This window comes from Pseudomonas sp. B16120 (assembly GCF_044218845.1).
GTDB classification, from domain to species: Bacteria; Pseudomonadota; Gammaproteobacteria; order Pseudomonadales; family Pseudomonadaceae; genus Aquipseudomonas; species Aquipseudomonas paracarnis.
In genome coordinates, this window is sequence record NZ_CP162588.1 from 3,081,627 (window position 1) to 3,139,297 (window position 57,671).

At 56.9% G+C, this 57,671-nt stretch carries 41 protein-coding genes and 2 pseudogenes (1 of these 43 only partly in view); 28 read left to right on the forward strand and 15 right to left on the reverse strand.

Going from position 1 to position 57,671, the window contains the following annotated elements; translation table 11 throughout:
• Positions 1-474 carry the 3' portion of a UvrD-helicase domain-containing protein gene (locus AB4P90_RS14325; RefSeq protein WP_395606052.1) on the forward strand. 1,320 nt of this gene lie to the left of the window's left edge, so the window shows 474 of its 1,794 coding nt (coding positions 1,321-1,794); its start codon lies beyond the left edge, outside the window; its stop codon occupies positions 472-474.
• 363 nt (positions 475-837) lie between these two features.
• On the opposite strand, the pseudogene istA reads toward AB4P90_RS14325, so the two are convergent.
• A pseudogene (gene istA / locus AB4P90_RS14330) lies at positions 838-1,769 on the reverse strand (IS21 family transposase); the annotation flags it as partial.
• Between the two features lie 117 nt (positions 1,770-1,886).
• Here istA and AB4P90_RS14335 point away from each other — a divergent pair.
• Positions 1,887-2,075: a hypothetical protein gene (locus AB4P90_RS14335; RefSeq protein ID WP_395606053.1), complete on the forward strand. Its 189-nt coding sequence runs from the start codon at positions 1,887-1,889 to the stop codon at positions 2,073-2,075.
• A 109-nt stretch (positions 2,076-2,184) separates the two neighbouring features.
• Here AB4P90_RS14335 and AB4P90_RS14340 read toward each other — a convergent pair whose 3' ends face one another.
• On the reverse strand, positions 2,185-3,396 hold the full coding sequence (locus tag AB4P90_RS14340; RefSeq protein WP_395606054.1) for a restriction endonuclease: 1,212 nt from the start codon (positions 3,394-3,396) through the stop codon (positions 2,185-2,187).
• Between the two features lie 745 nt (positions 3,397-4,141).
• On the opposite strand from AB4P90_RS14340, the gene AB4P90_RS14345 reads away from it, so the two are divergent.
• From AB4P90_RS14345 to AB4P90_RS14380, 8 genes are all read left to right on the forward strand, one after another.
• Positions 4,142-4,582: a hypothetical protein gene (locus tag AB4P90_RS14345; RefSeq protein WP_395606055.1), complete on the forward strand. Its 441-nt coding sequence runs from the start codon at positions 4,142-4,144 to the stop codon at positions 4,580-4,582.
• Between the two features lie 207 nt (positions 4,583-4,789).
• Positions 4,790-6,271, forward strand: a complete 1,482-nt coding sequence (locus AB4P90_RS14350; RefSeq protein ID WP_395606056.1) for a hypothetical protein — start codon at positions 4,790-4,792, stop codon at positions 6,269-6,271.
• Positions 6,272-6,655: 384 nt separating this feature from the next.
• Positions 6,656-10,432, forward strand: coding sequence for a hypothetical protein (locus tag AB4P90_RS14355; protein ID WP_395606057.1), 3,777 nt, complete (start codon positions 6,656-6,658; stop codon positions 10,430-10,432).
• Positions 10,433-10,710: 278 nt separating this feature from the next.
• Positions 10,711-14,469 carry a hypothetical protein gene (locus tag AB4P90_RS14360; protein WP_193034293.1) on the forward strand — a complete coding sequence of 1,253 codons (3,759 nt, stop codon included), beginning with the start codon at positions 10,711-10,713 and terminating at the stop codon, positions 14,467-14,469.
• Positions 14,469-14,861 (forward strand): hypothetical protein, encoded by a 393-nt coding sequence (locus AB4P90_RS14365; protein WP_153388231.1) that lies wholly within the window; start codon positions 14,469-14,471, stop codon positions 14,859-14,861. The genes AB4P90_RS14360 and AB4P90_RS14365 overlap by 1 nt, the downstream gene beginning before the upstream one ends.
• A gap of 52 nt (positions 14,862-14,913) precedes the next feature.
• Positions 14,914-15,525 carry a hypothetical protein gene (locus tag AB4P90_RS14370; RefSeq protein WP_395606058.1) on the forward strand — a complete coding sequence of 204 codons (612 nt, stop codon included), beginning with the start codon at positions 14,914-14,916 and terminating at the stop codon, positions 15,523-15,525.
• Between the two features lie 211 nt (positions 15,526-15,736).
• Complete coding sequence (locus AB4P90_RS14375) at positions 15,737-17,113, forward strand: HEPN domain-containing protein (RefSeq protein ID WP_395606059.1); 1,377 nt, start codon at positions 15,737-15,739, stop codon at positions 17,111-17,113.
• A gap of 369 nt (positions 17,114-17,482) precedes the next feature.
• Positions 17,483-17,932, forward strand: a complete 450-nt coding sequence (locus AB4P90_RS14380) for an antitoxin Xre/MbcA/ParS toxin-binding domain-containing protein (RefSeq protein ID WP_395606060.1) — start codon at positions 17,483-17,485, stop codon at positions 17,930-17,932.
• A 606-nt stretch (positions 17,933-18,538) separates the two neighbouring features.
• Here AB4P90_RS14380 and AB4P90_RS14385 read toward each other — a convergent pair.
• The 6 genes and pseudogenes from AB4P90_RS14385 to AB4P90_RS14410 form a co-directional block, all read right to left on the reverse strand.
• Positions 18,539-20,626 (reverse strand): hypothetical protein, encoded by a 2,088-nt coding sequence (locus AB4P90_RS14385; RefSeq protein ID WP_395606061.1) that lies wholly within the window; start codon positions 20,624-20,626, stop codon positions 18,539-18,541.
• Positions 20,613-22,133, reverse strand: coding sequence for a site-specific recombinase (locus AB4P90_RS14390; RefSeq protein WP_395606062.1), 1,521 nt, complete (start codon positions 22,131-22,133; stop codon positions 20,613-20,615). The genes AB4P90_RS14385 and AB4P90_RS14390 overlap by 14 nt, the downstream gene beginning before the upstream one ends.
• 11 nt (positions 22,134-22,144) lie before the next feature.
• Entirely contained in the window at positions 22,145-23,398 is a 1,254-nt protein-coding gene (locus tag AB4P90_RS14395) for a tyrosine-type recombinase/integrase (protein ID WP_395606063.1), read from the reverse strand.
• Positions 23,399-23,638: 240 nt separating this feature from the next.
• Entirely contained in the window at positions 23,639-23,824 is a 186-nt protein-coding gene (locus tag AB4P90_RS14400; protein WP_044483237.1) for a hypothetical protein, read from the reverse strand.
• A gap of 458 nt (positions 23,825-24,282) precedes the next feature.
• On the reverse strand, positions 24,283-25,146 hold the full coding sequence (locus tag AB4P90_RS14405; protein WP_370694803.1) for a methyl-accepting chemotaxis protein: 864 nt from the start codon (positions 25,144-25,146) through the stop codon (positions 24,283-24,285).
• Positions 25,147-25,188: 42 nt separating this feature from the next.
• Positions 25,189-25,896 (reverse strand): annotated as a pseudogene (locus tag AB4P90_RS14410) (MCP four helix bundle domain-containing protein); the annotation flags it as partial.
• Positions 25,897-26,053: 157 nt separating this feature from the next.
• Between AB4P90_RS14410 and AB4P90_RS14415 the strand changes: the two are divergent.
• Positions 26,054-27,265: a multidrug effflux MFS transporter gene (locus tag AB4P90_RS14415; RefSeq protein ID WP_014718460.1), complete on the forward strand. Its 1,212-nt coding sequence runs from the start codon at positions 26,054-26,056 to the stop codon at positions 27,263-27,265.
• A gap of 96 nt (positions 27,266-27,361) precedes the next feature.
• On the opposite strand, the gene xerC is transcribed toward AB4P90_RS14415, so the two are convergent.
• Positions 27,362-28,276: a tyrosine recombinase XerC gene (gene xerC / locus AB4P90_RS14420; RefSeq protein ID WP_014718461.1), complete on the reverse strand. Its 915-nt coding sequence runs from the start codon at positions 28,274-28,276 to the stop codon at positions 27,362-27,364.
• 108 nt (positions 28,277-28,384) lie between these two features.
• Positions 28,385-29,197 (reverse strand): M949_RS01915 family surface polysaccharide biosynthesis protein, encoded by an 813-nt coding sequence (locus AB4P90_RS14425; protein WP_032902545.1) that lies wholly within the window; start codon positions 29,195-29,197, stop codon positions 28,385-28,387.
• Positions 29,198-29,608: 411 nt separating this feature from the next.
• Here AB4P90_RS14425 and arnC point away from each other — a divergent pair, with 411 nt between their 5' ends.
• From arnC to AB4P90_RS14485, 12 genes are all read left to right on the forward strand, one after another.
• Positions 29,609-30,643, forward strand: a complete 1,035-nt coding sequence (gene arnC / locus AB4P90_RS14430; protein WP_003191219.1) for an undecaprenyl-phosphate 4-deoxy-4-formamido-L-arabinose transferase — start codon at positions 29,609-29,611, stop codon at positions 30,641-30,643.
• Positions 30,640-32,631 carry a bifunctional UDP-4-amino-4-deoxy-L-arabinose formyltransferase/UDP-glucuronic acid oxidase ArnA gene (gene arnA, locus AB4P90_RS14435; RefSeq protein WP_395606064.1) on the forward strand — a complete coding sequence of 664 codons (1,992 nt, stop codon included), beginning with the start codon at positions 30,640-30,642 and terminating at the stop codon, positions 32,629-32,631. Before arnC ends, arnA begins: the two co-directional genes overlap by 4 nt.
• A complete protein-coding gene (gene arnD, locus AB4P90_RS14440) occupies positions 32,631-33,515 on the forward strand; it encodes a 4-deoxy-4-formamido-L-arabinose-phosphoundecaprenol deformylase (protein WP_395606065.1) in 885 nt (294 codons plus the stop codon). Before arnA ends, arnD begins: the two co-directional genes overlap by 1 nt.
• A complete protein-coding gene (gene arnT, locus AB4P90_RS14445) occupies positions 33,512-35,167 on the forward strand; it encodes a lipid IV(A) 4-amino-4-deoxy-L-arabinosyltransferase (protein WP_014718465.1) in 1,656 nt (551 codons plus the stop codon). Before arnD ends, arnT begins: the two co-directional genes overlap by 4 nt.
• Positions 35,164-35,511 carry a 4-amino-4-deoxy-L-arabinose-phosphoundecaprenol flippase subunit ArnE gene (arnE, locus tag AB4P90_RS14450; RefSeq protein ID WP_395606066.1) on the forward strand — a complete coding sequence of 116 codons (348 nt, stop codon included), beginning with the start codon at positions 35,164-35,166 and terminating at the stop codon, positions 35,509-35,511. The genes arnT and arnE overlap by 4 nt, the downstream gene beginning before the upstream one ends.
• The gene (arnF, locus tag AB4P90_RS14455) at positions 35,508-35,921 is read left to right on the forward strand and encodes a 4-amino-4-deoxy-L-arabinose-phosphoundecaprenol flippase subunit ArnF (RefSeq protein WP_014718467.1); all 414 of its coding nucleotides are present in this window, start codon (positions 35,508-35,510) and stop codon (positions 35,919-35,921) included. Before arnE ends, arnF begins: the two co-directional genes overlap by 4 nt.
• On the forward strand, positions 35,918-37,300 hold the full coding sequence (locus AB4P90_RS14460; protein ID WP_014718468.1) for a UDP-glucose/GDP-mannose dehydrogenase family protein: 1,383 nt from the start codon (positions 35,918-35,920) through the stop codon (positions 37,298-37,300). Before arnF ends, AB4P90_RS14460 begins: the two co-directional genes overlap by 4 nt.
• On the forward strand, positions 37,301-38,923 hold the full coding sequence (locus tag AB4P90_RS14465) for an ArnT family glycosyltransferase (protein WP_371359967.1): 1,623 nt from the start codon (positions 37,301-37,303) through the stop codon (positions 38,921-38,923).
• A gap of 329 nt (positions 38,924-39,252) precedes the next feature.
• Positions 39,253-39,429: a hypothetical protein gene (locus tag AB4P90_RS14470; RefSeq protein ID WP_014718470.1), complete on the forward strand. Its 177-nt coding sequence runs from the start codon at positions 39,253-39,255 to the stop codon at positions 39,427-39,429.
• A gap of 165 nt (positions 39,430-39,594) precedes the next feature.
• Positions 39,595-40,305 (forward strand): HPP family protein, encoded by a 711-nt coding sequence (locus tag AB4P90_RS14475; protein ID WP_019817055.1) that lies wholly within the window; start codon positions 39,595-39,597, stop codon positions 40,303-40,305.
• Positions 40,306-40,436: 131 nt separating this feature from the next.
• Positions 40,437-41,540 carry an enoyl-CoA hydratase/isomerase family protein gene (locus AB4P90_RS14480; RefSeq protein WP_060767292.1) on the forward strand — a complete coding sequence of 368 codons (1,104 nt, stop codon included), beginning with the start codon at positions 40,437-40,439 and terminating at the stop codon, positions 41,538-41,540.
• Between the two features lie 3 nt (positions 41,541-41,543).
• Entirely contained in the window at positions 41,544-42,695 is a 1,152-nt protein-coding gene (locus tag AB4P90_RS14485; protein WP_014718473.1) for an acyl-CoA dehydrogenase family protein, read from the forward strand.
• 131 nt (positions 42,696-42,826) lie between these two features.
• On the opposite strand, the gene AB4P90_RS14490 is transcribed toward AB4P90_RS14485, so the two are convergent.
• From AB4P90_RS14490 to AB4P90_RS14510, 5 genes are read right to left on the reverse strand one after another with little or no spacing between them, the layout of a single operon-like run.
• Positions 42,827-43,600 carry an enoyl-CoA hydratase gene (locus tag AB4P90_RS14490; protein ID WP_395606067.1) on the reverse strand — a complete coding sequence of 258 codons (774 nt, stop codon included), beginning with the start codon at positions 43,598-43,600 and terminating at the stop codon, positions 42,827-42,829.
• Between the two features lie 11 nt (positions 43,601-43,611).
• The gene (locus tag AB4P90_RS14495) at positions 43,612-44,739 is read right to left on the reverse strand and encodes an acyl-CoA dehydrogenase (protein ID WP_019817058.1); all 1,128 of its coding nucleotides are present in this window, start codon (positions 44,737-44,739) and stop codon (positions 43,612-43,614) included.
• A 9-nt stretch (positions 44,740-44,748) separates the two neighbouring features.
• Positions 44,749-45,933, reverse strand: a complete 1,185-nt coding sequence (locus tag AB4P90_RS14500; RefSeq protein ID WP_014718476.1) for an acetyl-CoA C-acyltransferase — start codon at positions 45,931-45,933, stop codon at positions 44,749-44,751.
• A gap of 12 nt (positions 45,934-45,945) precedes the next feature.
• The gene (locus tag AB4P90_RS14505) at positions 45,946-46,713 is read right to left on the reverse strand and encodes an SDR family NAD(P)-dependent oxidoreductase (protein ID WP_060767419.1); all 768 of its coding nucleotides are present in this window, start codon (positions 46,711-46,713) and stop codon (positions 45,946-45,948) included.
• Between the two features lie 21 nt (positions 46,714-46,734).
• Positions 46,735-48,384: an AMP-binding protein gene (locus AB4P90_RS14510; protein ID WP_395606068.1), complete on the reverse strand. Its 1,650-nt coding sequence runs from the start codon at positions 48,382-48,384 to the stop codon at positions 46,735-46,737.
• Between the two features lie 377 nt (positions 48,385-48,761).
• Between AB4P90_RS14510 and AB4P90_RS14515 the strand changes: the two genes are divergently transcribed.
• The 5 genes from AB4P90_RS14515 to AB4P90_RS14535 all read left to right on the forward strand — a co-directional run bounded on the left by AB4P90_RS14515 (position 48,762) and on the right by AB4P90_RS14535 (position 57,567).
• Positions 48,762-49,655: a bestrophin family protein gene (locus AB4P90_RS14515; RefSeq protein ID WP_014718479.1), complete on the forward strand. Its 894-nt coding sequence runs from the start codon at positions 48,762-48,764 to the stop codon at positions 49,653-49,655.
• A gap of 70 nt (positions 49,656-49,725) precedes the next feature.
• Entirely contained in the window at positions 49,726-50,784 is a 1,059-nt protein-coding gene (locus AB4P90_RS14520) for a tetratricopeptide repeat protein (protein WP_003191245.1), read from the forward strand.
• A gap of 156 nt (positions 50,785-50,940) precedes the next feature.
• Entirely contained in the window at positions 50,941-52,440 is a 1,500-nt protein-coding gene (locus AB4P90_RS14525; protein WP_014718480.1) for an ATPase domain-containing protein, read from the forward strand.
• Positions 52,440-54,110 carry an ATP-binding protein gene (locus tag AB4P90_RS14530; RefSeq protein ID WP_020302775.1) on the forward strand — a complete coding sequence of 557 codons (1,671 nt, stop codon included), beginning with the start codon at positions 52,440-52,442 and terminating at the stop codon, positions 54,108-54,110. Before AB4P90_RS14525 ends, AB4P90_RS14530 begins: the two co-directional genes overlap by 1 nt.
• Before the next feature lie 121 nt (positions 54,111-54,231).
• Complete coding sequence (locus AB4P90_RS14535) at positions 54,232-57,567, forward strand: hypothetical protein (protein WP_395606069.1); 3,336 nt, start codon at positions 54,232-54,234, stop codon at positions 57,565-57,567.
• Positions 57,568-57,671 lie beyond the last annotated feature (104 nt).

The following is a 57,671-nucleotide window of genomic DNA, read 5'->3' on the forward strand; positions in this document are numbered from 1 at the left end:
TTAGTGGAACACGGCATAGGAGATGATAATCAGACCTGGTCGAACTGGGCCCGGGCAGCAAAAATTGCACTTGGAAAGCTACCAGATCAAACATTCGTGCCTGTAGAGGTGCGTGAGCATTTAGACGGGCTGAGAGGCCTTCATTTGCGAGCCCGTTCTGGGCAGGGGAAGATGTTGATCTCCGAAAGGTTGGCCGGGGTACCAGATGTAGCCACCCAACGTGACTGCCTGCGTTTCGAGACCATTCACGGGGTCAAGGGTGAAACACACGACGTGACCGTGGTTGTATCGTCACAGAAACCAGGCGTGCATCAGTCGCACTGGAAGGACTGGCTGCGTGACCGGACTTCCGAAGCTGCGAGATTTGCCTACGTGGCGAGCTCGCGGCCGAAGCATGTGCTGATTTGGGCAGTGAAAAAATTAAAGGCTGAAGATCGGCTGGTGCTTGAGGGCCTGGGATTCGAGCTCCCGTAGATGATTAAGTGGGGGCGATCCAAGCGTTAATCGCTGGCGTCGATATTCAATTCATCTAAGACATAATACTTCATTTAACTTATGGGCCATGTCAGATGTACATATGGTGATAAGAGGCCCGTCAGCTCTAGGTGAGCGGTCGATGAGTAGAAAGATATGTTCATCAAAACATGTTCATGAGATCGCTAAAAATTAGCTAACTACCAGCTAAGCACCAGCGTAACAGCGAAGCTGGTTGGCTCTTACCACCCCTGTTGAATACAGCTTATCGGTGTTGATTTGCAGCATGGACAGTTCATGGTCATCAAATGGGCTCGCACGCCTCAACAGGCGATGATGATACCTAGCGGCGATCCACGTTGGCGGACGTGCCACCGGTTTTGTTTCGAAGGCTGAGCGGCGGGATCCCGGCAGCTTTTTGAAGGGCCTGTCGTTGAGCCGATCCAGCAACACGCCGATGGCCGTATTGAGTTCGCCGAGCGAGAAGAACTGGCGGTTGCGCAGCGCCGCGAGGATCCAGCGTTCGACCACCTGGACGCCGACTTCGACCTTGGCTTTATCCTTGGGCTTGCGTGAGCGCGCGGGCAGTACGGCCACGCCATAGTGTTCGGCCAGATCGCGGTAGCTGGGGTTGATGTCGGGCTCGTAGCGATGCGCTTTGGTGACGCCGCTGCGCAGATTGTCCGGTACGATGATCTGCGATGCGCCTCCGAAAAAAGCGAAGCAGCGGGCGGGCGAGCCCAGCCAGTCAGGAAGTTTCTGCGACCAGGTTGTCTCAGCGAAGGTGTAGCTGGACGCGCCGAGGACGGCGACGAAGATCTGCGTCTGGCGGATCTCGCCGGTTCGCCGATCAATGACTGCCACGGTCTGTCCCGCGTAATCGACAAACAGCTTTTCACCAACACGGTGTTCCTGACGCATTACCACGTCGACCTTGGCGGCCCAGAGGCGGTAGCGCACGCAGAACCAGCTGTATTGGAAGCCTTGCGGATGGGTGAGTCGATACTCTTGCCAAAGCAGGGCCAGGGTTACGCCAGGGCGACGCAAATCGGCGTGAACCCATGCCCAGTCGGGCGATCGGACGCTGATCGCTGGGAACGGCGGTCGGCGGTGGAAAAAGCCGCCGTTGCAACTCGGCGTCCGTTAGCGCAGACGGCCAAGTCAGGCCGCTGGCAGCATAGCGATTGAGGTACTCACCGACGCCGGCTCGAACCTACTTGCAAGCTGATAGCGATCTGGCGGGCATATAGGCCAACCTCGAATTTGAGACGTAGCACTTCTCGAATCTTACGCATGGATAACCGCTCCACGACGACCTCTCTGCTTCGATAAAAGAGGTCGATCGTAGTGAATTAATCCTGCGTTGCTGCCTGCCTTAAGGGTGGCCGGATCACCGTGGAATCAGTGGCCGGATGGCCGTGGAATCCGCACTCAATGAGCAGGCTGGTGTCGACTGCCTTACTGACGGTTATCTGAAGGCTAATTTTGCCGACAGCGATGTCGAAGAGTGCGGATACTGCAAAGAGGAGCGACCGGTGGTGGCGTTGGATGAGCTGGGAGCAGAGCTCGAAGGCCATTCGGGCTTCATTTACCTATGCTGAGCAGCCTAGCGCCGTCATTCACAATAGCTACCCTGAAGTGGGGCATTCAATCTTCTACGATGATGGCTCTATGTTGTTTTATCCAAGAAGGATGATTGATTTTTCATGCTCAATAATTATACTTCCAATTCCAAGGGTCTAGGTAGTTGGAGCTCACAAGCTCGTCGAACTGAATATTTTCTTCGTTCGCAACTCGCCAGGCTCTACGGATTATTTGAGGTATGGCGATGCTGTCTCTGATGCTTTTGGGTAGTTCGGAAACCGAGTTAACCATTTTGTTCCCGTAATAGCGTTTTGGGAACTCTTGCTCTTCTTTCTGGAGTTCAAGAAAGCACTTGGGCGGTACATGGATTGCAAAATCTTCGTGTACAGAGCTTTCAGGCGAAAACAAATTGCCGGGTTGGAATTTTTCAGGTGGGCTTAGTCTGATTTTTACGAAAGACAAGTCAACGCCCGGAGACGCTAAACTAAGCTCAATCAAGGCTTTTAAGATTTTTGCTGAGCTGACACCAGACTCATCGATGTCGCGCATATAGGAAGCTAGCAATCTATTTCGGAAAAGAGCTTGGATACAATCTTGTATATCTTGCTCTTTCCCCTTGGCATATCGAAGATCTCTTCTTAGACTTAGAATCTCCTTCCTTTTCTCGATGTCGGTGACAGATTTGTTTTTGATCTGAAGCTCCGCTATCTTTTTGTCTGTTTCTTGCTGGCGAACGATTATGTGGCCATTTGGGAGGTCATAAAAATTTTCCCCTAGCTCCCCAGTTGCGAGTATCCACTCATCCTCGGAAATCTGTAGCTTACCGTCCTTTGGGTGCCAGCTTGCTAGTAGAGGAGAGAATACATCTTCGCTTCCTGCGATAGGGAAATGTTTTTTTGCTACAACTGGATGACCCGCAACTTTGCGGACAATTTCCTGCCAGAAAATAATTTGAACCGAGAACTTTTTTTCTTTGACCCGAGTGACATTAAATGTTCTAACCTGCTCCTGTATATTTACGTCATTTACGGCAGTTGTTAGGATGTAAAATTCTTTCAATGCTGGGCTGAAACCGTCGGCTTCACTGACTTCTTTTTTTATATCCGCAATTTTTATGGATTTCAATGGCCATCTGGCTTTCTTTTTACATTGAATGCCCACAGGATAGATCGAGCCACGCGAGGCGATAATGTCAACACCATGCTGACGTTGTCCTGCCCGTCCATGGCGTACCAAAGTTGGATCACTCCAAGCTGCTTCAAAAAGATCAGCACAAAGTTCCTCAAATTGCTCCCATGATCGTGGTGGTGCATATTCGAAATGAATCAGTTCGCTCATGTTACAGGCTCTCAAAAAATAGTGTGATATTAGGCCATGTATCGTAGCTGAAACAGTCGGTTGGCGAAAACTGCAGATGAGGACATGAAGCGGCTACACCAATGTTAGGTTGACAGAGTGGTCAGGAGCCTACATCTTTCGGCTGCGAACCCTCGGGGGAGCATCAGTTCCAAGCGATGACGGATGATCAACTGCGGGCCTTAGTTGGGCCCTCCGATACGAGGCATACACCTCCCTCGACCCACCGGCAGCCGCCCACGTTCAGCCAATTGAACAGTAACGTCAATGATCCCCGCGTATCGATGGCGTGATTTTCAGTCGGAACAGAAGGAATTGGATGCAGGCTTTGTCCTGTTTTCAAGCTTGGCGAGCGCTGCGTCTCCGATGCGTGGGTTGAGAGCCAAGTCATCTGATACACCTCGTATCGATTACGTGAGCGGTAGCCTCATGTCTCACGCGATCCGTGGTGCAGTGTGCGACCTCGTGGGCAAACCCACTGCCGGACTACAAGCCGGAGGCCTGGTGCTTGACGCTAATGAGTGGTGAATAGGCAAAGTGACATCTGCAACCCAGGCGGTTAACCTAGGTGCCAGCTGGGCTGTTATCCCAAACCGAGTCGCAGTCGTGGCAAATTTTTTGCCGGTATTAGGTAGTGAGGTGACTGTTGACTGTGGAGGGAAAATTACGGAATGCAATCCAAACCATGGGCAGCGGTAGCTGTTTAACGCAAAGGGAAGTGTGAGTCATGCAAAATACAGATAAACCTGAGAGATATACCCTCGCCTGGCTGTTTGTTTATTTAACAAGTTGGAATGTATTCATTGTCTTCACCTTTTTCGCGTTGTGCTTCATTGTCTTTAGGGGTTTCGCCCTTGGTATGGCCATGTTATGTACTGGGCTCGGTTTTTTGCTCATTAATTCCAAGTTGGATAACAATATTAAAAGCCTGTATGGGCTTGGCCTTGCATTCGTAGGGTATTTAGTGTGCTTGCCAGGTACCTTTAGGCCGGTTGAGCAGGTGGTAATTGATAAAGTGTACGCCGTTGGCTTTGGTGCTCAGCAGGTCGTGGTGACTGTAGACGCAGGCAATTGCGGCTATGACCTAAGATCCAGCAAACTCACCTGTGATGCTCATGTAGTAAGAGTTGCCTCTACATCACCTGATGCGAATATAACGTCCGAGTAAGTCAGAGCTATGATTCTTATTGCAACGTAGTGAGGGGCTAGCAGGCCTGAGTTAAATACTCTTTCTGGACGTATCAGTGGCTCACACTGCCGTGAAACGCTTTGTGGACTCATTCGATGTACCGTCTGGCTAAATCACATGCCCCAGAGGTGAGGGCGCATCTAAACATTTAATATATTTTGACGCTCAATAAAGGAGGCTGGCTATATGGTTTTTTCAGAGTGGTCTGAGATGATTATAGGAAAAATTACTCAAGCCGGGTTTGATGCTGGCATAGTGAATCAAGCATTCAAAGAGGCTCAGGCTGATATTGAGTTAGAGTACGAAAAAGAAGAGTGTGGTACAGCAGGTGCGCACTTCATAAAGGCTTTTGAAAAATATGATGACGATCTTAAGATGGCTCGTGAGCGTGGTGAGGGAGCTAGTCCACGTAAAATCGCTGAGCAGCGCGGAATCACAGGTGATGATGCTGCTGTTGGTTGGCAGCGGGGCACCAAGAAAAAACTCGCTTTATTAAATGGATTTCGGGGTGGAGAGATAGATGTATCGGCAAAGCGCCGAAGAGCATTGTATTATTTGCCGCTGGTTCGGGTTACAGAATCTATCAAACTCTCCGGATTTTCAATAAAACCTTTTATTAAGGATGGCATCTATAGCGACTTGCTAGCTGGAGGCGTGTTTGACGGTGCAGGTTCTGTTATTGAGGTTGATGGCTTCGAGAGTGGCGGGCATCTAGATCCTGACGTGGATACAAGGGTATTTGACGCTGTAGAAAGGCTTAAGTTTGGGTATTTTTTCCTAAATCCATCATACTCCGGCAGTATTTTCGGTTATATATCCAGCGAGACTTTTGAATGCTTTAGAGTAATAGAAAAAAACCCAGATGGCGCATTTGAGCAGAAGATTGGGGTTTCCAATGGTATGTTTGAGTTTTCTGAGTCGCTAGAAGCTTACTATCGACACCGGATCTCCCATACTCAACGACCAGTTAAATTAACCGAGTGTAAATTATCATACGTCGATTTTCTCACGGACGGTTTAGTGTCCGCTGATCACATGGCGGCAATTAGGATGTATAACAGGTGCTGGAGCACATACTCAATTCACAGTCATTATGATAAAGCCCTGTTCGCCAAGGTGAGCTCCGAGGTGCTTATAAAGCTTAAAAACGGATCAAAAAAACTTGCCGCCCAAGAATTTTCCGTAGCCATTTTGAAAGTTATCAATAAAGCTTCCAAGTCAAGTTTGGCTGTGTCGCATATTGCCCAGGAGTTTTCTAAGCAAGGTTTGGACTTGGAGGATGCGATTGAGGCCAACCTTAATGGCTTGAAGGACGCTAGGGATAAAATCTCCCATGAAGGCGTTCCAAATTATAGCTATGTAAATGTCCCATTTTATTTGGTGTGGTTTCCTGTTTTTTGGCTGGTCATGTGTTGTGAAGATAAGCTGACGGAGAAGGAAAGTATACGGCTTGCGCTGTTCTGTGGGTTGATGTGTTTCAGGGTTAATGATTGGCAACATATCGATTTTGAGTCAATGCGCCATAGGAAGTCACATCTTCAAATATTTGATGATTGCTCTATCCGAATTCCTAAGTATACGAATCGAGAGGATCAGGCTTGTATATTAGATAGCTACCTTAAGGGGGTCACTAACTGGCTCAATCCTGAGAAGCCGTCACAGCTCTAGGCTCTGTCTGAAAAATAATGCCGCAGGCACCGCATCGAGCAAGCCGGCGTCACCATGGCCTTCTCTTCGCCAGCTTGTCAAAACGCGTCACAGCGCGGCGGCTTTTCTTCAGCCAGCCAAACATGCTTGTTCGTCGATTGTTGTCCATAGACCTAGCTTTTCCCGTAATTAGTCTCGTCGCCCTAACTTTATCCGTCCATCCAGTGATGGTGGCGGTATGTTCGACGGCGGCACGGGGTGCGCTTGCGTGGTGTTTCGTGATCGAATATGTCATATAGCCGCTATTGGATTTTGTTGCAGCGCCACCGCTGCATCGATTGGACTATTAGCGGTCATTCCCCTGCTCAGCGGGACATGGAAGGCCATTGCATGGGATATGGGTAGATGTTGGGAGCTATCAAAAATCGTCTAGGCCTGGCGTGGGAAGCGCTTGTGGTTGGTGGGAGAGCTGCGTGGAGGGTGCTGTCCACACGGCATCAGAGAGGCAATGTTGATCCTTTCTTTGAGCCGTTGACCCCCGTCATTGTCACGGACGGCCGATCGGCCCGGTATGAGCGCGAGTTGCTACATGCCCTGGAAAACTCCGATGTTCTGAACATCGCGCTCACAGGTAGCTATGGCGCGGGTAAGAGCAGCGTGCTGAAGACATTCTTCAGCAACCATCCACAGTTCAACCACACCTATGTGTCCCTCGCGACCTTCAGCAAACCCACCTTGGGTTTGACTCCTCAGCCTAGTGGCCAACCTCCCGACCCTGACTCCGCACCTGAGGGCCCGGCTGTTACCGGGGGCGAGCACTCACCTGGGGATGTCGATCTGGTCAATCGCATTGAAGAGACCATCGTCCAGCAACTGCTCTACGCGGTGCCCGCAGCGAAAGTGCCCAAGACTCGACTGAAACGGATAGCCCAGGCCTCAAACTTCAGTATTAGCATGCGCACCCTGGGGTTCACTTTGCTTGCCGTCTGCGCCTTGAGGCTCTATGTACCCAAGCTTGCGATGATAAAAACCGTGTCGCTTGAATGGCTGATCAAGGGCTTAATGGTTCTTCCCGAGTCTGCAGCGCTGGCTGGAGTGGCGATTGGTGCAATCTATCTGTTGTACGCCGGATTGAGGGTCATGTCCCTGTTTACCATCGATGGGCTGACCCTCAAGGGAGGCAAGCTTGAAGCGACTCACTATGGCTCGGTGCTTCATAAGAACGTCGATGAAATCATCTACTGCTTCGAGCGCAGTGATATCAACGTGGTGGTCATTGAAGACCTGGATCGCTTCGACATCCAGGACATCTTCTTCAGGCTGCGAGAGATCAACTTCATCATCCAGCGATCACCCCAGGTCAAGCGTCCTGTCCATTTCGTCTACGCCATCCGTGATGAGCTGTTCACGGTCACGGACAAGACAAAATTCTTCGACCTCATTATCCCCATCATCCCTGTGATCAACTCCGAGAACTCCAGGGAAAAGCTGGTCGAGCTCATGAAGGTCCGCCAGGTGGCCGGCAAACCGCTCGATGATGGCTTGAATCTCAAACTCATCGAGACGGTGTGCTACTACATCGACGAAATGAGGCTGATCAAGAACATCGTCAACGAGTATGACGTCTACGCGAACGTACTGGCTAAGGACGGTCTGGAGCTGGATCCCAACAAGCTGTTTGCGATGGTTGCGATCCGAAATCTGCACCCCAATGCCTATGCGGACTTGGTCAAGCGGCGGGGCACGATCTATGGCGTCATTGATGGCTACGCGAAGTGGGTAAAAGCCGAAACCGACTTACTCGAAACGGCAGCTCAAGCGCTAGAGGATCAGCGTGCGGCACGTGAAGACGAGGTGGCCGATAGCGTGGAGCATCTACGTTTGTCCGTCTGGTTTGAGATTTTGAAACTTGGGAACAAACCCACTGCAAACCACGTGCGGCTGGATGGCGGGTCTACGGTCACGCTACTGGACTTTGTATCGGATCCTGTATTCGCCCAGGTAGTAGCATGTCGAAGCGTGCAACCAATTGTGATTTCACACTGGCAAGATAACGGCCAAGCTGTCCAGCCTAAAAAGGCTTTGCAAGAGGCACGTTACGATGAGCGCCTGCAACGCTTTCAGACCTCGCTCGATGAGTTGGATGAGCAACTTGAAACGAATCGAAGCAAAGTGCTACGCCTCAAAACGGCAGGTTTTCGGCAGATCGTTTCCCTGGGGTACGGCGCAGAGCTTGCCAAACGCCTAAAAGGGCTAGAGCTCATAACGTTCCTCGTTCACCGCGGTTTCTTCGACACGGATTACGTCGATTACCTCGGATATTTCTACGAGGGATCACTCACCCAATCGGATAAGAACCTCATCATGGGGCTTGTCAGGGGGGAGGAGTACGACGTGACCACTCCAATACATAATCCTGAGCTTGTGATCAGGAAGCTGGATCTGGATTCGGTAGATGGCGGGCGCGGTATTATGGTCGATCTTATTCATGAGCTTTTGCAGTCGCGCAAGGATGAGATGGTTGCCAGAAGGGACAAACTTCGCTTGATCCTCCGAAGCGGTCATGATTACAAGGAGCGTTTCGCTGAGGCGGTAGCACCGATTGTTCCTGGGACGTACGGTTCTGCGCTTATGAGAGCAATGTATGGCGCAGATCGCGATCTCATTCCGTTACTGCTCAGCCATGATCGATTCAAAACATCCACCTTGCGGCAGCAGTTCCTCATTGCTCTTCTGGATGCGCTGACGCCCAAGGAGATGCAGACCCTCGACGATAAGTCTGGCCGGTTGAGGAAGACTATCAATGAGCTGCGTGATGCTTCGGTTCTTGCAGCGAAGCTTGCGAGTAGTCAAAACGGATGGAGGTGGGTCAGGGAGCTGCCAGCGCAATTCTCCAACCTCGATTCGAGTGCCTCGTCTGGAGATTTGCGGCAAATGGTGGAGTGGGGTTGTTTGGCCCTTAACCTCAAAATGCTGCAACTGCTCTGCCAGACACTGGATCCGGGAAATCAGAGCGTTAGGGTAACGTACCATCGGCTTAGCAAGCTGGAAGTCACTGGCATGGACACCCTGATCGAGGAAAACCCGGACGGTTTCGTGGCTCAGCTCGTGAGCCAGGATGGATCGCTCGAAGAGACACCGGAATCGCTCGTGGCCTTGTTCGGTCTTTGCCAGAGTGAAGCCTACACACTACAGGTATTGCTCGAACAGACGACCTGCAGTGTGACTGACCTTGACGCGGTACCGACCTTGTTATGGGCGAAAATCATGATGGCGGGACGTGTTCGGCCTGTGGGTAATGCAGCTTGGACGTACTTCAATCGGGCTCTGATAGCTGACAAAGAATCCGCAGATTTCGTCGATTTGGGCGAGTCGGCGTTGGATAATTTCGCGGAGTTTCTCAAGCACAACGCTCAAGAGTTGGCTGAAGAGTTGTGGCAGGACGCCAGTCGCAACGCTGGCTTGCAGACTTTCCTCGTTCGCACGCCGCAAGTCGAGAATGCAACCCTACAAACGCTTTTCTCGAAGGTGGTGTTGAGCCCAAGCGTTGTCATGGACACCGCGGCGCCTCGCAATCGGTGGGCGATGTTCGCCAATGGTGACATGGTCGAGTACAGGGAGGAAATTCGGGCCTTCATTGCCGATCACGCTTTCTCTTATCTAGGGGCTTACCTCATCCGCCGGTGGGGCGTCGCCCGTGAACAGATGGACATGTCGGCGTTGCCGGTGTCGTTGGCCCTTGAACTGACCAACGCACAGGTGTGCTCGACTGCTGAGAGCATCAAGATATGGTCGGGCATTCCTTACGACGCCTATGACACGTGCGACGGTGCCGTTGAAGCATTGGCTAGAGCGTGTGATCACGCGGCCCGAGATGGATTGCGGTTCCCGGAGGCCTACCTCCCAACGCTGCTGAAGTTGCTCCCGGACGGGGCGCTCTCTAGAGAGCAAAGGATCAACATACTGATCCATGCTCTCTCGATGGGCTGCAGTTGGCCAGAAACGGCTGGAGTATTGCCGCTCGTGGGCGAGGAGTATCAGGCGTTACTCAACAAACGGCGCGTGAACTTGCCGGCTCATGATATAGATCGCCGGCTGATTGATGCCCTCGCTGCAAGAAGTTTCGTGGGTGCTGTGAAATCTGAGGCCAAGCGCATCGTGGTCTGGAGCAAGCGTAATTGAGTAGCCATTGGGTGGCTATTCCGTCCACCTTCACATAAGTCCGGAACTCGGCCGGTCTATGAGGCTTGGAGTGTCTACGAAACTAGGGGCGGTTTAAACAAGCTTGGAGCTGCTAGGGGTCGCCTCGTCGACTGCAGATCCACTTGCCCATGTTCTCCAGCCGTGGAGGTGAGGCGTCGATAGGTGGTAATGGCATTGGCCGGTGGAGTAGAGTGGCCTTTTGCCGCAGGACCGTGGGCGATTCGGCCACCTGCTACAGCACTGAAAGGAGACTGGCGTTGAAATGGATTACCGCTCTTCAGTTGGAGCAATGGGCTGACACACTTCAATCTCGCGTCCAGATACCTGGTCTAGTAGCAGACTTGATCTGGGCGACCTCGCCAAAAATTAGAAGAATCAGATTTCCTCAAGGAGACAAGGGCCAGGTGCGTGGATACGACGGATACCTGGACGCGGACTCTACCTCACCTTTTGTTCCTGACGGACGTTCGATCTGGGAGTTTGGCACCAGTGGGGTCGGGAAGAGCAAGGCGAACACCGACTATGACAAGCGTACCGCTGAGGTGAGTGCTGATGAAAGGGCAGACACTACCTTGGTTTTGGTTACGCCACGGACATGGAACGATACGAGCGAAAAAGTTGAGGATTGGCTAGCAGGAAAAAATGCGAGCGGAGACTGGAAGGGCATCGTCTATTTGGAGAGTACCCTGCTGGAAGATTGGCTCTCGAAATGCCCAGCCGTTGCTTCCCGCTGGGCCAAGTTTGAGCTTGAAATCGCTCCTCCGGCCGGAATACTCAGCACAGAGGAGTTTTGGCAGTCTTTCTCGACCCGTTTTGAGCCAGCGCTTGTTGAAGACGTCTTATTGGCTGGTCGTGAAAAGCAGGCGGAAGAGCTTCTGCAGAAGCTAAGACAAGAGGGTGGGCGGCTGGCATATTCTGCCGATACCACCGATGAGGTGATCGCTTTCACAGTGGCTGCCATACGCAGTGCGCCGGAACCAGTGCGGCAGTACCTAGAGTCTCGCACGCTGATTGTTGATACGGCAGATGCCGCAAATGCTCTCTTGAGCAAATCAGGTCTCATTTACTTACCTAGAAACACTGCCTGTGAGTGTGTGGGGCAAATGCTGTTGCGAGGGCCAACCGTGGTGAGCGCCGGCGCCGATGACAAGACCCATGGGCACATCGAGCTGCGCCGTCCGTCCAGCAGAGAACTCGGAATCGCAATCGCGAAGATGGGGATGACCGAGGATCAAGGGTACGAAGCGGCACGGACATGTGGACGGAGTCTGGCAGTGTTAGCTAGGCAGTACCCCAGTGGCACTGCAGTGAAGCCTAAATGGCTCGATGACACGAAACCACTCATCCCTGTCATGCTTGCCGGCGCGTGGGCATCTGATGCAGAGGAAGATCAGTCCATTATTTCGTCGCTCAGTCAGCAAAACTATGAGGATGCGGAAGATGAGCTTCGCAAATACCTAGTCATGCCAGATTCACCTATCGAAAACGTTGGCAATTTATGGGCGACTAGAGCTCCGGTGGATGCATTCCTCTACCTCGCTCCGTATGTCGGCCGCAGGCACCTTCAGCTTTTCAAGGATGCGATTACCACCGTTTTTGCCGCCGCTGTGCGATCGCATAAACCGCCAAGTCCAGATGAGCCGTTCGTCCGTCATGCTCAGCGTGATACGGCCCACAGCGAGCACCTGCGAAATGGTCTGATGACTACGTTGCTGCACATGGCGGTGCTGCACGCTCCGGCTAAATTCACAGTCCTCGGCGGAAGTCCAAAGACCTTCGTTGATGACCTCGTCCGTTCATTGCCGGAGCTGTCATCTGACCATCGGCTTATGGCGAGTTTGGGTCAGGATTTAGCGTTGCTTGCGGAAGCATCCCCTAATTTTTTTCTCGAGGCCCTTGAGCGTCAGCTTGAGGGCGCATCGCCTTCCATCCGCCCGATCTTCGATGAATATCCAGGGATGTTAACCCCTGTTACCTACCACTGCGGCCTACTCTGGGCTCTGGAGGTGTTGGCTTGGATTCCTGAAACATTTGATCGAGCCGTGCGTTGCCTAGCGGAGCTTGCTGCCATTGATCCTGGCGGGAAGATGAGCAACCGGCCGATTAACAGCCTGCGAGCCATTTTTCTCTCATGGATACCCAGCGCTGGAGTCAACACAACGCGGCGGCTAGCTGCTTTGCAGGCAGTCGTGAAAGACGTACCCACGATCGCCTGGCCCTTGCTCGAGACACTTCTTCCACGATCTGGCGACAACAGTTCCGCCACTGAAAAACCAAAATTTCGGGAGTATGAGGACGGTGGCGGCGAAACCCTGACTTACGGTTTGGTATGGGAAAGCGAAGGCAAGATTGTCGAGCTCGCGATCATAGAAGCGGGCCATCGTGATGAACGATGGAAATCTATTATCGACTCGCTTGAGATGCTTCAAGATTCCGCTTTTGAAGCAGTCGTGAACGGCCTTGATAGCGCTCTGAACTCCGCACCAAAGGAGCCCCATACACAGATCTGGAAAACTCTGAATCGGGAGGTGAAGCGTCACCAGAAATTCTCTAGATTCGACTGGGCTATCCCTGAGGAGCGACTGGGGCAACTTGCAAGCTTGGTGGACAGGTATGAGCCCACAACGTTGTTTGAACACTACAGCTGGCTTTTCGATGATTGGATGCCACCCGTGGAGGGGCAGGCCGATGAGGATGTCGACTCAATCAAACTAGTTGAGGATGCTCGCCTGAATGCTTTGCGAGCTATTCGAGAGGCGCACGGCGTGCAAGGGCTCCTTGACCTGATGGCGCGCGTCAAAATTCCGCGACTTGTTGGCTATGCCTGCCGAGGGCTAGAGTTACCTTACGACGACCTCGTGGAGCTATTCGAAAAGATCGTCACAAGCTCTGTAGCAGAGCTTGAGCTTATTGCCGGAGCAGTGTTGGCTGATGGCTTTAGCCGTCTGGGCCAGCCTTGGGAAGCAGCTGGCCGATCCTCTGCTCAAAGCTCTGCCTTGAGCTCGTCTCGTTTAGCGTTGGTACTCGAGTCGCTGCCAGAAAGCGCACGAGCCTGGTCGTATGTTGCATCGTTCGGAGAAGAGGTTGAGAACTCCTACTGGGCGCAGAAAACCGCTCATCAGGTAGAAGGTAACGTTCGGGATCTATCGTTTGCTATAGAAAAATATAGATGTGCACGCAGGCCGGCCGCAGCTCTGAGTGCGGCCTCGCGGCGTCTCTCTGACGTCCCTACTGCTGATCTTGTTTCGCTGCTAAAGAACAGCATCACTGAGCAGAATTCTAAGGGGCCTGCCCAGGCTGGATTGAGTTCTTATGAGGTCGAAAAAGCCATCTTGAATTTGTCTGCCCGCATGGACATCTCCTTAGCTGAGGTGGCTGCTCTGGAGTTTGCCTACTTCCCTGTTCTTCGAAATGACCCAAAGGTCTTACACCGGCTTCTTATCGAGCAACCAAGCTTCTTTGTAGAAATGCTTTGCAAGGTGTTTAGGGGTAAGAGTGAAGAGCCGAGAGAGATTTCCGAGCAAGAGAAAAATTACGCCTCAAATGCCTACCGCTTGCTCAAGAGCTTAAAGACGCTCCCAGGCCAGTCGGAGGAGGAGGTTGACGAGACGGCATTGCTCGAGTGGTGTCTCGAGGTTCAGAGGTTGTCTAGGGAGCAGGATCGTACAGAGATTACGGATCAACTGATCGGGCAGGTTCTGGCACACTCCCCACTGAGCACACAAGATGGTGCTTGGCCTCATCAAGCTGTTCGGAATGTGATTGAAACCTTGGCGTCCACCCAGGTCGAGCGCGGGGTTAGCATCGAGCGCTTCAATATGAGGGGAGTATTTTGCAAGGCGATAGGCGAAGGGGGCGACCAGGAGCGCGCATTGGCTAAGCAAACACGGGAGTGGGCTGAGGCATCTGCGGGATTTGTTCGGACGAGGGCGATGCTTGAGCAGATTGCCCTATCTTGGGATCGCGATGCGGAGCGCTCTGATACTGACGCCCAGCAAAACGCTTTGAGATTTTGATGGAACCCGAGCTTAACCCAACTCCCCGTGGCAAGCTGGGTCAAGATGGTTATCTTGGTGATTACCAACGGCGCATGATTGTCGTCCAATCGGAGCCAGAGGAGGGGACAGGGGAGGAGGAGCTCGATGAGAAGCGGGTTTTGACCTCGGTCACCCTGCACGGGCGTGAGATCTTGGTGGGCGTAGAAGCTGAGAATCATGACTGGTATAGCCGCTATAGATCGGCTAATCGACTCAAAGACCTCTTGGAGGACATCTCGATTAATCTCACAACACCGCTTTGGGCGTTAGATTTGACCCTTGACCCAGTGGTTAATATTAACGCCCGATTTGCAGTACCTGCGGGTCGTGTGCTGGATCCAGCAGTTGTTCTAACGCCTGTTGAGGAATGATCGATGCGATGTCCGCATACCAACGCCCATCAATTGGGATTCGGAGCAAGAGGTGGCCTGGTTGGCAACAGCGTGGAAAAAGGCGATATCGGTGCTGGATTTGCCGCAAAGCGTCGCATCTACATTAGAGGTGCTTGCGCTAGGACATTCCGGCACTGTGGACGCTCCCGATCAGGTGTTGTCGCTATGGTCAAAGTGCTTGGACAAGACGGCTTATCAAGTATTGACGCAGCCCCTCCTTACCGTCGAAGCTACCGACGATGGGCGACGCCGACTCTGGCGTCAGATCACATCACTTGATCCAATGCCGGCCCCACAACAGCTAATCGATCTTGGTATCCGGATCTTGGCACTCGGCTCAGCACCGGAAACTGCCAGCGCAGTTAACGACAATCTGGAGTCTTTCTGCGTCCGCCTGACCAACCAAGAGAGCAAACTCGCTACCGCCCATACCTTATTGAGAACACTGCCGCGTTGTTCCTCGATCAAGATCAAAACAAACCTGGCTCGTTTGTCCTATAGCCTCGGTACCCATGCAGCGTTAACATCGGTCGACGCATCCGCTCTTAGCGAAGAGGACATGCGGATAATCTCGGACACGTTTGGGAAGGGACGTGAATTGACCAAGCTGAAAAGTCGATTCGAAAAAGCTTCAGAAAAATGACGAACAGTTTAATCACCGCTGGGGGTGGCGGACCTAATCGCGGATCCAACCTCTAATTCCAAGCACATTTGCCCTCCTTCGCTTGCTGATCGATCAAGGTCGACTGGGTTGACGCTATGGTAGCCGCAGCAGGACAGGCTTACCCTGCACACATAAGAAAGCCCAGTCAGAGGTCTGACTTTAAAGGTGATTGATCTGCTAGGAGAGCAATGTGCGAGTCCTTGAACCTATCGTTAAGAATGGATTTTTCTTCTCGCCCGCTGATCCTGAGAAGCGGTATCCCGGGACATTGAAAGTTCTTGATGGGGGACGGATTGAGCTGCATCTCACCGCAGACGAAAACGCATTCGTCTCCTTGGACGAGATGTTCATAGGTCGGCTAATCGGCAAGATCGAGGGCGGATATATGACGCTTGAGGAGTGCTCCTACGAGAAGATGAATCCCTCCCTCGGTGGAGGAGCCTCAACATCATTGATTTCCGCCCGGATTGCATTTATCGGCATGGGAATGCCTGAAGAATGCCTGTTCGATGAACTTGAGTTTGCTGTGGAAGAGCTCAGTGAGTGGTATGGAAAATCGGTGTTCAAGCCCCGAATTGGTGCTGATCTTTCAGACTGGACGATCGACTTCAAATTGTCCGAGCCATTTGAATGCAAGCTGCATGACGACTCAAGACTTGAGATTGGAATGAAAGCAACCTTCCCTGGCAGGGTGAACTTTCCGGTCACGGAGCTGCGGCAGCAAGCCTACATGACCATCAAGGCCGACTCCCCGAAAGCGCTCAACTTCTTTATCTCTCTTTCGCACAAAATCACTCGATTCCTAGCCCTGTGCGTTGGCCACCCAATCGCCATCCACTCGTTACGTGTCAGTTCCACAGGGGAGGACGGCAAGAAAGAAAGGCAAGAAGTTTACTTTCAAAGCTTGAACAGCGGCACGTTGGCTAAAAAAAGACCTGGACAGCTGATGCTGCTTCCATACTCACAAATCATCGAACAATTTACTCCCTTGCTGCAGGCATGGCTGGTGGACTACGACACGCTAATGCCGGCGCTTCACCACTTCTTCGCTGTGCAAGACGAAAGCCTGGCGTACAACGATACAAAATTTTTAGCGATTGCCCAGGCGTTGGAGGCGTTTCACCGAAGAACAAGGCCTGGCCATCGCTGGCCCAAGGATGAGTTCCGCAAAAAGCTAGATGCCATTGTATCTGGGGCGCCTGAAGCTGATCAGGAGTGGGTAAAGCAGCGACTGTGCTTTGCCAACGAGCTGACTCTTGGCGATCGTTTGAACACCCTGCTGGAGCCTTTCGTTGATGTCTTCGGTGGAAATGCTGCTATCGAGCAGATGGTGAAAGACACCAGAAACACGCGTAATTATCATGCCCACTATGACGAGAAAGGTGAAAAAAAGGCGTTGAAGGGCGCCCCGCTTGTGGCCCTGATTCTTCAGCTACGAGTGCTGTTTACACTATGCCTGTTGACGCGCTTGGGTATGCCAACTGAGGAGGCGATCAAGCTAGTAAGACAACCGAATCTATCACGATTGATGCGCTCAGCTAACCATCTGATTGCTAACGCGGAATGACCTTCCGGCGCTCGCCTTGAACGGTCGATCCCGAGAGCGAATTACTTCTTTGGGATCAACTGCGTGGCTAGCGGTCGGGGCGCTAGCCCGTCAAGGTTAGCCCGTTGATAGAGCCACGGGTAAATGGCGATTCGAATGCTCAGTTCGCCGTTACGCTGGTTTCGTATACTTTGACGTCCAATCCCGAATCGCACAAAGGCAAAAGCCCGGTCACTAACCGGGCTTTGCAAATTCCTCTAGGGGATAGAACTCAAGTGCCTCAAGGGCTACAGGTAAAACACTATGGTTGATTGATGCAGCTGTCAATCTTCTTGCATCAAACCGTGATCGTCTCACATCATGCGGTATAGCGATCTCAGGAGATTCGCCATGCGAGCTGAAATTCTTCGTGGCTCTGGATACTCAGCGTACCGTGTGCGCCTTGAAACCTTGCTAGATATTTCTGTCTTGGCCAGTGATATGGATATTCACAACTGTATTACACAGGGTTTTCCTGCAGCCCGACTGGTGAAGTTGACTGAAGACGGAACGGTGTCGCAGGTCGAACGCGACCAAATTATCCGACCGCGAACGCTAAAGAGTCGCATCAACCGCGATCAGCTCCTGACAGTTGAGGAGAGTGATCGCTTCTTTCGCGTCGCGCATATCCACGCTATGGCCGATGCGGTGTTTGGTGAGTCCGACAAAGCCAAGCTTTGGCTCTCAAAGCCCAAGGTGCGATTCGACGGCCTGGCGCCAATGCAGATGCTGATCAGTCAGCAAGGCACAAACCAGGTAGAAGAGCTACTGCTACAACTCGCAGAGGGCTTCATGCTGTGACCCAACTATCAGGTCAGCCGATGGAGGCGGCTAAGTAAGGTCTGCCCGGTTGGATGGCTGAAACGGTAGGGTAGGGCGTGGAGCGGTAGCCGAGGAACCCATACCGTAATGCATAGTCGTTAGATACCTGTGCAAGCTTGTCCTGAGGCAGTTCAGCTGGTCATGCCGTAATCTGTAGTCGATAGACTGGCTAAGTAGATTTATGAGTGTTCCTCAGCGGTGCAATTATCGACTCCACATCAAGCCCGTTAAGTAGGCAGTTGTGGGCTATTGCCGAAAGCGCTTCAAAAAGCAGGTCTCGCTGTCTCAACAAGACTGCATTTTCCGTCTTAAGACTTGCAATACGCTCTTCAAGGCTTCTGCGTCGACGGGCACCGTCTGGATCTCTTCCGCTTTCCTTCAGTTGTGCGATTCTGGCGGATTCGATTCTATTTCCACGGTCACCTCCTAGCGTAGCTCGGCTCGTCAGGCCCAGCCGGCGCTGCACCTCTGGCCGGGAAATGGGCGCGAGCTCCACTCCTAAGCTAATCATTTGAGCGAGGAGGGCGTCGATCGCCTCGTCCAAGGTGCCGCCCCTCAAGGTCTGTCGTTGCGCCATGGTCGCCTCTAATCATCCGAAACCGAACTGTGTCGTTTGTCCGTATCTGCAACTGTCACAGGATGCCCATCTGGAAACACGCGTTGCACACCTACATTGGTATCGCGTGCAAGGACGGATTTTAAATTGTTGAGCTTGTCTTCCTGGTCTGCCAGCCATACATCGCTGCCTGCCTCTCCGGCACCGGCATCGCGCATAATGGTAATTGCGGTCGTCAGATTCTCGGCTTGTTTCTCAAGGTTGGCCCGCTCCGATGGTGTGCCCATCAGATGCAGATGCGAGCAGCCATTCCAGCACTGAAGATGCTTAGGGCAGGGCGCTTGGGAGAAGTCGTGAATGCAACCTCCAAAGGGTGTCACGTGCAGCGCCGTTGCGTGTACGGTGAGGAATGCTTCTGCCGTGATCGCGCCTTTATCTGATAGCAGCGCATGGTAACTGTCGGTCAAAGCGCCCTGAATGCGCTTATCTCTTATGCCCTCATGTAGAAAGTCGATACGCTCGTGATGACTATTGAACGCCAAGAACTCTTGATGGGTAGCGGTGTTTTCTTCAATGCTTGTGTGTTGGTAATAGACATTCTGGTCGAGGCGTTTTCGCCCCAGGGCCAGCGCCTGCTGAACATTGCTCATGCCAGTCAGATGGTAAATAGTATTTCGCCAGTGGCGCGGTTGATGGCTAGTCAGCTTGATCGGTGTCCCATCCGCTTCAAATAATGAACGGCGCGAGAATATGGACGAGAATCGCGGATCCGCGCCGAGTGCTCGGTTAATGTCAACCAACATCACTCGTCGTGGAATGGCACGGAACACGTTGGCCTCACGTCCCCCCAAACGAAATTGTCCGTCAAATGCGATGGCAAGTGTTTCACTTGTTTTTAAGACAACACGAAGCTTACCGCTGATATTTTCGGTAAGCGCGGCATGCCCGTGAAGTTTAGGGACGAGAAAACTCTCAATATCGCCAGCCAAATACTTTTGCCTCGACACCTTGCTAGGATGGATTCCATTTCGTGAAAAGTACACATTTAGGTTCCGAGACGAATCGCGATTCTGACTGAATCCAAGCCAGCTAAAAACTTCAGCTTCTGACATTTCCTTCTTCGGCGAGTAGTCCCAGAGGCGACCTGGATTATCTTCCTGCCATTTAGCGATTTTTCGCTGTTCCTGGGTCAGTAACTTGAGTCGCTTGACTGCACGCCTAGCTAGAGGGACGTCGCTTTCTGCAAACCAATGAACACGAGATTGAAAATGCTTCTCCGCAAAGTACCTAATTCCGCATTCGACCAGGCGCTTGCCATTTGCATCTACAACTATCTCACCTGTTGCTCCTTTGATTGGCCTTTCAACCCAACAGTCATAAGGTATTACTGCTACCTCGTTCCCTCTTTGGCCAGTCGCGATCAGTAAATCGATTATGCGCAGCAAGATCTCTTCGCTGTCATTAAGCGGATTATTCGAACAAAGGGCGTAGGCTTCCATCGCCTCACGAGAGGGCAACTTCTCATCAGATTTACGCTGTTTTACAGTGCGATCGGGATCATGCAGCGAAATATAGTCGTGACGGCGCTTTTCTGGTTTTGCATCATGCTCAAAGTGGATGGCGATCTCAGTTAATTGCAGACTATCAATCGTATCCGCTACTACTTGAAGATGAGAGATCGCATCGTACAGATTTTTGTAACCGCTTTGGCGGAGGAATTCTACGACGCGATCAAAATCGCCTCGTGTCAACTGTGTGGGATCGGATGCGCCACGCTCAAACAAGGGGTTGTATACCCGCCGGATAGCAATATTGTATGCAGCCACCATCGAAAACTGCAGGCTCCGGGTGCGTTGTAGATACACAATCAGGGCCTTGTTAAAATCTTGGAACACGAGGGGGAGAGGGCCCTTCGCCGGAGAAGGATAGCCCGTTTTTTCGAGGGCTTGCCGATGCGTCTCGAAGGTAAGCGTATTTTGCTTTCCACGTTGTGGTAACCAGCTTCCGACGCCCCATAACGATGACGCCCACGGTGTTGAAATCGGTAACGAATGGAAAATCGCTTGTTCCTGCGTAACAAAACCTCCGAGGCGTTGACTTGCTCTAGACAGCGTCATCTGCAGCATCCTCAGTTTGCTGCCGGCAGCGCTTGATTGTAGCGCTTACCGCCAGAATGGTTGTCTGATGCTGGGCCAGGGGCCGGTTGTGAATGAGATCACCGGCTAGTTCTGCCATATCAATGAACCGTTGCGCTTCCCGCTGGAGCGCCTCCTTTACCTGCTCATGGCGGCCGTCGGCAAAGGGGTGGAACTTCTTGCAGGTGTAGCAGGCGTATATAGGGTTGTAGGGACAGTGGGTATGGACCGGCAGGGCGCAGGCGCCAATATCGCCGATGTACTGCGTATCAATGACGCCGCGGACGGCTCTTTCAGGAGCAGTATCGCGGCGTTGGACTATTTTCCCAGTTAATAAGCTGCGCATGATGCGTTGATAGGCCGGACTCTTACCCAGTGCTTTCTCTTTGATCCGGGCAATGTTGGGGGTGGCCGTTACGTAAGCACGCGCTGCAACGGTGCTGTTGTGTCCGAGCAGTTCGGCAATCATGTCTGCCGGAGTCCCCTGATCCGCCAAGCCTTGCCCGAGGTGATGACGCAACAATATGGATACCTGATTAGGCCTATCTATCCCTGCCTCACGCAGCTCGTATTTGAGGCCTGAACCGATTTCGCTAACCGAGAGACGCCTTCCACAAGGATTGACAAATAATGGTTCACAGTCGTTACCAAAACGGCGTTGAATTTCTAAAACGTGGCGTGAGATTTTCACTCCCAGGTGCGCGGTTATTTTACGAGGGCGCCGCTCAGGTCTGCGTTGGCCAACTTTTTTGGCCATGGGTAACCACAGAGTGTAGTACTTCTCGTGATCAGCGCTTTCAATAACCTCAAAATCAGCAATGTCTAGCGAATGAAATTGAATCGACCGGGGTGCGAGTTCGAAACCCAAGTGAAGTACTATGTTAAACTGGGCTTCCTCCCAGCAGTCAGATGAAATGTGTCGTTCGATGCGTTTAAGCAATCGAACTTCCTCATCAAGTTCTAAACCAGACTGCGAGAGGAAAATTCGCGCATACGGATCCACCCGCACTGACTTTGTATCTTTGATCGTTAGGTAAGTGCTTTTATCAAAACCTTTAATTCCCCTGTCAATTGCCCAGTGATAAAACCTGCGAAACCCAATTAGATTATGCCTAACCTGTTTAAATCCTTCTAATTTGGCAATTAAATCTTGATGATTCCAAGGAAAGTGCCGGGCGAGATTGGTACTTGATAAGTAGACAAGAGACCTTGCAAACATGAATGCTGTTTGGGGAGCATACCTCTCTAACGCATAAGCCATAAAGCCTTTGGCTATTTCATTAAGCTCTGGAGCTAAGGCTAGCTCGGCCCAATCAATTTTCAGCGCGACTCCACCGTCGTACCATGTCCACACCTTCAGCCGGGTATCGACGTAGCGTGGCTGGTCATTAGTGCGAGTTCGAATTGCGACGTAAGCGGGTCCCCTGAACACGTAAGCTGGCAAAGAGGAGGGTTGTGACGCGTGTTCTCGGTCGGCTGATTTGGTCAAGGTGAACCTCCTTAACTGTCAAGTCGGCTCCAGGCTGCGGAGGTGCGCTGGGCATTGTGGAGATTGGCCGACTCGGCTAGATAACGACCTGCGTAACGGCGTGGCATGGTCGAGGTCTCAGACCAACCGCAGACTCGCCGGAGTTCGTCCGTGGCCCGCTCGAGGTCATGCCCACGCTTTTCGACCAGGTAAGCCAAAAACCGGTCTGCAAAGGTGTGGCGAAAGTCATGCGCAGAAAGTGTAGGCAACAACCCTGGATCAGCCAGTTCAATGGCCAGAAACAGCCGATCAAGGACGTTAGACAACGCGCGGATCGACAGCGGGCGGCCACGATCCGAGATGAACAAATAGCGATACAGTAATTTCATCGGTTTACCGTCACGCAGAGGGCGCCGTTCGCTCTGGATATAGCGCTCGTAGACCTCATACAACTGTGCGGAGATGCCTACGGTCCGCCCATGTGTTTTGAGCGCAGGCTCTTCAACGCGCGGGTCGCCGGGATCATGTTCGCGATCATTGATGCTGACATAGCCGTGCTGAGAACCTTTATTGATATCCGTGGTGTAGAGCTTCAGAAGTTCTCCGCGACGGATGCCTGTCTCCAAGAGCAATTCAATCATTAGCCAATTGCGCAGTTGCAAACGTTCCGGGAACGGATTCTCTGCAGCGCCGGGGCGAATCAGTGTGCGAACGATCTGAAGTTGCGTATCTGTCAGGCTGCGGTAACGAGTGCGGTCAGGGCGGGCATTGATGATATGGCTCTCAAAGCGCCGCTCAATGACGTCGGCGACATCGGCAAATACCACGTCGATTTCAGCCTGTGTGGCTGAATTCTGACGGGCGCGCGGGATGTAACGGGTGACGCACCAAGACAGGTATTTCTTCAGCAAGCGCAGGTACTGGTCACGTGTTCGTGAACCGATCTGCTGTAAAAGTGCAGTGTCGGCTTTGCCAATTCGGGCGACCAGGTTGTCGGCTTGGCGACCGCTTTGGAGCCAGATGGCGTAACCGTCCAGCAAAGCCAGAATCGCCTCGAAGTGGCAGGACAAGATGGTCTCATCGATATCCAGACCTCGAGTTTCGGCATAGGTGTAGAAAGCCAGGATCGCGCGCAGATGCGCCGCAGCCGTGTTGTAAGCGCGCTGTCTGAGTTTAAGCTGGACGTAGATGAACGGGACAAGTATGGGCAACGGCGCCGCATCACCAGCTTGTACAAGCAGCGGTAGTCGTTGACCTGAAGAGAAACGGCACTGAATCAGTTTCATCGGCAGCCACCTCATTCAAGGACACGTCATGAACATTATGAACATGGCCCGTTGAGAGAGTAGGCGTCAAAAACGAATTCGTCGAATCAGTGACTTACGTGGCTTATGAACATATCAGACATAGCACCTCGTTTAACATAATATACATTATGCGAACCGTCCTATACGGAGCTGGGGGGCTCTGGAGGCTATATTTCACCTGGTGATCAGCGCTCAGGTGTTGCTACTAGCAACACAGGTTCAGAACGATGAATCCTGGGCTTGGCCATCTGCCTCGATACGAATCTTGGCGCGTGCAACAACGGCCATAGCCTCGGCAATGAAAGCCGCATCACCGGTGTCGTGTGCATCAGCCAAAAATACAGCTACGGCCTCTGAATCAACCAGCGAGTCTGCTGGGTCATAATCATAAATTGGCTCTGTCATCTGATCACCTGGAGAAAATAATGAACCCGAAACCTAAGGCTAAAAATACGCTGGAAAGTAAAATGCCAGGATGCAGCTGATGGCACTGGCGATTTGATCATACCGCTGACTGACGATCTCCTGTCGGCCATCAAGTTGGCCTGCGGCGACACACTCGATCTGGAAGTAAAACCTAACGGCACGATAATCCTGACGGCAGTTCGTGCGTAGGATCAATTCAACCATCCACACGCTTGATGGTTGCAGCCCATAAACGACGTGACTTGTTACCGACTACACGTGATTTCACTGGGTGCTAATTTCTAATCCTTGAGAGATAGCGTTCAAATTTGGAAGATAACGAGCAAGGATGAGCTACCCCGAGTTCATCTGCTGAGCTACCCTCCTCCTTTTTAATAGCGTTTGTGCATAACTAAACTAAATGACTATTTAGTTGAGTTATAAGCTGTTGCCCCAGATCAAAGCCTAAACCGATCCACCGACTGCGAAAGCTTCCCCGCCAAACTCGACAATTCATCCGTCGTCGACGCCGTCTCGCCAATCACCCGACTGTTACTTTCCGACATCCCCGCAATTCTCTCCACCTGATGAGCGATCTCATTACTGGCCAGGCTCTGCTCACTAATCGTGCGTGAAATATCGTTGACCAATTCAGTGGTACTCAGCGTAGCCTGGAGGATCTCGCGAATGGCGCGCTCCACCTCGGCAGTCACCGCCATGCCCTTGTCCACTTGGGCAACGCCCTCCTCCATGCTGATCACCGCTTCACGGGTGTTCTGCTGGATACTCCCGACCATGCTGGCTATTTCCTGGGTGGAGGCGCTGGTGCGTCCGGCCAGGCTGCGCACTTCGTCGGCCACGACCGCAAAGCCGCGCCCTTGTTCACCGGCGCGGGCGGCTTCGATGGCGGCGTTCAGGGCCAGCAGGTTGGTCTGGTCGGCAATCCCCTTGATCACCTGGATAATGCTGTAGATCGCCTCGGACTCCTTGTCCAGCGTGCGGATCACTTGGGCTGACTGTTGGGCAGAACGGGCGATGCCATCCATGTCGCTGACCACCTGGTGGATAACCCGGCCGCCGTCCTTGGCCAGGGTTTCAGCCTGGCTGGCCATGTCCAGGGCACGTTGGGCGTGACGGGTGATTTCTTCGATGCTGGCTGTCATTTCGCTCGCGGCGGCGGCCATGGTGCTGGCGGCGACGCTTTGTTGCTGGCTGCTGCCTGCCACTTCATGGCAACCCTGGCTGAGGCGCTCGCTCATGCCATTGACGCCATGGGCGTTGCTGCGAACCACTTCGATCATGCCGCGCAAATCCCGCTGCATCGTCGCCAGGCTGCGAATCAGTGCACTGGCTTCGTCCTGGTTCTTGGGTTCGGCAATCGGCTCGCTCAGGTTGCCATGGGCAATGCTCTGGGCAATACGGCTGGCGGTGCGCAACGGCCCCATGATGCTCAGGGTCACCCAACGTCCTTGTGCCAGCAGCAACAGCAGGCTCGCCCCCAATACAATAATCAAGGTCCAGTTAGCGTTACTGATGGTTTGCCGGGTACCGGTGCTGGTGAGTTGGGTATGGTTTTCGATCAGTTCGCTCAACGCCGCCATTTGTTCTTCCAACTGGCTGAACGCGGCATTGAAGGTCTGCAGTTCGCCTCGTGCGGTCTCTGGATTCTCCAGGGCCAGCGCGACGATGCGCTCGCCGGCACTGATGTAGGTGTCCAGGCTGGGTTTGATTTTTTCCAGGCTGGCCTTGATCGAGGCGTCCAACGGCAGCTTGAGATTGTCCGCCAGCACCTCGCGAAAGTGCTCGGCATGCTCCTTGATCGAGCTGTTGACCTCGGCCGGCGTACTGGTGCTTTTGCCCAGCCCGACCAACATCGCCGACAGTACATCCGCACGCAGGGCGTCGTGCATCATGTCGGCTTCCATGTGGTTGCGCAGTACCGTCATGCTGACGTCGTTGTCCTGTACCGCATCGGCCATCCGCGTATTGCCCAGGTAGCCAGCCAGGCTCATGATCAAAGCGGTGAGCAACCCGGTCGCAATCAACAGCACCAAGCGTAATTTGATCGTCATAGTGGTACCCCGTGCCAGGACCGCCGGTTGGGAACCCAACCGTTTCAATGTCGCTGCTAGCTGTATCGGCAGCTGTTGCTTGTTAGTGAAGCCTAAGTTTGCGGATCTGCGCGGTTCCCTTAAGCTGACCGTCCGTTGCTCTACCTGGATCTGCCAAATGCCTCAACGTATCGCCCGCCTCGCCCTGTTGCTGGGCTTGATCACCGCCGTCGGCCCGTTTGCCATCGACATCTACCTGCCGGCGCTGCCGACCCTGGGCGCCAGCCTCCAGGCCTCGCCGGCGGCCGTGCAGATGAGTTTGACGGTGTTCTTCATGATTATCGGCGTGTGCCAGTTGTTCTACGGCCCCCTCAGCGACGTGTTCGGGCGTAAACCACCGATTTATGCGGGTTTGGTGATCTTTGCCATTGGCAGCGTCGGCTGCGCGCTGGCACCGACCATCGAAGTGTTGATTGGTTTTCGTGCGGTGCAGGCGTTCGGTGCTTGTGCGGGCATGGTGATCCCACGGGCGATTGTCCGTGACCTGTATACCGGCCATGAAGCGGCGCGTCTGATGGCTTTGTTGATGCTGGTGATGAGTGTTTCGCCGATCCTCGCGCCGCTGGCCGGTAGCCTGGTGATTTCGATCTGGAGCTGGCGCGAAGTGTTTGCCGTGTTGGCGGTGGTGGCCGTGCTGTGTCTGGTGATGACCGCCGTACAACTGCCAGAAACCCACCCGGCCGAGCGCCGCCTGGGCAAGACACTGGGCCAGGCGTTCGGCAGTTATGGCGCCCTCCTCCGCGACCCGGTCTTTACGGGTTTGTCGGTGGTGTGCGGGTTTGGCCTGGCCACCTTTTTCGTGTTCATCGGCAGCGCGCCCTTCGTGTACATCGAATTTTTTGGCCTGACACCGACCCAGTTCAGCCTGTGCTTTGCGCTCAACGCGGCTTCGTTTTTTGCCATGAGCCAATTGACTGCCCGCCTCAGCGCCCGCTTTGGCCTGGCGCCGTTGATTCGCTGGTCGGTGGTGGGCGTGGCGGCGGTCATGAGCTTGCTGGCGGCTACTACACTGTGGGGTGACAGCCTGGGCTTGATGATGGGGCTGTTGTTTATCGGTTTTGGCTTTCTTGGCCTGCTATTGCCGGCGGCCGGGGTACTGTCGCTGGAGGATCATGGTGCGGTGGCGGGTTCTGCGTCTGCACTGCTGGGCGCGATCCAGATGGTCACGGCGGCTGTGGCGATGACCTTGGTGGGGATCTTTGCCGACCATACACCGGCGCCGATGTTGATCGGCATTGCGCTGTGTGCGCTTGCCGCGATGCTGACCACCTTGTGGACGTTGCGGCGCTTGCCGGCTCACCTGGTTTCAAGCGTCCCGCCTTCCTCCTGAGCAGAGGAGCAGGCAGATTCAACATTTTGGTTGCCTGTGAGGCCCTCTTCGCAGGCAAGCCAGCTCCCACATTTGAATCGTGGTGTATCCACAAGCCTACAAATCAAATCGATCCACCGCCCGCCGCCGCTCATTGTCGTCACGCACGTCATAGCTGGCGGTGGTCTGGATATTGGTGTGATGCGCCAGTTTCTGCGCAATCGACAAATCATGCTCCTCGATCACCCGCGTGATAAACGAACGACGGAAATCATGGGGCATGATCTTGACCCCTACTTGATCGCCGCGCTGGCGCGCGATGTAGTAAATCGCATGTTTGGTGATGCGTTCCCGGGTGATATGGCTGCCTCGCCGGATACGGTTGAACAAGAAGCTGTCGTCCTGCTCGCCTTCCTTGAGGTGCTCGCGGCGGAACGCCAGCCAGGCCTGCAGCTTGGCAAACGCCCAGTCCGGCGCGTACTTGACCAGCTCTTTGTTGCCCTTGCCGATCACGCGCAAGCTGCGCTCGTCAAAGTTGATCTGTGCCAGGTCCAGGTTCACCGACTCCGACTTGCGCATGCCCGAGCCATATAACAGACCGATCACTGCGGCATCCCGCAGGCCCTGAGGCCGGGGGTCGGCGGCGCAGACGTCGAGCATCTCGCGGATCAAGGTGCGGCGCAGATTGCGGCCCTGGCTCAGGCGCGTACCGGGTGTGGCCTTGACCGAGCGCATCTTCAACAGGTGGTCCTGGCTGATCAAGCTCATGCGCCACGCTTCATTCATGACCCCGCGCACCGCATTCACATACAGCGACGAAGTGTTCGGCGCTAAGCCGTCCTCGCGCAAGGCAGCCACCAGTGCGATGACGTGTTCGGGCTGCAGCAGGTGCCAGTCAATCTCTTCGAGGTTGAGATCTTCGAAACCCAGGCGGTCGGCGGCATCCTGCAGCACGTAGCGCATGGTCAACTGGCTGGAAGGCGCCAGACGGGTGAGGTAAAGGGTCAGCGGGTTGCGAATGGACTCGGTCAAGGTAGATCAGCCTTTGGATTAAATACATCGACCAACTATTTGATTAGTCGATGTATTTAGTGGGTTGGCGAAGGCCGAGTCTAACCCAGGAGCGGCCCTGGCACAAAATCACGGGGCTGTATCGTCGTCCTCACTGGCTGCCTGGGGTTGGGCCTGGGACTGGCTCCAGTCGGCGTCCTGTTGCTGCATCAGCGCGAACCACTGCTGGCGCATAAAAGCGAGGTAACTGTCCGGCGCCTTGGCAAAGTCCTTCTCGTCGCCATAGCAGCCTGGCAGGGGCAGTTCGGTGCCCTGCTCCTTGTACTGGCTCACCAACGCTTGCTGCGCCACGACGCTGCAGTCAGTAGGCAGTGGCATACCGCGCAAGGCGCCCGCGTCCTCATCCCACCAACTTGCGCCCACGCGGTCGAGGCCGCGCAGACGATACTTCTCGGACTTTCCGGCATGCATGATCAGCTTGAATTCGTTGGGGCTGACATCACTGGTGCAGGCCCGCGAATAACCGACCGTGGCCTGGGTATTGCCGTCGCCCAGCAGGTCGGTGACCTTGGTGGCAGCCCGGTCAAAGCGCAGCCCGGCGTCGAATTCGCAGTGCTGTACATCGTCGTACAGCATCCACACGCGCTTGGGGCGCTCGCCTCCCAGCACGTATTGCGCCGCGTAGACAAAGGCCGACTGGGTACCATCGTCATCGCGCTCACCGACTTGCTCAGCGAGTACCAGCAGGTTTTTGCCTTGGCGGTCATCCCAGGTATAGGCGGCGACCTGCTTGCCGCGCACTTCCACCCCGTCCGGCACCTGGTCCAGTGGGGTCAGCGCGACGCCCTGATCAGCCCGCACGCTGGTGACACAGGCCACCGTCATCAACAATCCCATCAGCGCTGGCCGCAACTGGCCGCGTAAAAGCTGCACGCTATTCATCCGAGTACCCTGGCAAGAGAGGGCTTACTTTACCGGCACTTGAGCGCCAATGCAGAGAAGATTGTTGAAGGGCAAACATTGGGCTGATCGCCTCGCTCAGATTGAACCAAGCGTCTTGCACGAAGCTCCGATATCGCCCTGTGAGGCCTACATGTAACGCCTTGATTACTTAGCTGAACCCTAGCTGTCTGCCTGTCAAATAAACGAGTTTTTCATCCGCCTTTCATATTCGTTGCACATTTTTGCGCTTAACCTTGTAGGCAACACTTGAGAGCAATCCGTGGATTATCGACTAACCTATTGAAAACGCATCATCTTTAGCCCCGTTTTGTATCCTGCGGGCTGTAGTTTTGCCCAATGAACGCTGCTGTTTTCACGCTTGAAGTCGCTTTAGCCCGAGGTCATGAATCTTTGAAACCCTACCCTATTCATTGCGTGTCGATCGTTATCCCGGTCTACAACGAACAAGAAAGCCTGCCTGAGTTGCTGCGCCGCACCACGGCAGCCTGCAAGCAATTGGCTTACGAATACGAAATCATCCTGGTGGATGACGGTAGCCGCGACAATTCGGCCCAACTGCTCGAAGACGCCGCCGCCGAAGACGGCAGCAATGTGGTGGCGGTGATCCTTAACCGCAACTACGGCCAGCACGCGGCGATCATGGCCGGCTTTGAACAGTGCCGTGGCGAAGTGGTGATCACCCTTGACGCCGACCTGCAGAACCCGCCGGAAGAAATCCCGCGCCTGGTCGAGCAAGCCGCCCTGGGCTACGACGTGGTCGCCACCGTGCGTAATAACCGCCAGGACTCGGCCTTCCGCCGCTGGCCCTCGCGCTTGATCAACCTTGCCGTGCAGCGCTCTACCGGCGTGGCCATGACCGACTACGGCTGCATGTTGCGCGCCTACCGCCGCACCATCGTCGACGCCATGCTCGCCTGCCGTGAGCGCAGCACGTTCATCCCGATCCTGGCCAACGGCTTTGCCCGCCACACCACGGAAATCCTGGTGCACCACGCCGAACGTGAGCACGGCGAATCCAAATACAGCGCCATGCGCCTGATCAGCCTGATGTTCGACCTGCTGACCTGCATGACCACCACGCCCTTGCGCCTGCTGTCCATCGTCGGTTTCAGCCTGGCGGCACTGGGCGTGCTGTTTGCCTTTGCCCTGATCGTCATGCGCCTGGCCTTCGGCGCCGACTGGGCTGGCGATGGCCTGTTCGTGCTGTTTGCGGTGCTGTTTGTGTTCACCGGTGGCCAGTTCATCGGCATGGGTCTTTTGGGCGAATACCTGGGCCGCATGTACAGCGATGTCCGCGCCCGCCCACGCTTCTTTATTGAAAAAGTGCTGCGCAACCAACCGGCAGCACCGGCTCCAGTCGTCGTGGTCGACGGCCTGGTGTCTTCCCATACGTCTACTTCTTCTTCGGATCAGGTCCAGTCATGAGTTCAAAAGCTGTTGTATTCGCCTACCACGATATTGGCTGCGCAGGCATTGAAGCGCTGCTCAGCGCCGGTTACGACATTGCCGCCGTGTTCACCCATGCCGATGACCCCAAGGAAAACAACTTCTACGGTTCCGTCGCCCAACTCTGCGCCCGCAATGGCATCCCGGTGCATGCACCGGAAGACGCCAACCACCCGCTGTGGATCGAACGCATCGCCAAGCTGAACCCGGAGTACATCTTCTCGTTCTACTACCGCAACCTGCTGAGCGAGCCGCTGTTGGCCACCGCCCGCAAAGGCGCGTTCAACCTGCACGGCTCGTTGCTGCCCAAGTACCGTGGCCGCGCCCCGGCCAACTGGGTGCTGGTCAACGGCGAAACCGAAACCGGCGTCACCCTGCACCGCATGGTCAAGCGTGCCGATGTCGGCGCGATCCTGGCCCAGCAGAAAGTCACCATCGAGCGCACCGATACCGGCCTGAGCCTGCACGCCAAGCTGCGTGAGGCGGCCACGGCGCTGCTGCGTGATGCCCTGCCACAGCTGGCCCAGGGCAAGCTGAGCGAAACCGCCCAGGATGACAGCAAAGCCACCTACTTCGGTCGTCGCACCGCCGCCGATGGCAAGCTGGACTGGAAAAAACCTGCCGAGCAACTGTTCAACCTGGTACGTGCAGTGACCCAGCCGTACCCGGGCGCCTTCTGCGCCGTGGGCGAGCACAAGTTGATCGTGTGGCAAGCCGACGTGGTCAAGGGCAACGAAGGTCTGGCGCCTGGCCGTGTAATCAGCGTCAACCCCCTGCGCATTGCCTGCGGTGAAGATTCCCTGGTGGTCAAGTTCGGCCAGCGCAACGAAAACGGCCTGTACCTGGCCGGCCCGTCCCTGGCCGATGAGTTGGGCCTGGTAGACGGTTCCGTGCTGCGCGGCGCCGAGTCGGGCCGCAAGCCGCGCCGTACCCGTGTGCTGATCCTGGGCGTGAACGGTTTTATCGGTAACCACTTGTCCGAGCGCCTGCTGCGTGACGACCGCTACGAAGTCTATGGCCTGGACATCGGCTCCGACGCCATCGAGCGCCTGCGCAGCCACCCCAACTTCCATTACGTGGAAGGCGACATCAGCATCCACACCGAGTGGATCGAGTACCACATCAAGAAATGCGACGTGGTGCTGCCGCTGGTGGCCATCGCCACGCCGATCGAGTACACCCGTAACCCGCTGCGCGTATTCGAACTGGACTTCGAAGAAAACCTCAAGCTGGTGCGCTACTGCGTCAAGTACAACAAGCGCGTGATTTTCCCGTCGACCTCCGAAGTCTATGGCATGTGCCAAGACCAGTATTTCGACGAAGACACCTCCAACCTGGTAGTGGGCCCGGTCAACAAGCAACGCTGGATCTACTCCGTCTCCAAGCAACTGCTGGACCGCGTGATCTGGGCCTACGGCGACAAGGGCCTGAAGTTCACCCTGTTCCGGCCCTTCAACTGGATGGGCCCGCGCCTGGACCGCCTGGACTCGGCGCGTATCGGCAGCTCCCGCGCCATTACCCAACTGATCCTGAACCTGGTGGAAGGCACGCCGATCCGTCTGTTCGACGGCGGTGAGCAGAAGCGTTGCTTCACCGACATTGCCGACGGCATCGAAGCCCTGGCGCGCATCATTGATAACGACAATGGCGTCTGCGACGGGCAGATCATCAACATCGGCAACCCCGAAAACGAAGCCAGCATTCGCCAGTTGGGCGAAGAACTGCTGCGTCAGTTCGAGGCTCACCCACTGCGCCACAACTTCCCGCCGTTCGCCGGTTTCCGCGACGTCGAGAGCAAGGCGTTCTACGGCACAGGCTACCAGGACGTGGCGCACCGCAAGCCGAGCATCGACAACGCCAAGCGCCTGCTGAACTGGGAGCCGAGCGTAGAGATGAGCGAAACCATCGGCAACACGCTCGATTTCTTCCTGCGTGAAGCCATGCTTGAAATTGCGGATAAAAAGTAATGCAGGCAGGTCTTCGCATCGACGTCGACACCTACCGCGGCACCCGTGAAGGTGTGCCGCGGTTGCTCGACTCCCTGGCCGAAGCCGGGGTCAAGGCGACGTTCTTCTTCAGTGTCGGGCCGGACAACATGGGGCGTCACTTGTGGCGCCTGATCCGCCCGCAGTTCCTGTGGAAGATGCTGCGCTCCAACGCGGCCGGCCTGTATGGCTGGGACATCTTGTTGGCCGGCACTGCCTGGCCAGGCAAGCCGATTGGCCGAGACCTGGGGCATTTGATGCGCCAGGCCAAGGCGGCCGGGCATGAAGTCGGCCTGCACGCCTGGGACCACCATGGCTGGCAAGCCAACACCGGGCGTTGGAGCGAGGCCCAACTGGTCGAGCAGATTCGACGCGGCGTAGACACCTTGAGCGACATTCTCGGCGAGCGCGTCGACTGTTCAGCGGCCGCCGGCTGGCGTGCCGATGAGCGTGTGGTGCAAGCCAAGCAAGGCTTCAACTTTCGCTACAACAGCGATTGCCGGGGCTCCAGTCTGTTTCGACCAACCCTGGCCGATGGCAGCGCGGGCACCCCACAAATTCCGGTAGACCTGCCGACCTTCGACGAAGTCGTCGGGCCGGTGGTGGCTGCCAACGATTTCAACCGCTTCATTCTTGATCGGTTCAACGCGTCAAAGCTGAACGTCTACACGATCCACGCGGAAGTAGAAGGGATTCTGATGGCCAATGATTTTCGCCAGTTGCTCGCCCAGGCCGGGCAGCGCGGCATCGAGTTCAAACCCTTGGGCGAGCTGTTGCCCGCGGATGTGACCACCCTGCCCCAGCAACAGCTGGTGCGCGGCGCCTTGAGCGGCCGCGAGGGTTGGCTGGGAGTGCAGCAGGCATGATCCGCCGCTGGGCTTTGCCCCTGCTCCTGCTGGCGTTCGCCGTGTTCTACCTGCTGCCGTTGGCCACCCATGGCTTGTGGATTCCCGATGAGACCCGCTATGCGCAAATCAGCCAGGAGATGCTGCTGACCGGCAAGTGGGCCGCGCCGCACTTCATGGGCATTCGCTACTTCGAAAAGCCCGCCGCAGGCTATTGGATGATCGCGCTGGGCCAGGCGATCTTCGGGCAGAACCTGTTCGGCGTGCGGTTTGCCTCGGCGTTGAGCACCGGTTTGAGCATTTTGCTGGTGTACCTGGTCTCTCGTCGGTTGTGGAATGATCCGCAAAAAAGCCTGGTCAGCACGTTGCTCTACATGAGCTTCGTCAGCGTGGCCGCGCTGGGCGGCTATGCCAACCTGGACCCGCAGTTCACCTTCTGGGTCAACCTGACGGGCGTGGCCTTGTGGTTCTGTTTCGACAGCACCACGCGGCGCGCGCGCTTGTGGTCCTGGGCCTTGCTGGGCCTGGCGTGCGGCATGGGCTTCATGACCAAGGGCTTCCTGGCCTGGTTGCTGCCGGTGCTGGTCGCCCTGCCCTACGCCGTCTGGCAAAAACGTTTTGTCGAGTTGTGCAAATTTGGCCCTGTTGCCGTGGTGGTGGCGATTGCTGTCAGCGTGCCGTGGGCGTTGGCTGTGCACCTGCAAGAGCCGGACTACTGGCATTTCTTTTTCTGGCACGAGCACATCCAACGCTTTGCCGGTGAAGACGCCCAGCACGCCGAACCCTTCTGGTATTACCTGCCGCTGCTGGTAGGGTTCGCGCTGCCGTGGGTCGCGCTGTTGCCGTCCGCGCTCAAGCAGGCCTGGCTGCAGCGGCGCGTGCCGAAAACCGCGTTCCTGCTACTGTGGCTGTTGATGCCCCTGGCCTTTTTCAGCCTGGCCAAAGGCAAGCTGCCCTCGTACATCATGCCGTGCATGCTCCCCCTGGCCCTGCTGATGGGCTCGGCCCTGAGCGACAAACTGGCTCAAGGCCGCGGCCGTGTGCTGCGCATCAATGGCTGGTTGAACCTGGTGATGGGTGTGCTGGTGTTGCTGGCCCTCAGCTGGTTCCAGTTGAAGAAGCCGGTCTACGAACCGGGTGAGGAAACCGTCAGCCTGGTGCTGGTGTTCATCTTTTTGTTCGGCTGGATCGTGGTCAATCTGCTGCAAGCGGCACGCCCCTTGGCATTGTGGGCCGCGCCGCTGATCGGCAGTGGATTTCTGGTGCTGCTGGTGCCTGCGGCGTTGCCCCATTCGGTGGTTTACAACAAGACCCCGGACCAGTTCATCATTGATCACATCGACGAGTTGCAGCCCAGCGTTGCCCTGCTGAGCAACGACCTGGGCGCCGCGTCGGCGCTGTCCTGGCGCCTCAAACGCCCGGATATCACGCTGTACAACACCTCGGGTGAGGTCAAGTACGGCCTGGCTTACGAGGACACGGCCCCGCGTCTGGTCGACCGTAACCGCATCCAGACGTGGATGGCCGAAACCCGTCGTACCGGCGCGGTAGGCGTGGTGATGCGCGTCAATAGCACCGGCGAAAAGGAAGAACTCGCGCTGCTGCCCACTGACGGCAAGCGTTATGCGCAAGGCAAGATCGTGATCCTGATTTTCCCGCAGGTCGCGCCATGATCACCCTGCTGCTACTGCTCACGGCCTGCCTGCTCACCTGCATGGGCCAGGTCTCGCAAAAATTCGCCGTGGAGAGCTGGCGCGGCGTGCCGGACGGCTGGGCACCGAAACTGCGCTCGCCGTGGTTGTGGTCGGCGCTGGTGTGCCTAGGCGTGGGCTTGCTGGTGTGGCTGCTGGTGTTGCAGCGCCTGGAAGTCGGCATTGCCTACCCCATGCTCAGCCTGAATTTTATGCTGGTCACGCTGATGGCGCGCTTTGTGTTTCACGAACCCATTGATGCCCGTCATTGGCTGGGTGTGGGGCTGGTGATTGCCGGCGTGGTCTTGCTGGGGCGCCAGGTATGAGCCGCATGCGGGGTTTCGCCCTGGCCCTGGGCAGTGTCGGCCTGGTGAGTGGCGCCCAATTGGGCATGCGCTGGAGCATGACGCGCCTGCCGCTGCCCACCCAATGGCTGGCTGCCTTCACGGATAACAGCATCGACCTCGGCGCCCTGGGCGTGGTGATCCTGGCGATCATCGCCTATGCGCTGTCGATGCTGTGCTGGCTCGGCGCACTGAAGCACTTACCCCTGGGCCGCGCCTATTCGCTGCTCAGCATCAGTTACGCGCTGGTGTATTTGCTGGCCGCCAGCCTGCCGGTGTTCAACGAAGATTTTTCGCTTTCAAAAACCCTGGGGGTGGCCTTGGTCATCCTCGGCGTACTGGTTATCAACTCTCGTCGTGCTAGCACCTCAAGTCCCAGGAATACCCCATGAAAATCAGTGTATTTGGTAGTGGTTACGTTGGTCTGGTTCAGGCCACGGTATTAGCCGAAGTCGGTCACGATGTCATTTGCATGGACGTTGACAAGCACAAAGTCGAGTCGCTGCAGAAGGGGCATGTGACCATCTTCGAGCCGGGCCTGGCAGCCATGGTCAAGGACAACCTGGAAAGCGGACGCCTGCGCTTTACCCACGACGAAAAACTCGCCGTCGAGCACGGTGAAGTATTGTTTATTGCTGTGGGCACGCCGTCGGATGAAGACGGTTCGGCCGACTTGAAATACGTGCTGTCGGTGGGTGATGCAGTTGCCCGCCATCGCGTGGCGCCGGTGATCCTGGTGGAGAAATCCACCGTACCGGTAGGCACCGGCGACACGTTGCGTGACCACATCCTCAATAACCTGCGTGCCGCCGGCCGTGAGCTGCAGTTCGATATCGTCTCCAACCCGGAATTCCTCAAGGAAGGCTCCGCCGTTGCCGACTGCCGCCGCCCGGACCGGATCATCATCGGCTGCGAGCGTGAAGAAGTGCGCGACGTGATGCGCGACCTGTACGCACCGTTCAACCGCAACCACGACCGCATCATCTTCATGGACCTGCGCAGCGCAGAACTGACCAAGTACGCCGCCAACTGCATGCTGGCCACCAAGATCAGCTTCATCAACCAGATCGCCGAGTTGGCTGAACACCTGGGTGCCGACATTGAGTCGGTGCGCCTGGGCATCGGTGCCGACTCACGCATCGGCTACCACTTTATCTACCCCGGCTGCGGTTATGGCGGCTCGTGCTTCCCCAAAGACATGCGCGCCCTGATCCACAGCGCCAAGCAGGCCAACTGCTCCAGCGACCTGCTCGAAGCCGTGGAAGCCATCAACCAGCGCCAGAAGAGCAAGTTGTTCGAGCGCATCAACGCGTTCTTCCAGGGCAACCTCAAGGGCAAGACGTTTGCCCTGTGGGGCCTGGCCTTCAAGCCCAACACCGATGACATGCGTGATGCCCCCAGCCGCGTGCTGATGGAAGCGCTGTGGGCTGCCGGCGCCAATGTGCGCGCCTTTGACCCTGAAGCCATGCAGGAAACCCAACGCATCTACGGCGATGACCCGCGCCTGATGCTGATGGGCACCCCGGAATCCACCTTGGGCGGCGCCGATGCGTTGATCGTGTGCACCGAATGGCAGCAATTCAAGGCGCCGGACTTTGACCTGATTCACCAGCGCCTGAAAACCCCGGTGATCTTCGACGGCCGTAACCTGTACGACGGCGAGCGCCTGGCGCGCAAAGGCTTCAAATACTTCCCCATCGGCCGCGGCGATTCCTGCGAGTTGCCGATCCCCCAGCAAAACTGGGTGGAACAGGTCAAGGACGCTTGCTAGGTGAACATCGCCTTACCGTCCGCGCAGCGCGCAACGATCCGCCACCAGTCGCTGGGGCTTGGGCTCTTGGCGCTGGTGCTGTTTATCGTCGGCAACTGGCACCAGGCGATCATCGGCTTTGATTCGCGCTTTGTGCTGTTTGCCCAGGAAATGCTGCGTCACGGGCCGAGTTTCTTTCCCACCACCTATGGTCAGCCGTATGCCGATTACCTGGCGACGTCGACCCTGTTGACGTGGCTGCTGTCGGTGCCCTTGGGCCAGGTCACCAGCCTGACGGCGTGGCTGCCCACTGCGGTCGCGTCGGCGCTGATTGTGGTGCTGGTCTATCGCCTCACTGCACCCTACTCGCCACGTTGGGGCCTGCTGAGTATTGCGATGCTGCTGCTCAGCAGTACGTTCATCAGCGAAACCCGTGCAGTCTCCCTCGACCAGATGCTCGCCGCCGTGGCGTTGGCGGTGTTCTACCTGGCCTACGCCCATGATCATTTCGCCGCAGCCAAGCGCCTGCATTGGGTGTTTTTGCTGGTGCTGCTGGGGTTTGCCATTCGCGGCCCGATAGGCCTGGTGATCCCTACGGGCGTGTTGTGCAGCTACTACCTGATCAACCGCCAGTGGCGCCAACTGTTCAGCTTCGGCCTGCTGGCACTGGCGCTGCTGGCGGCGTGCGTCGGCCTGTTGCTGCTGCTGGCCAAGCTCAGCGGCGGCGAAGATTTTATGCATGACGTGATTCGCATGCAGTTTCTGGGGCGCATGGATGGCAGCGAAGGTTCCGGTGGCGTGCTGTATTACTTCACCAGCTCCCTGGGCAACTACGCCCTGGCCTATCCAATCGCGTTGTTGGTGCTGCTGGCGGTGCTGATGGGCGGTCGACGTGCGCCGGACCCGGCATTGAAGCTGGTGCTCTACTGCGCGGCAGCCGGTGTGTTGGTGATGCTGGGGCTGTCGGTGCCCCAAGCCAAGAAAGCGCGCTATATCCTGCCGATGTTACCGATGGCCGCGATCATTGCCGCGTATCCCTTCGCGGTCACACAAGGGCGACTGTTTGCGTGGCTGCGCGCCTTGATGCTGGGCATCTGGACGCTGTTGCCAACGCTGTTGGCCATTGGCTTGGTGGTGGCGCGGCGGCGCTACCCGGAACCGCTGGCCGACCTTGAGCTGATCTTCGTCGTGCTTGGCTTGCTACAGGTGCTGGCCCTGCTGGCATTGTTCCGCTCGCGGCTGCGCACCTACGGTCCCGCCTTGGCCGCCGTGCTCTCACTCTGGGCCACCTACATCATGGTGGTTGAACCCCTGGAACGTCAGGTGTACGACACCCGCACCTTCAGCCTCGCCGTCAAGGCACAGGTTCAACAGCAACCGGCGCCGCTGGTGTTGCACGCACTGGGCAAAGACGCGAAAGCCATCAAATTCATGGTCAACTTCGATTGCGACAAGGTTCCGCTGTTTACCCAATTGCCTGCCGAATTGAAACCGGTCCAGGCGCCGGCATGGTTGGTCATGAGCCAGGCTGATTTCCAGGCGCTGGACGATCCGCGCCTGCGTTCAATCACGCCAACGCTTACCGCAGCGTTCGACAAAACCCCCTATGTGTTGCTGCATTTGGCAAAAGCCTCGACGCCTTGAGTGCTTTTCCGGCTGCACTGTAAGAAGAACGCCCACTCCCTCCACGAGTGGGCGACTTTCATCATAGGTACCAAGAAAACACCTACATTTGTTTGCGTAATGGCTGGTGCACTTTCCCTTCCGGTGCTCGGAGCCCAACTGTAGACTCGCTGCCACGTGCACTTACTATCTACCACCCGATCGTCAGGACTGCCCTGAAACGCTTGGGTCAGGGCACTTCACAACAAGGACGTTGTAGGCTGCCCGCGCGCGATGGCTTACTTCATTGAGAGGACAATGCCGTGCGAGAAGACCTGTTAACCGTACCCTTACCCAGGCTGGATCGTTTGATGGCATTGCGTGACGCACTGGTGGCGTTAAAGGGGCCGTTGGCCGACGACCCCAGGCTGCGCGAAGACTTGCAAGCGCGCCTGTTCAACGAAGAAACCCATAGTCGCGTGCTGGGCAAAATCAACCCCGCTGCATCCGCGTCCACCGGGCAGATAACCTATGGCGAAGCCGGTTAACTGCATTTATTTTGCATTCAATGTTCATTAATATGCAGTGGCGCCACCAGATCAAGCGCGGCACACTGCGCAGGTTCCTTCCCCCAATGTTGGAACCTTCAAAGGGCTGTTCCGGGAAACCAGGCAGGCCTTTTTTTTCGCCCGCTGTTTATGGACCGTCTTTCAATGCTCGCTCGCTGGTTACCCGCTGCAATCAACACCCGTCCCGCCGAATGGAGCCGTGCAGCCATCGGCATGGCCCTGGGCACGCTGTTCAGTGTCTGGGCCTGTGCCCAGGTGTTCGGCATGGAGGTGGCCCTGCACCTGCTCGGCCCTCTTGGCGCATCGGCCGTATTGCTGTTTGCCGTGTCGTCGGGGGCGCTGGCCCAACCCTGGTCGATAATCGGCAGTTACCTGTGTGCAGGCGTCGTCGCGTTGCTGGTCGCCCGCGTCCTGGGGCGCACCTTGGGCAGCGCCTGCCTGGCGGCAGGCATGACGGTGATCCTCATCTGCTGGCTGCGCTGCCTGCACCCGCCGGCCGGCGGCCTGGCCATGACCCTGGTGCTGGCCGATCCGGCATCGGTCGGCCTCGGCTGGTACGAGCTTGCGCCGGTGATGCTAGGGGCCGGCGCCCTGCTCGCCTGCGCGCTGGCCTATAACAATGCCACGCGCACGCGTTATCCCAAGGGGCTTGCCGAGCCTGCCCCGGTTATCCTGGGCACTGCCACCGCCGTGAGCGAGCCGAGCATCACGGCAGCCGACCTCAAGCTAGCGTTGGCCGAGATGGAGCAGTTCTACGATGTCGAACCGACAGAGCTTGAACAACTGATCCACGCCGCCGAGGGCCATGCCCGGCGTCGCAGTATCGGTGAGGTTCTGGCCAGCCGGGTGGTTTGAGCGACACTGCATAAATGCAACAACGACCTGCATGATTCCAAGTTGTACGAGGCAAATTTGCACTGGTACGATCACGAGAGAGTTCGCCCGCGAACGTCTTGATAAAGAACAATAAAAGCAGGGAGTTAGAGATGACTGCTCAGGTTTCATCCCAAGCAAGCCACGCCGAGATCCAGCAGGATGCAGTTCTGGCACAGGTGCGTAACCATATCGGCCACCTCACCCTCAACCGCCCCGCAGGCCTTAACGCCATCACCCTGAACATGGTCCGCCAATTGGCCGCGCACTTGCAGGTCTGGGCCGACGACCCTGAGGTCTATGCCATCGTCCTGCGCGGCGCCGGTGAGAAGGCCTTTTGCGCCGGTGGCGACATACGTTCGCTGTACGACAGCTTCAAGCAAGGCGACACCCTGCACCAGGATTTCTTCGTCGAGGAATATGCCCTCGACCTTGCCATCCACCATTACCGTAAACCCGTACTGGCGTTGATGGACGGCTTCGTACTCGGCGGTGGCATGGGCCTGGTGCAAGGCGCGGACCTGCGGGTGGTCACCGAACGCAGCCGCCTGGCGATGCCGGAAGTGGCCATCGGGTACTTCCCGGATGTGGGCGGCAGTTATTTCCTCTCGCGTATTCCTGGCGAACTGGGCACCTACCTTGGGGTGACCGGCGTGCAAATCCGCGCGGCGGATGCCTTGTATTGCGGGCTGGCGGACTGGTACATCGACAGCGCCAAGCTGGTTGAACTGGATCAGAAGCTCGACCGTCTGCAATGGAGCGAGTCTCCCCTCAAGGACTTGCAAGGCGCACTTGCCAGGCTGGCCGTGCAGCAATTGCCCGACGCCCCGCTGGCGGCCTTGCGCCCGGCCATTGACCACTTTTTCGGGTTGCCGGACGTGCCCAGCATCGTCGAGCAACTGCAACAAGTCACCGTGGCCGATAGCCATGACTGGGCGCTGACCACCGCCAACCTCATGCAGACCCGCTCGCCCCTGGCCATGGCCGTGACCCTGGAGATGCTGCGCCGTGGCCGCCACCTGCCACTGGAACACTGCTTTGCCCTCGAACTGCACCTGGACCGCCAATGGTTCGAGCGCGGCGACCTGATCGAAGGGGTTCGCGCCCTGATCATCGACAAGGACAAGACGCCGAAGTGGAACCCGCCCACCCTCCATGCGCTGGATGCCAGCCATGTGGAGAGCTTCTTCCGCGACTTCGCGCAGATTGAGAAATAAGCCATGCAAGATCTTGAATACACTGAAGAACAAGTGATGATCCGCGACATGGCGCGGGATTTTGCCCGTGGCGAAATCGCCCCCTACGCCCAAGCCTGGGAAAAAGCCGGCTGGATCGACGACGCCCTGGTGGCGAAGATGGGGGAGCTGGGCCTGCTGGGCATGGTGGTCCCGGAAGAATGGGGTGGCACCTATGTCGATTACGTGGCCTACGCCCTGGCCGTGGAGGAAATATCCGCCGGTGACGGCGCCACTGGCGCCTTGATGAGCATCCATAATTCAGTCGGTTGCGGGCCGATCCTCAACTACGGCACCACCGAACAGAAACACACCTGGCTGGCCGAACTCGCCAGCGGCCAGGCCATCGGTTGCTTCTGCCTGACCGAGCCCCAGGCCGGCTCCGAAGCCCATAACCTGCGCACACGCGCCGAACTGCGTGATGGCCAATGGGTCATCAATGGCGCCAAACAGTTCGTCAGCAACGGCAAGCGCGCCAAATTGGCCATCGTGTTCGCCGTGACCGACCCGGAACTGGGCAAGAAAGGCATTTCGGCGTTCCTGGTGCCGACCGACACCCCAGGTTTCGTGGTCGACCGCACCGAGCACAAGATGGGCATTCGTGCGTCAGACACCTGCGCCGTCACCCTCAACCAATGCAAGGTTCCCGAAGCCAATCTGTTGGGTGAGCGCGGCAAGGGGCTGGCCATCGCCCTCTCCAACCTGGAAGGCGGCCGCATTGGTATCGCCGCCCAGGCCCTGGGCATCGCCCGCGCCGCGTTTGAAGCCGCGCTGGCCTACGCCCGTGATCGGGTGCAGTTCGACAAGGCAATCATCGAACACCAGAGCGTGGCCAACCTGCTGGCCGACATGCAAACCCAGCTCAACGCTGCGCGCCTGCTGATCCTCCACGCCGCGCGCCTGCGCACCGCCGGCAAACCCTGCTTGTCCGAAGCCTCCCAGGCCAAGCTGTTCGCCTCGGAAATGGCCGAGCGGGTCTGCTCCAAGGCAATGCAGATTCATGGAGGGTATGGGTATCTGGAGGATTACCCGGTGGAGCGTTACTACCGGGACGCACGGATCACGCAGATTTACGAAGGCACCAGCGAGATTCAGCGGATGGTGATTGCCAGGGAGTTGAAAAACTACCAGCTCTGATGGACATGACCCAAAGCCCCGTGGGAGCTGGCTTGCCTGCGATGCAGACACCTCGGTACATCAGTTAAACCGAGGCGATGCCATCGCAGGCATGCCAGCTCCCACCTTTGCTTTGCGGCGTTTGGCAGGGGTTACTTATCCTTGAATTGCGGCGCCCGCTTGGCCACAAACGCGGCCATGCCTTCTTTCTGGTCCTGGGTCGCGAACGCCGCATGGAACACCCGGCGCTCAAAGCGCACGCCTTCGGACAGGCTGACTTCAAACGCACGGTTCACGCTTTCCTTGACCATCATGCTGATCGGTACGGATTTACCGGCGATCAGGGCGGCCACTTTCAGCGCTTCTTCCAGCAATTCATCGGCGGGCACGATGCGCGCCACGATCCCGCAGCGCTCGGCCTCTACCGCGTCGATAAAACGCCCGGTCAAGCACATCTCCATGGCCTTCGCCTTGCCCACTGCACGGGTCAGGCGCTGGGTGCCGCCCATGCCTGGCAGCACGCCCAGGTTGATTTCCGGCTGGCCGAACTTGGCAGTGTCGCCGGCGAGGATAAAGTCGCACATCAAGGCCAGTTCGCAGCCGCCGCCCAGGGCTAAGCCATTCACGGCGGCGATGATCGGCTTGCGGCGGTTGGCCACGCGGTCGCTGTCGCTGAACAAGTCGTCCATGTAGATCTGCGGGTAGGTCAGCTCGGCCATTTCCTTGATGTCGGCACCGGCCGCGAAGGCTTTTTTCGAGCCAGTCAGCACGATGCAGCCAATTTCAGGGTTGGCTTCCAGGCTGTCCAGCGCCTGGTTCAGCTCACTGACCAGTTGTGCATTCAAAGCGTTCAGGGCGTTGGGGCGGTTAAGCGTGATCAGCCCCACACGGCCCTGGACGTCAAGCAGGATGGTTTCGTAACTCATGTATCGGCTCCTTAAAGATTGCGTGAGATGACCATGCGTTGAATATCGCTGGTGCCTTCGTAAATCTGGCAGACCCGCACATCGCGGTAGATTCGCTCCAGGGGGAAGTCGTTCAGGTAACCGTAACCGCCCAGGGTTTGCAAGGCGGCCGAGCAGACTTTCTCGGCCATTTCGGACGCAAACAGCTTGGCCATGGACGCTTCCACCAGCGCCGGCTTGCCACTGTCACGCAGGGCGGCGGCGTAATGCACCATCTGCCGGGCGACGGCGATCTGGGTGGCCATGTCGGCCAGGCGAAAGGCCACGGCCTGGTGTTCGACCAACGGCTTGCCAAAGCTTTCACGCTCACGGGCATAGTCGCGGGCCGCTTCGAAGGCGGCACGGGCCATGCCCACCGACTGGGAGGCGATGCCCACGCGGCCACCTTCCAGGTTGGCCAAGGCGATTTTGTAGCCCTCGCCCTCCTCGCCCAGACGGTTGGCCACCGGTACTTTCACGTCTTCAAACAGGATCTGGCAAGTGTCCGAGGCATGCTGCCCCAGCTTGTCTTCCACCCGTGCCACGGTATAACCGGGCGAATCGGTGGGCACGATAAACGCGCTGATCCCACGCTTGCCTGCGGCGGGGTCGGTGACCGCAAACACAATCACGATCCCGGCGTTTTGCCCGGAGGTGATGAACTGTTTGCAGCCGTTGAGTACATAGTGGTCGCCTTCAAGGCGCGCCCGGGTTTTCAGGCTGCTGGCATCGGAGCCTGCCTGGGGTTCGGTCAGCGCGAAGGCACCGAGCATGGCGCCACTGGCCAGGGGCGTGAGGAACTGCTCTTTCTGCTGGTCATTGCCAAACTTGAGGATCGGCACACAACCCACCGAGTTGTGCACGCTCATGATCGTGGAGCAGGCACCGTCGCCGGCGGCGATTTCTTCCAGGGCCATGGCGTAGGCCAGGTAGCCAGTGTCGCAACCGCCCCACTGTTCCGGGACCAGCATGCCGAAAAAGCCCAGTTCGGCCATTTGCGCAATGGCCTCCTTGGGAAAACGATGCTCGCGGTCCCACTCGGCGGCGAAGGGTTTCAAACGTTCCTGGGCAAATTGCCGGGCGGCGTCGCTGATCTGCAGTTGTTCGTCATTGGGCAACATAGGTCATCCTCAATACAAGCATTCAACGGCCATGGCCGTGGCTTCACCGCCGCCAATGCAGATAGCGGCGACGCCACGCTTGAGGCCCTTCTGGCGCAGGGCCGCAAGCAACGTCACCAGGATGCGTGCGCCGGAGGCACCAATGGGGTGGCCCAATGCACAGGCACCACCATGCACGTTGACCTTGTCATGGGGAATCTCCAGCTTGCTCATGGTCACCAGGCTGACCACGGCGAAGGCCTCGTTGATTTCGAACAGGTCCACCTCGTCGAGGCTCCAGCCGGTCTTGCTCATCAGTTTGCGAATCGCCCCCACCGGCGCCACCGGAAATAGCCCAGGCTCATCGGCAAACGCGGCGTGCCCGTGGATCACTGCTAACGGCTTGAGGCCGCGCTTGAGCGCCTCGGACTCACGCATCAGCAACAACGCCGCGGCGCCATCGGAGATCGAGCTGGAGTTGGCTGCTGTCACTGTACCGCCGTCACGGAACGCCGGTTTCAGGCTGGCAATCTTGTCCAGCCTGGCTTTCGGCGGTTGCTCATCGTGCAGAATGGTTTTTTGTTCTTTGCCCACGGTGACCTGCACCGGGACGATTTCACTGGCAAAGCTGCCGTGGGTGATAGCCTCTTGTGCGCGGGTCAGGGAAGCGATGGCAAACGCGTCCTGAGCTTCACGGGTAAAACCATTGTGCTCGGCGCAGTCCTCGGCAAAGGTTCCCATCAGGCGCCCCTTGTCGTAGGCATCTTCAAGGCCGTCGAGGAACATATGGTCCAGCACCTTGCCGTGGCCCATGCGGTAGCCGCTGCGCGCACGGTCCAGCAGGTACGGGGCGTTGGACATGCTTTCCATGCCGCCAGCGATCACCACATCGACACTGCCAGCGCGCAGCGAATCGTGGGCCAGAATCGTCGCTTCCATGCCGGAACCGCACATTTTGTTGAGGGTGGTGCAGCGCGTGCCCTTGTCCAGCCCGGCGCCCAAGGCAGCCTGGCGAGCAGGCGCTTGCCCAAGCCCGGCGGGCAGTACACAGCCAAACAGCACTTCGTCGACGGCATCGGTGGCGATACCGGCACGCTCGACCGCCGCACGAATGGCGGCTGCGCCCAGTTGCGGCGCGGTCAGGCTTTTGAGGTCGCCCTGGAACCCGCCCATGGGCGTGCGCACGGCGCTGACAATAACAATTGGATCGTTCATAGCCATTGCTCCTTATTTGGCGGCCATGCGCAAGGCACCGTCGAGACGGATCACCTCACCATTAAGCATGCTGTTTTCAATGATGTGGCGTACCAGCGCGGCATATTCGGCGGGTTTGCCCAGGCGTGGCGGGAACGGCACGCCGGCAGCCAGGGAGTTGCGGACTTCGTCGGTCATGCCGGCCATCATCGGGGTTTCGAAAATGCCGGGTGCAATGGTCATCACCCGGATACCAAAGCGCGCCAGTTCCCGCGCGGCAGGCAAGGTGAGGCTGGCGATCGCGCCCTTGGACGCGGCGTACGCAGCCTGGCCGATCTGCCCATCGAATGCCGCCACCGAGGCGGTATTAATGATGATGCCCCGCTCGCCGTCGGCATTCGCCTCGGTTTCGGCGATCGCCGCAGCGGCCAGGCGCAGCAGGTTGAAACTGCCGATCAGGTTGACGTTGATGACCTGGGCAAAGCTCGCCAGGCCGTGCGGGCCGTTCTTGCCGAGGATCTTCTCGCCACGCACGACACCCGCGCAGTTGACCAGGCCGTGCAAGCCCCCAAAGGCCTCGACCGCCGCCGTCACGGCCGCTTCTGCAGCGGCTTCCTGGCTGATGTCCGCCACGGCGCTGCGGGCATTGTCGCCCAGTTGCTTGGCCTTGGCAGTCACGGCGTCGGCGTTCAAGTCCACCAGCATCACCTTGGCACCCGCGGCGACCAGCATTTCGGCCGTGGCCGCGCCGAGGCCCGACGCGCCGCCGCTGACCAGGAATACCTTGTTTTCAATCTGCATCGTTGTTTCCTTTTAAAAGGGTCAAGCCACGGCCGCCTGGGCCTTGGCTATTTCCTGATTGCGCAAAATAAAGCGTTGCAGCTTGCCGCTCGGGGTCTTGGGCAAGTCGCTGACAAATTCGATTTCCCGCGGGTACGCATGGGCGGCCAGGCGCTGGCGCACATGCAGGCGCAGCTCTTCAGCCAGCTCCGGGGTGGCGCGGTATTGCTCGCTGATCACCACAAAGGCTTTGACCAGCTCAGTGCGCTCCGGGCAAGGCTTGCCGACCACGGCAGCCTCGACCACCGCCGGGTGTTCGACCAATGCGCTTTCCACGTCGAAGGGGCCCACGCGGTAGCCGGATGTAGTGATCACGTCGTCGCTGCGTCCGACAAAGCTGATGCTGCCGTCCGGGTTCAGCTCCACGGTATCGCCGCTGAGGTAGTACTTGCCGACGAACGCCTTGGTTTTCACGCCGTCGTACCCGGCAAACCAGCACATAGGCGATTGCTCGCGGTCGATGGCCAGGATGCCGGGTTGGCCGGCTGGCAGCTCCTGATGGTTGTCATCCAGCACCACGATGCGATGCCCTGGCGAGGCAAAACCCGCCGAGCCCACATGCACCGGATGCGCCAAACCATGGTGATTGCACAGCACCATGCCCAGCTCGGTCTGGCCGTAATGGTCGTGGATGGTCACGCCCAGGTGGTCGGCGAACCAGCGGATCACCTCCGGGTTCAAAGGCTCACCGGCGCTGCTGACGATGCGCAGCTTGCCCTTGATCGAACCGGCGAACTGTTCGCCACCGGCAATCAACAGCCGATACGCCGTGGGCGAACCGGTCAGGTTGGTGATCGCGTATTTATTGATGACCCGGCAGGTGCTTTCCAGGGTGAACGGGCCATCGTAGAAGGTGATCGGGTGCCCCATGGACAACGGCCCGGTCACGCCGAAATAGATGCCATAGGCCCAGCCAGGGTCGGCAACGTTCCAGAATGCGTCCTCGGGGCGCAAGTCCACGGCGTCGCGCATGTAGCCCTGGAACGCGACGATGGCCTTGAGCGGTACCGACAGCGCCTTGGACGGGCCGGTGGTGCCGGAGGTGAACATCAGCAGGAACGGCTCCTCTGCGCCCAGCAGCACCGGCTCGCAGTGAGAAGAGTAGCTGGGCAGTTCGGCCCAGAAGCTGTAGTCGCCCCGCACGATACCTTCGCCCTTGGCTCCGGCGACCGTGACGATGGTCGGGCAGTCGGCGACTTCCGCCAGCTTGGGACGGTTCACTGCATCGGTGACCACCAGCGCTGCGCCCGAGCTGTTCAAGCGATGTTCAATTGCCTTGGGTCCGAACGCGGTAAACAGCGGCTGATAGACCGCGCCGATGCGCCACGTCGCCAGCACGACCACCAACAATTCGGCAGTACGGGGCAACAGGCCCGCCACCTTGTCACCGCGCTTGACGCCCTGGGCCAAGAGGAAGTTGGCGAAACGCGCGGCCTGCTCTTGCAGTTCGGTAAAGGTTGACGTGGCGCTGCGTCCGTCCTTGCCCTCCCAGAACAACGCGATGCGCCCCGGCAACGCGTGACGGTCACAGCATTCCAAGCAGGCATTGAGCGCTTGCAGGTTGCCGGCCAGTGCGGCGTCGACGGTGTGCTGGTAATCAAACTCGGTGGTGGCAGCCAAATACTCACGCATCGCTTCCTATCCTTCTGTGTTTTTATTTTCAGGACGTTTTCAACTCGAGAAAAGCGCTGAAATAGTCGCTCCAGAGCGGCGCAGCGGCAATGGTCAAAGCTTTCAACTTGGCTGACTGGTTTGGCCAGTCCGTAGCGAAACGCGGGGGGCTTTTTCGCTTTTCTGTGGGAGCGGGCTTGCCCGCGAAGGCGGTGGGTCAGTCACCAAAGCTGTCACTGCACCACCGCTTTCGCAGGCAAGCCAGCTCCCACAGGGTTATGTACTGCCCGGCTCCCACGTTGGTCATTGAGTCGACTGATCAGGCGGTCGATCCAAGTGATTGGACGCGATGCATAGCAGCTTCTAATCTGACCGCCTGCACGCCACAGAAGCCCTCCATGATCGTTCGCCCTAAACCCAACGTCCTGGGTATCCTGTTCTCCCTCAAAGGCTCCATTGCCAAGCGCATTGCCTGGCGCAGCCTGCTGGTCACGCTGTTGGCCTCGGTCATCGTGCTGGTGGAAACCCTGCACCCTGCCTATTTTTCCAAGGTCAACGCTACGCCCTTCACCTTGTTGGGCCTGTCACTGTCGATCTTCATGAGTTTTCGCAACAACGCCTGCTATGACCGATGGTGGGAGGGCCGCAAGCAACTGGGGCAAATGGTCATTGACGTGCGCTCGCTGATTCGCGAGACCCAGGTGCTGGGGGACACCGCCGAGCGTGCTGGCCTGCTGCGCGGCCTGTGCGGTTTTGCCCATGGCTTGGTCGCGCATTTGCGCCATGAAGATCAAGCCCGGGCGATACACCCTTGGATCAGCATGCCAGTGGGCCACCCCAACTTGCCGGACAGCGTGCTGCAAACGGTCGGTGCGCGCTTTTCGGTCCTGGCACAACAGGGCGTGATCAGCGAATGGCGCTACACCCAACTGGAAGCCCGGCTAGTCAGCCTGAGCCAGGTGCAGGCGGCATGCGAGCGCATCAAGACCACGCCACTGCCCTTTCCCTACACCCTGCTGTTGCACCGCACCATTTACCTGTTCTGCATCTTGCTGCCATTCGCCATGGCCGAGCCACTTGGCTGGTTGACGCCAGTGTTCACCGCGATTGTCAGCTACACCTTCTTTGGCCTGGATGCGATTGGCGACGAATTGGAAGACCCCTTCGGCTTCGACGAAAACGACTTGCCGTGTGACGCTATCCTGCGGACATTGGAGCGCGAGATCCTCGCCGCCCTTGGTGAAGTCAACCTGCCGCCAGCGTTGGAGCCAGCGGACTACGTGCTGACCTGACGCGGGTTTGACACTCGCCTCGCACTGACCGAAGCTTGGAACTTTGCTGCCCAAGCTTTCGGACGCCTGCATGTCAAAGTCACGCCGTTACTCCATCATCGGCCTGTGCGCCCTGTTGTTGATCGTACTGATCACCTGGTTTTTCTCCCGCACCCCTGCAGTGGCCGTACCCCCAGCCATCGCCCATGGCTATTCCAAGGCCTTGAAGCAGGCGCATAACGGCGAGCCCGGCGCCGCACGTGTGTTGTACCAACAGTTGGGCCGGCCGGACCTGTCGCCCGAGCGCCGCGCCGCCTTGCATGCTGAGCTGCCCAATTACCCCAGCCCCCAGGCGCTGAAGCTGGCCGATAAAGACCTCGCCAATGAGTCGGCGCTGGTGCGCGAAGCCGCTATTCACAGCATCGTCGGCCTGGTGCCCACTGGCCAGCGCACCTTACTGCTCGGCCCGGTGCTGGACGATCCGGAACAATCGGTGCGCTTTGCCGCCGCCAACGCCTTGCTGGGCCTGTCGCCCGATACACTGGGTTTGTACTTTGGCCCACTGCAGCAGGTGCTCGATGAATTCGTGACAACGCTCAAGGCCCAGCCCGAAACCGCTGAAGGCTGGATTCAATTGGCGCGTCTGTACATCCACAGCGCCCTGCTGCCGGAGGCGCAAAACGCCCTGGAGCAGGCAATGCGCTTGCAGCCGGACAACCTGCAAGCGGTGGTATCGCAAATCGAACTGCTGGACAAGCAAGGCAAGACCGACGAGTCGCGCCAACTGCTGGCCCGGCAACTGGCGGCGCATCCGGAGTCGGCCTACCTGCAACATGCCTTGGGCATGTGGCTGTTGCACCATGGCGAGCGCCCCTACGCCCTGCTCGGCCTGTCCAAGGCGGTGGAGCTTGCGCCGGACAACCCGGATTATCGCTATGACCTGGCCACCACCCTGCACGCCCAGGACGAAGTAGAGGCGGCCCAGCGCCAGCTGGAAGAAATCGTCCAGCGGCATCCCGCCAATCGCAAAGCCCGCGTGTTGCTGGTCAATTACTGGAAAGAGACCGGGCAGTTGCAGAACGTTCAGGTGCTGCTCGCCCAACTGGAGCAACAGAACCCGGATGATCCGGCGCTACAACAGGGCCTCTGATAGGCGATCAGCTCAGCACTGCAAAAACGTGTAAAGCGACCTCTCTTCGTACAATTCATCCAAAACGTTGAACCGCTAGTGGCCACTACGGTCAAGTGAATATGGCGCGTCCCAGTCGGCGTGCCCCTCTACTTGTACGTGACCTGAGGGCACTTCTTGAGTACATCCAAACAGCTGTTGAGTGAAAAGGCGGCCACCGGCGTCGAAGGTCTTGATGACATTCTTGCCGGGGGGCTATCGCGAAGCCACGTGTTTTTGCTCGAAGGCGAACCCGGCACCGGTAAAACCACCGTGGCCCTGCATTTTCTGCGGGCCGGTGCGCAGAACGGCGAACGTTGCTTATATATCACCCTGTCCGAAACCGAGCACGAACTGCGCCAGGGTGCCAAATCCCACGGCTGGGACTTGGATGAGCATATTCATATCTTCGAGCTGACCCCACCGGAAAGCCTGCTCAACGCCGATCACCAGCAAAGCCTGCTGTACTCCTCCGACCTGGAGCTGGGTGAAGCCACCCGCCAGATCTTTGAAGTGGTAGAGCGGGTCAAGCCGACCCGCGTGGTGGTCGACAGCCTGTCTGAGATCCGCCTTCTGGCGCAAAGCTCGTTGCGCTATCGCCGGCAGATCCTGGCGATCAAGCACTACTTCGTGCGTTATGACGCCACCGTGTTACTGCTGGATGACTTGACCACCGAATCCCTGGATAAGACCGTGCACAGCGTTGCGCACGGGGTGATTCGCCTGGAGGAGCTGACGCCCAACTATGGCGCCGAGCGTCGGCGTATCCGGGTGGTCAAGTACCGGGGCCAGAAATACCGTGGCGGCTTCCACGACTTCACCATCATGGGCGACGGCATTCACGTATTCCCGCGCCTGGTGGCGGCCGAGCATCGCGGCGGTTACAACCGTCAAACCTTGAGCAGCGGTATCGAGGAGTTGGATTCTCTGCTCGGCGGGGGGATCGAGACCGGCTCCAGCAGCCTGATTCTCGGCCCGGCCGGTACCGGCAAGTCTTTGATATCGATGATCTTCGCTGCCGCCGCCGTGGCCCGTGGCGAAAAGGCTGCGCTGTTCATCTTCGATGAAGAGCTGGGCCTGCTGTTCGAGCGCATGAAGAACATGGGCATCGACCTCGCCGCCTTACGAGACACCGGAAACCTGCTGATCGAACAGGTCGACGCGGCCGAACTCTCCCCCGGCGAATTTTCCCACCGGGTTCGCCGCTGCGTGGATGAGCGCGGTATCAAGACCGTGGTCATCGACAGTATCAACGGCTACCAGGCGGCCATGCCCGAAGAAAACGCGCTGATCCTGCATATGCATGAACTGCTGCTGTACCTTAACCGCCGTGGTGCAGCCACCTTCATGACGGTGGCCCAGCACGGCCTGGTCGGCGACATGCAGACGCCGGTCGACATCACCTACCTGGCCGACACCGTGATCTTGCTGCGTTATTTCGAGGCCCTGGGTAAAGTTCGCCGGGCCATTTCGGTCATCAAAAAAAGAACGGGCTCCCACGAGTCGACCATTCGTGAATATCGCATCGGCAGCCGCGGTATGACGGTAGGTGTACCCCTGGATAACTTCCAGGGTGTGCTGCGGGGCATTCCAACCTATATGGGTGCCGGCTCCCCTCTGCTCAAGGATGAGGGCTAGTGCCGGCCCTGTCTCCCGTCTACGAGCGTGCCATCGTGCTGGCGCCCATGGGCCGCGATGGCTCATTGGCGCTGATGATGCTTAACGAAGCCGGCTACAGCGGGATTGTCGCCAACAGCCTGGCCGCTCTGTGCGAAGAGCTGACGCAAGGCGCCGGGCTGCTCATCATTGCGGCTGAGGCACTGCGTGGCGTCGACCTTGAGCCGTTACTCGAGCTGTTGCATCAGCAACCGGCCTGGTCCGACCTGCCTATCGTGCTGATGACCCAGCATGGCGGCAAAGAGCAGAACGGCTCGACGCGGCTGAGCGGCTTGCTGGGCAACGTCACGTTTCTGGAGCGGCCGTTCCATCCCATCACCTTGATCAGCCTGGTGAGCGCGGCCCTGCGCGGTCGACGGCGCCAGTACGAAGCGCGGGACCGGTTGATTGACTTGAGCGAGAGTGAGTTGCGTCTCCAGCGCACTTTGGAAACGCTTGAGCAGCAAGTGGAAGAACGCACCGCCCAACTGCGTCACAATGAAGAAGCCCTGCGCCAATCGCAGAAAATGGAAGCCGTTGGCCAGTTGACCGGGGGTATCGCCCATGACTTCAACAATATGCTTACCGGCATTATCGGTAGCCTGGAACTGCTACGCCGACGTGTGTCCCGGGGCAAACTGGATGACCTGGACAGCCTGATCGACCTGGGCGTGACCTCGGCCAACCGCGCAGCGAGCCTCACCCATCGACTGTTGGCGTTCTCCCGTCGACAATCACTGGACTCCAAGCCTGTGCAGATCAACCAGTTGGTCACGTCCATGGGCGAATTATTGCAACGCAGCATCAACGAAAGTATCAACCTGGACATGCGCCTGAGCGACGCCTTGTGGACGGCCGAGGCCGACCCGAACCAGCTCGAAAGCGCCCTGCTCAACCTGGTGATCAACGCGCGCGACGCCATGCCCACGGGTGGCACGCTGACCGTGGAGACCACCAATCGTCACCTCGACAGTGTCTTTACCGCCGCCTACGGCACCTTGACCCCGGGCGACTACGTAGAACTGAGTGTCAGCGACAACGGTTGCGGCATACCGCAACACCTGATGGATCGCGTGTTTGATCCGTTTTTTACCACCAAACCCATCGGCCAAGGCACCGGTCTTGGGCTGTCGATGATCTACGGCTTCGCTCGCCAGTCTCGTGGGCATGTGACCATCCACAGCGAAGTCGGCAAAGGTACGACGGTCAGTTTGTTCCTGCCGCGCTTTATCGGTGAGCCCCAAGCTCAGGAGCCGCTCAACCCGACATTGCTGCCGTTTGCCAATGCAGGGGAAACGGTTTTGATCGTCGAGGATGATCCCGCAGTTCGGGTGTTGGTCAGCGCGGTGCTCAAAGAACTGGGTTACGGGTTTATCGAGGCTGGGGACGCGAATGCGGCGGTGCCGATCATTGAATCCGAACAGCGCATCGACCTGATGATCAGCGACGTCGGTTTGCCGGGGATGAACGGCCGACAACTAGCGGAAATCGGCCGGCAGATTCGTCCGGAACTCAAAGTATTGTTTATTACCGGATACGCCGAGCACGCCGCGGTGCGGGGTGGCTTCCTGGACCCGGGGATGCAACTGATCACCAAGCCTTTTACGTTTGATTTGTTGACGGCCAAGGTGCGGGAGATGATCCAGGCGTAGAGCGGCCACATGTGGCAATAAGTCGTCACGGTTTAGCAGGCAGCAGATGGAATCGATGTGAGTTTTTTTCCACATACGTTGGCGAATAACGCACTACCCACATCGACCAGGAATATTTCTGATGACTGCCATTTCCAATTCACGCTTTCCCGAGCTTTATACGCCCCAACTGGCAAGCGCCGTTCCACAACCGCAATCTGCCCGCCTCGAGGTCGCGACAGAGCTTCCGGGAACAAGACAAACCTCTCTGCAAGATAAGGATCAGTGGTTAGCCAGCATATACGGTGGTACGTTGCGAGATTTGTTGGGTGACAATCAAGACTATCGCGAAGTTGAAGTTGACAGAATCCCGTGGAATTCGTCCTTAGGGCAGACGCGTGCGCTGATGCTTAAACTACTTGAAAGCCCTGCGTTCAAGGACTGGGCCAAGCAGAATGATGTAGACCTATCAAAGCCGCTTACTATCAATGTCGACAGCGGTACCCTCGACGTCACGACCACGGGGGCCAAACAGCGAAACCCCTTCGACTTTTCACCGCCCACGCCCACCGCCAAATCCTTGGATATTCACAGCTTTACGGGTTGGCCCCTGCTCAAGAGTGTTGCCAAAACGTTGGCAGGCCCCGGCAATGTCGTAAGTTTCGATACCGCATCCACCGCGACCACCGCAACGATCGCAGACATCGCACGGTTTCATGGTCATGCCGTGCCCTCCGACCGCATACTATCGCCTTCTCAGCGACAGGCATCCATCCAGCAGCTACTTGATAAACTGCAGGATCCGGATTCTGACACCTACAATGAGAGGTTTAATTTCCCTCCCCAGCAATACCTGAATAATCAAGTGTCGGAGTTGGGGGATCTGAACAATCGAAATGCCGTGATTGGGGTAATATCAAACGTCGTAAACGAAAAAGCTAAGGACCTTGAGGACCTGGAGGCCGAGCTCCAATTCTGGCAAAAAAGATCTGGTTACGAAGAAACTATCGAAAAGCTCCAGCTAACCATTAAGCAACGGTTGCAAAATGTTCTGGATACGCCAGTTGAGATAGATCCCACCTCTTCCTACTTCCGGGACCACAATCTGAAACCGGATGTGGCGGTGACACTGCGCGACTACCTCGTAGGGCATGGCATAGTACTTCCAACTAATGCGTCGGAGTTAAAGAACATTGCGCAGTCGTTGGCAAGCCCTCCCATTGAAAAACCGGCGCATGGCAATCTAGGCGGGGCGCACTCATGGCCAACGCCGATGAGCAATGATGATCGGCGTGCACTTGCCGCCATGACCAGTAAGTTTTTGGAAGGTCAGCCAGAAAACACCCTGCTCGCCTATTTGACTCGCGGGGTTGAATATCGACAGAATTTCGGTGCAAGCTTTCTGGAAGATCGTAGCCGCGGCATTGACAACGTCCTGGAGTTTCCCAATGTTAAAAAATTCGCCCTTGCGGCGGAGCGCGAATTTGGCGAAATTGCATCGCCTAACGTGATCGCTGATTGGATGTTGACAGCGCTCTACGACTCGTTGGACCCCCTCAGCATCAACGCAACTTCACCCGATTCGAACAGGACTAAAGTTGCAGGCTTCGACCTGGCCAACATGAACCTCTCCGGAATGAACGCCCAAGACATATACGCAACGCTGTCTGATCACTTGCGCGAAACCGGAGTGACGAACCATTACAACGGCGTGCTGGCCATGGAAGTTCTATTGGCCCGCAAGGCTCCGGAACTCCTGGTCAAAGACATACCCGAAACATTGACCAAGGGCACCCACTCTTGGGTCAGTTTCGTTACGGCAGTAGCTCGTATAGAGGCTGAGGCTCCTGGCTCGACCAGCCGAATGACGTATGCCCAAGTCATGATGCGACATGAACTGGCGCCAATAACGCTGGCAGACAAACTGGTTGAGCAGCAAGCTCAAACGGACGCCCTGAAAGATTGGGGCGTTTACAATGGTGTGCTGACCAGGAGCAGCACAGATCAATACTCAGAAGAAGATATGGCAAAGGTACGCGCTGCATTCAATGAGCAGATGCATCAGTTGAATGAGTCTTCCAAGACGTTTGCGACGCCGTTCCCTGTGTTGCATGAAATGGCAGTGGCCAGCATCAAAGAGCAAAATCCGCACTTGTCGGAAGAGCAAATAAAACGAAAAGTGCTGACACCAAAGGACTCTGGCTTTTTGGAATTTCCAGGGCCCTACTCATTGGTGGATATATTGATTAACGCGGAGCGACACCATAAGGATGTCGCTTTGGATAGCTATACATCCAGCGATAAAGATATCGATCTTAGCACCATCGCCTTGCGAAAATTTACAAACAGCTTCGTAGTGTCTACCTTCGAAGCACAGCTTTCTGTTTTATTCGATCGCTTTGAACGAGCCACGCAAACGCAAGTCAAGAACTTGATTTCCAAACTCCCTGTTGAAGACCGAAATATAATTGAGCATGGGAAAATCACTGTATCCAGAGAAGTTGACGTTACCTACTCTGGCGCTTCGACCACACCAGTAGGGTTAGAACCTTCGCCCCACAGCATCATTGTGCAAAGCGAGTTTGTAGATGCAAGCGGCCGTAAAGGCATTCATACTTATGAAATAGATGGGCCAAATAATATTATTCGCAAACGTGAGGATTTGAATGATAAAACACCCGCAACCATCCCTGGCATACCTGACAAGTCGACCGGCCCCCTCCCTCCCGTAGGTGACAGTGTGGTCCGCACACGGAGCCTTATTCCTATCGTCCCGGATGGCGACTACAAGGAAGATGTCCTAGCGCCTCGGTCAAACGACAACGTCAACAACGCGCCCAACAGCTTCGCCAGCGAAAAGACACAGTACATCGCTGACGCCTTGGTAAAAAAAATCAGTATTCGGGATAACGCAGAGTCACTGCGGGGCACCACTGCATTCGATGGTGAAGTCCCTTTCTGGCAAAAAATCGAAGATTTTGTAGTAGGGCTTATTCCGGGTTATAACGCCGTCAAAAACTTTATCGCAGGAAACTGGCGCGAGGGCCTCATCGATGTGGCGTTTGATGTTTTTGGCTTTCTTCTTGCAGGCGCCGGTGGGGCGGTGCGGGCCGCTGGCGCTGGTGCCAGAGCGGGCTCGTCTGCGTTTGGAAGTACCGCAAAAAGATTGGTGCGTGGCGCCATAGGCGCACTCAACCCTATCGATCCAAAGGGTATTGCGCAAGGCTTCGTGCAAGAAGGTATAACTTACTTGGCGAACAGTGGTCCCGGACGGAATAATCAACCTTCGTTTAAAATCAAGTATGACCCTGTAAAGATCTTCAGGAACGTTGAGAACGCCACAATAGGCAACGCCAACATGCAAGGGACAACAACAGCAATCGCTGCCACCCAGAAAAACGGCAAATGGTATGCCCTTGACCCTGTCAGTAAACAGCCGTTTGGTCTTCCCTTGAAGGATTTCGTGCCTTCGGCATAAAGGATGTCGTCAAGCGGGAAAAACGCGCAATACCTCAAAAAGGTTCTTCTCGGTGGTTCGAGAAGAACTTTTGCTATCGCACAAAACTTGCGCGCCTCGTTTGA

What these genes read in the sequence shown, in the direction of transcription:
- AB4P90_RS14335 (WP_395606053.1), top strand. Translation starts at nt 1,887, where the DNA reads ATGGCCGTGGAATCCGCACTCAATGAGCAGGCTGGTGTCGACTGCCTT.
- AB4P90_RS14340 (WP_395606054.1), bottom strand. Translation starts at nt 3,396, where the DNA reads ATGAGCGAACTGATTCATTTCGAATATGCACCACCACGATCATGGGAG.
- AB4P90_RS14345 (WP_395606055.1), top strand. Translation starts at nt 4,142, where the DNA reads ATGCAAAATACAGATAAACCTGAGAGATATACCCTCGCCTGGCTGTTT.
- AB4P90_RS14350 (WP_395606056.1), top strand. Translation starts at nt 4,790, where the DNA reads ATGGTTTTTTCAGAGTGGTCTGAGATGATTATAGGAAAAATTACTCAA.
- AB4P90_RS14355 (WP_395606057.1), top strand. Translation starts at nt 6,656, where the DNA reads ATGTTGGGAGCTATCAAAAATCGTCTAGGCCTGGCGTGGGAAGCGCTT.
- AB4P90_RS14365 (WP_153388231.1), top strand. Translation starts at nt 14,469, where the DNA reads ATGGAACCCGAGCTTAACCCAACTCCCCGTGGCAAGCTGGGTCAAGAT.
- AB4P90_RS14380 (WP_395606060.1), top strand. Translation starts at nt 17,483, where the DNA reads ATGCGAGCTGAAATTCTTCGTGGCTCTGGATACTCAGCGTACCGTGTG.
- AB4P90_RS14385 (WP_395606061.1), bottom strand. Translation starts at nt 20,626, where the DNA reads ATGACGCTGTCTAGAGCAAGTCAACGCCTCGGAGGTTTTGTTACGCAG.
- AB4P90_RS14395 (WP_395606063.1), bottom strand. Translation starts at nt 23,398, where the DNA reads ATGAAACTGATTCAGTGCCGTTTCTCTTCAGGTCAACGACTACCGCTG.
- AB4P90_RS14400 (WP_044483237.1), bottom strand. Translation starts at nt 23,824, where the DNA reads ATGACAGAGCCAATTTATGATTATGACCCAGCAGACTCGCTGGTTGAT.
- AB4P90_RS14405 (WP_370694803.1), bottom strand. Translation starts at nt 25,146, where the DNA reads ATGCAGCGGGATTTGCGCGGCATGATCGAAGTGGTTCGCAGCAACGCC.
- AB4P90_RS14415 (WP_014718460.1), top strand. Translation starts at nt 26,054, where the DNA reads ATGCCTCAACGTATCGCCCGCCTCGCCCTGTTGCTGGGCTTGATCACC.
- AB4P90_RS14425 (WP_032902545.1), bottom strand. Translation starts at nt 29,197, where the DNA reads ATGAATAGCGTGCAGCTTTTACGCGGCCAGTTGCGGCCAGCGCTGATG.
- arnA (WP_395606064.1), top strand. Translation starts at nt 30,640, where the DNA reads ATGAGTTCAAAAGCTGTTGTATTCGCCTACCACGATATTGGCTGCGCA.
- arnD (WP_395606065.1), top strand. Translation starts at nt 32,631, where the DNA reads ATGCAGGCAGGTCTTCGCATCGACGTCGACACCTACCGCGGCACCCGT.
- arnT (WP_014718465.1), top strand. Translation starts at nt 33,512, where the DNA reads ATGATCCGCCGCTGGGCTTTGCCCCTGCTCCTGCTGGCGTTCGCCGTG.
- arnE (WP_395606066.1), top strand. Translation starts at nt 35,164, where the DNA reads ATGATCACCCTGCTGCTACTGCTCACGGCCTGCCTGCTCACCTGCATG.
- arnF (WP_014718467.1), top strand. Translation starts at nt 35,508, where the DNA reads ATGAGCCGCATGCGGGGTTTCGCCCTGGCCCTGGGCAGTGTCGGCCTG.
- AB4P90_RS14460 (WP_014718468.1), top strand. Translation starts at nt 35,918, where the DNA reads ATGAAAATCAGTGTATTTGGTAGTGGTTACGTTGGTCTGGTTCAGGCC.
- AB4P90_RS14470 (WP_014718470.1), top strand. Translation starts at nt 39,253, where the DNA reads ATGGCATTGCGTGACGCACTGGTGGCGTTAAAGGGGCCGTTGGCCGAC.
- AB4P90_RS14475 (WP_019817055.1), top strand. Translation starts at nt 39,595, where the DNA reads ATGCTCGCTCGCTGGTTACCCGCTGCAATCAACACCCGTCCCGCCGAA.
- AB4P90_RS14480 (WP_060767292.1), top strand. Translation starts at nt 40,437, where the DNA reads ATGACTGCTCAGGTTTCATCCCAAGCAAGCCACGCCGAGATCCAGCAG.
- AB4P90_RS14485 (WP_014718473.1), top strand. Translation starts at nt 41,544, where the DNA reads ATGCAAGATCTTGAATACACTGAAGAACAAGTGATGATCCGCGACATG.
- AB4P90_RS14490 (WP_395606067.1), bottom strand. Translation starts at nt 43,600, where the DNA reads ATGAGTTACGAAACCATCCTGCTTGACGTCCAGGGCCGTGTGGGGCTG.
- AB4P90_RS14495 (WP_019817058.1), bottom strand. Translation starts at nt 44,739, where the DNA reads ATGTTGCCCAATGACGAACAACTGCAGATCAGCGACGCCGCCCGGCAA.
- AB4P90_RS14500 (WP_014718476.1), bottom strand. Translation starts at nt 45,933, where the DNA reads ATGAACGATCCAATTGTTATTGTCAGCGCCGTGCGCACGCCCATGGGC.
- AB4P90_RS14505 (WP_060767419.1), bottom strand. Translation starts at nt 46,713, where the DNA reads ATGCAGATTGAAAACAAGGTATTCCTGGTCAGCGGCGGCGCGTCGGGC.
- AB4P90_RS14510 (WP_395606068.1), bottom strand. Translation starts at nt 48,384, where the DNA reads ATGCGTGAGTATTTGGCTGCCACCACCGAGTTTGATTACCAGCACACC.
- AB4P90_RS14515 (WP_014718479.1), top strand. Translation starts at nt 48,762, where the DNA reads ATGATCGTTCGCCCTAAACCCAACGTCCTGGGTATCCTGTTCTCCCTC.
- AB4P90_RS14520 (WP_003191245.1), top strand. Translation starts at nt 49,726, where the DNA reads ATGTCAAAGTCACGCCGTTACTCCATCATCGGCCTGTGCGCCCTGTTG.
- AB4P90_RS14535 (WP_395606069.1), top strand. Translation starts at nt 54,232, where the DNA reads ATGACTGCCATTTCCAATTCACGCTTTCCCGAGCTTTATACGCCCCAA.